Source organism: Rhizobium cauense (genome assembly GCF_019511525.1).
Classification (GTDB): Bacteria; Pseudomonadota; Alphaproteobacteria; order Rhizobiales; family Rhizobiaceae; genus Rhizobium; species Rhizobium cauense.
In genome coordinates this window covers 561,055-615,360 of the sequence record NZ_JAEUAT010000001.1, presented here as the reverse complement: position 1 = coordinate 615,360, position 54,306 = coordinate 561,055, and the positions used below count along the sequence as shown (strand labels likewise).

The window sequence follows — 54,306 nt, the reverse complement described above, 5'->3', positions numbered from 1 at the left end:
CTCTGACCAACGACCAGCTGGCCGCACTCGACGCCACGAAGATCGCCGCTCTCAGCACCAAGGCCGTTGCCGGCCTCACGGCTGACCAGATCAGCGCCCTGACGGCCGATCAGGTCGAAGGCTTCACCTCGCAGCAGACCGCAGCGTTCAGTGCGGCACAGATTGCTGCCATGGAGACGGAGGATCTGGCAAAGTTTTCGAATGAAGATATTGCCGCGATCAACGTGAAAGCAATCAATGGATTGGCAACAGACGACATTGCCGGTCTAACTCAGGCGCAGGTGGAGTCATTCACCACATCGCAGATACAGGCGATGAACTCTCCTCTGGTGGAAGCCGTTCTTGCCGCCTACCACGAGGTATGACCCGAATGGAGCGACTTCGGTCGCTCCGTCTTCATAGAGTCAAACGCCAGCGGCCCGATCATAAGGCCGCTGGCGTTTGACGTTTCAAATTGGTGCCCCGCACGCAGTTAAATTGGCTGCGCTTCCGCGCCTAGCGACACCGCCAAGTACCGAGGGAAGACCGTCCACCATCGCTTGCGTTTACCAGTGTATTGCCGCTCGAGAGAATTTCACCTTGCACGCGCCGAGGTTGCTAGCGCTATTGCTCCCGGCAACGAGAAAAAGTATTCCTTTTGTCGACAAGAGGATTCCTGGATGACTGATATCGATACTAACTCTGTTCCCGAACGGAAACGTGGCTCCGGCGTCAAGATGGTCTATGACCTTTTGCGCGACGAGATTCTCGATCTGGTTTTGCCGCCCGGCAGTCCGATCGACGAGGTGCAACTCGCGGAGCGCTTCAAGATGTCGCGCACGCCGATCCGCGAGGCATTGGTTCGGCTGGCGGGCGAGGGGCTGATCGAAACGCTCCCGAACCGCTCGACCATGGTATCGAATATCGACTTCTTGAATCTCAATACTTTCTTCGACGCCTTGGTCCTGATGTACCGCGTGACAACGCGACTTGCTGCGCGAAACTATCGCCCGGAAGACTTGACAATCATTCGCGGCTTCCATGAGGACTATGCAGCGGCCGTGCAGACGAGAGATGCATTGAGGATGATCTCGACCAATGCGGCCTTCCACGCAGCCATCGCCGACGCGGGACGCAATCCCTACTTCACAAGCCTGTTCCGTCGATTGCTCGATGAAGGCAGACGCATCCTCCGACTTTACTACCGGTCCTACGACGAGCAGTTCCCACAGCGCTTCGTCGATGAGCACGCGGAAATCATCGCAGCGATCGAGGCCCGCGACATCGAGGCGGCCGATCGTCTGGGCAAGGCTCACGCCGAGCAGATCGTTGCTCAGGTACAGAAACTTTTCAGCCGCGATGTCGGGATCGACATCGCCCTGTGAGAACGCCAACAAATCCTGTGTTTTTCTTGTCGACAAATAAAATACAAATTGATATGTAGCCTATGAAAGAGCGAGGCCTGCACATTTGTGCCGGCCGACCGATCGAACGGCCGAAAGGAGATTGATATGAAGGCCAAGATTTTCTCTGGCGTGATTCCCGCCCTGATGACCCCCTGCAAGCCGGATCGTACCCCCGACTTCGACGCCCTCGTTCGCAAAGGGCAGGAGCTGATTGCTCAGGGAATGTCGGCTGTCGTTTACTGCGGCTCGATGGGTGACTGGCCGCTTCTGTCCGATGCGCAGCGCATGGAAGGCGTCGAGCGTCTGGTGAAGGCTGGCATCCCGGTCATCGTCGGCACCGGTGCCGTCAACAGCGCTTCTGCGGTCGCGCATGCCGCTCACGCCCAGAAAGTCGGCGCCCAGGGCCTCATGGTCATCCCGCGCGTCCTGTCGCGCGGCTCGGTGATCGCCGCCCAGAAGGCGCACTTCAAGGCAATCCTTTCGGCCGCTCCGGATCTTCCTGCGGTCATCTACAACAGCCCTTACTATGGCTTCGCCACCCGCGCGGACCTCTTCTTCGCGTTGCGTGCCGAGCATAAGAACCTCGTTGGCTTCAAGGAATTCGGCGGCGCAGCCGACATGCGCTATGCGGCCGAAAACATCACCAGCCGCGATGACGGTGTTTCGCTGATGATCGGCGTCGATACAGCGGTCTTCCACGGTTTCGTAAACTGCGGCGCGACCGGTGCCATCACCGGCATCGGCAACGTGCTGCCGAAGGAAGTGCTGCACCTTTGCAACCTCGCGCAGGCTGCAGCAGAGGGCGATGCCGATGCCCGCCAGCGGGCACTGGAGCTCGAGCAGGCACTTGCCGTTCTCTCCTCGTTCGACGAAGGCCCAGACCTCGTTCTGTTCTTTAAGCACATGATGGTGCTGAAGGGCGACAAGGAGTACACACTCCACTTCAACGAAAGCGACGTCCTGACGGACAGCCAGCGCGGCTACGTCGAATCTCAGTTCAAGCTCTTCAACAACTGGTACGCCGAGTGGAGCAAGCTCCCCGGCGCGGTAGCGAAGTACAAAGCCTGATTTCCAAGGCCCCTTAAATCGAAGGCCCTCCACTGGAGGGCCTTTTTGCATTTCCGGCGTCTCAGGTGATGGCTCAGGCCACCGCCTCCAGACCGCGCGCCAACAACCGCTCGAGCTGCTTGATTTCTGCATCTGTCAGCGTGATGCCGTCGGCCTGCGATTTCGCGCGGGCCACATAGCGGCGCTGCGAGGGAAGACGGGCACCCTGGCCGACGATCGCCTCGAACAGCATCTCTGCACGCGCAAAAGGGTTGCCCGGCCGGCCGGCGGCGAAGGCTTCCGGCGAGAAGGCGATGATCAATTCGCCGTGGAAGGGAGCAAGCGTCGTCGTACCGAGATAATCAAGCACCTCGGGGCTCGTCAGGTCGCCGATCATGATGCCGGCGAGCAGCTCAATCATCGTACCGATCGCGGAACCCTTATGTCCGCCGAACGGCAGCATGGCGCCGGCAAGCGCAACTTCCGGATCTGTCGTCGGGTTGCCGTCGGCATCGATCGCCCAGCCCTCGGGCAGCGACTTTCCGGCCCGACGGTGCAGTTCGATTTCTCCACGCGCCGCAACCGAGGTGGCGAAATCGAAGACGTAAGGCGGCTGGCCGACGCGCGGCCAGGCAAAGGCGAACGGGTTGGTGCCAAGCAGCGGCTTGTTGCCGCCGGTCGGCGCAACGGTTGCGTAGCTCGGGCACATGACCAGGCCGGCAAGCCCCTGTTCGGTCAGCGCTTCCGCTTCCGGCCAGAGTGCAGAGAAATGCGTGCAATCATTGATGACGAGTGCCGCCAGGCCGCAGGTGCGGGCGCGTTCAGCAAGGGCCGGCAGACCGAGCTCGAAGGCCGGATTGGCAAAGCCGCCCTTGGCGTTGACCTTGACGATGGCCGACCCCTCCTGCAGCAGAAGTTCCGGCACGGCGTCCGGGTTCACCTTGCCCGCCTTGACGGTCCGCAACGCACCCTCGATCCGGTAGATGCCGTGCGATTTGCAGGCGTCCCGCTCTCCGGCGACGATCACGCGAGCGAGTGCGCCGGCCTGGATCTCGTTGAGGCCAGCCTTGCGGAAAATCGCATCGACCCGCTCCTGCAGGGCCGGTACGGTCAGGGTGGTGTTGTCGCTCATCTCGTGTCTCTCGTGAATGGCCCGGTCGCCGAAGGCGATCGAGTGTTGATGTTATAAATACATAGAGTATACAAAGATCCGACATGCGCAATTCGCCTTTGGATGGATTTTCGCGTAAAGCACCACGGGCTCTCAAGAAAGGAATCGCAGATGGTCTTCACTCCCAATGGAAAACACCTCATCGCGGGCGAATGGCTCGACGGAGCGGGTACTTTTGCATCCGCGCCGGCTAATGGTCCAGTGCATCAATTCGCCGTCGGCACCGTTGATCTGGTGAACCGCGCTTGCGAGGCAGCCGAAGATGCCTTCTGGAGCTACGGCTACTCCACCCGTGCCGAACGGGCAGCATTCCTGCGTGCCATCGCCGATGAGATCGAGGCTCGTGCCGAAGCGATCACGGAGATAGGTAGCCAGGAAACGGGTCTGCCTCCGGCTCGCCTGCAAGGTGAGCGCGGTCGTACGACCGGCCAGTTGCGTCTCTTCGCCGAGCACATTGAAAAGGGCGAATATCTCGACCGCCGACTGGATGGGGCATTGCCCGACCGTCAACCTGCGCCACGGCCGGAAATCCGGCTCATTCAGCGTCCGGTTGGCGCCGTTGCCGTTTTCGGCGCCTCCAACTTCCCGTTGGCCTTCTCGACTGCCGGCGGCGACACCGCAGCGGCACTGGCTGCGGGTTGCCCTGTCGTGGTCAAGGGCCACTCGGCGCATCCGGGCACCGGCGAAATTGTTGCGCAGGCTATCGAAGCGGCCATTCGCAAGACAGGCGTACATCCGGGCGTCTTCTCCCTGATCCAGGGCGGCAACCGTGATGTCGGTCATGCGCTCGTGCAGCATCCGCGGATCAAGGCTGTCGGCTTCACCGGTTCGCTTGCCGGTGGTCGCGCACTCTTCAACCTATGCGCGGCACGGCCAGAGCCGATCCCGTTCTTCGGCGAACTCGGTTCTGTCAATCCGATGTTCCTGTTGCCGGAAGCGTTGAAGGCTCGCGGCGAAACGCTGGGCCAGGGTTGGGCAGGTTCGCTCACGATGGGTGCCGGCCAGTTCTGCACCAATCCCGGCATTGCCGTAGTGACCGAAGGCGCTGACGCGGATCGCTTCGTGGCCGCGACAGTCGAAGCGTTGGGCAAGGTGGCACCGCAGACCATGCTGACCGATGGCATTGCGAAGGCCTATCAGGATGGCCAGGCGCGCTTCGCCACCCGCAATACGGTCAAGTCGCTGTTCACCAGCGAGTCTTCGGGCCGTTCGGCCGCTCCCAACCTGTTCGAAACAACAGGCGAACAATTCCTCGCCGATCACGCCCTTGGCGAAGAGGTCTTCGGACCGCTCGGCCTTGTCGTGCGGGTGAAGACGATCGACGAGATGGAGCAGCTTGCTCGTGGCTTCGAGGGTCAGTTGACGGTGACCATCCACATGGATGCTGGCGACATTGCCGACGCACGCCGTCTGCGCCCGGTATTGGAGCGCAAGGCTGGACGCGTGCTGGTGAATGGATTCCCGACCGGGGTTGAAGTGGTCGATTCCATGGTTCACGGCGGACCCTATCCCGCTTCAACCAACTTCGGAGCAACCAGCGTCGGCACGATGTCAATCCGGCGCTTCTTGCGTCCGGTTTCGTACCAGAACATGTCGGAAGATCTCCTGCCGGAAGATTTCCTCGGCTGATTTCAGCGGCAGGTAGAAAAGCAAAGGGCGGTCACTACTTGGCCGCCCTTTTTGTCGACATGAATGACGGTCGTCTTATACTTTTTGCATACTTGATGTATTTTAGCATTGATTTGCGCGCTCCAACGAGGAATAGTGCGCCTCGCCGTCTACGGACAAATCCACTCTGGGAGAGAAAAAAGATGAAATCCTCGGTCCTCGCCTTCGGCCTTCTGGCCGCCGCCACCCTTTTGACCAGCCCGGCCAAGGCCGACAAGCTGGACGACATTATCGGTTCGGGCACGCTGCGCTGCGCTGTTGTGCTGGACTTCCCCCCGATGGGTTCGCGCGATGAGAACAACAATCCCATCGGCTTCGACGTGGATTACTGCAACGATCTCGCCAAGGCGCTCGGCGTAACCGCTGAGATCATTGAGACCCCGTTCCCTGAGCGTATTCCGGCGCTGATGTCGGGTCGCGTCGATGTCGGTGTCGCCTCCACCTCCGACACGCTCGAGCGCGCCAAGACTGTCGGCATGACGGTTCCCTACTTCGCCTTCGAGATGGCCGTCACCGCCAACGAGAAGTCGGGCGTAAAGTCCTTCGAAGACATGAAGGGCAAGGTCGTTGGTGCAACAGCCGGCACCTATGAAGCGATTGCACTCGAGCAGCAGGTCAAGGCTTGGGGTGTCGGTGAGTTCCGTCCTTACCAGACGCAGGCCGACGTGTTCCTGGCACTCAGCCAGGGCCAGCTTGACGCCACCGTTTCGACCTCGACCGTCGCTCAGGCCAACGTCAAGACCGGCAAGTTCCCGGGCATCGCAGTGGTCGGCAAGGCGCCGTTCGATATCGACTACGTCGCGCTCTTCACCAACCGCGAGGAATACGGCCTCATCAACTATCTGAACCTGTTCATCAACCAGCAGGTTCGCACCGGCCGCTACGACGAACTTTACAAGAAGTGGGTCGGTGGCGAAGTGCCGTCGCTGGCCGTCAATGGCGTCTACCGTTGATCTGACCGGTTCTCCCGCGGCGCGAGGTTACTCCTCGCGCCGTAGCTTTTCGAAAAGGTGAGACGGTCATGTTCAACTACACCTTCCACTGGAACCAGGCGCTCAAGGCATTGCCGCAAATGCTAGACGGCGCGCTGGTCACGCTGCAGATTGCGCTCTTGTCCATGGTCATCGGACTGGCATGCGCGATCGCGTTGACCTTGTTCCGCCTGTCCGGCAACCGCATCCTTGGCGGTTTTGCCACTGCCTGGGTCGAGATCGCGCGAAATACGCCTGCGCTCTTCCAGATCTACATGGCACACTTCGGTCTCGGCAACTTCGGTATTCACCTCACGCCATTTACCGCGCTGCTGGTCGGCATTGCCTTCAACAACGCCGGTTACCTGGCAGAGAATTTCCGTGGCGCACTGAAGGCGATCCCCGACACGCAGACACGAGCCGGGCGTTCGCTTGGCATGACTTCGATGCAGGCCTTCCGCCTGATCGTTCTGCCGCAGATGCTGCGCGTGGCGTTTCTGCCGGCGACCAACCAGATGGTCTGGGCAGTCTTGATGACCTCGCTCGGCGTAACCGTCGGCATGAACACCGACCTTGCCGGTGTGACGCAGGAGCTGAATGCACGCTCCTTCCGTACCTTTGAATTCTTCGCCCTGGCTGCTGTGATCTACTACGTCATCGCCAAGGTTCTGACCCTTGCCGCCCGGGCGCTTGCCTGGCGCATGTTCCGCTACTGAGAGGTGAGAGATGTTCAATACTGCCCTCACCTGGAGTGATCTGGCCTTCCTGGCGCAAGGCGCGGGGATGACGCTTGCGGTCACCGCCGTTTCAGTCGCCGCTGGAACTGTCCTTGGCATCCTCTTCGGGATGATCCGGGTTGAACTTGGCCCCTACTGGTCCGCACCGCTGACCTTCGTGCTCGATGTATTCCGCTCGGTGCCCTTGCTGATCCAGCTTGTGCTCGGCAATGCCTTGCAGTCGATCATGCGCCTTGGCTGGCCTCCGTTCACGACGTCCTGCGTGGTGCTGTCGCTCTATACGGCGGCCTATTGCACGGAGATCGTTCGCGGCGGCATTTCCTCGGTGCCGCCAACAACGCGCCGTGCGGCTCGCTCGCTCGGCATGACCTGGTGGCAGGACATGCGCTATATTGTAGCGCCGCTGGCGACACGCGTTTCGCTGCCGTCCTGGATCGGACTTACACTCGGCGTCATGAAGGATTCCGCACTGGTGCTCTGGCTCGGCCTGATCGAGTTGCTACGCGCGTCGCAGATTCTCGTGACCCGGCTGCAGGAACCGCTGTTCATCCTGATGATCTGCGGCGCCGTCTACTTCATTATCAGCTTCCCCATCGCCCGGATTGGCGGGTATCTCGAAAAACGGTGGTCCCCCAATGATTGAGATTGAAAACGTCCGCAAATCCTTCGGCCCGTTGGAGGTCCTGAAGGGCATCAACCTTACTGTCCCGAAGGGCGAGGTGCTGACCATCATTGGCGGCTCCGGTTCGGGAAAGTCGACGCTGCTCACCTGCATCAACGGTCTTGAAGGCATCGACGGCGGCCGGATTGTTGTCGATGGAACCGACGTGCATGCCAAAACCACCGACCTCAACAAGCTCCGTCGCAAGCTCGGAATCGTCTTCCAGCAGTGGAATGCGTTCCCGCACCTGACGGTGCTGGAAAACGTCATGCTCGCGCCCAGAAAGGTGCTCGGCCTTCCCAAGGCAGAAGCCGAAGCGATGGCTGTAAAGCAGCTCACCCATGTCGGCCTTGGAGAGAAGCTGAAGGTCTATCCGAACCGCATGTCCGGCGGCCAGCAGCAGCGTATGGCGATTGCCCGCGCGCTCGCCATGTCGCCGGAATATATGCTGTTCGACGAGGTCACCTCGGCGCTCGACCCGCAGCTCGTTGGCGAAGTGCTGGACACTCTGCGCATGCTCGCCTCCGAAGGCATGACGATGATCTGCGTCACACACGAAATGAAGTTTGCGCGTGAGGTGTCGGACCGTGTCGCCTTCTTCCACAAGGGCGTGATGGCTGAGATTGCTCCGCCGGAAGAGCTCTTCGGTGCGCCGAAGGATCCGGAGCTGCAGGCTTTTCTCGCTGCCACCCACTGAGGCCACGATGAACGACCAAAATCAACCTGATGTCATCGTGATCGGAGCGGGGGTCGTCGGACTATCCGCAGCGATCGCAGCACAGGCAAGAGGGCTTTCTGTGGTCGTATTTGACCGGGAAGGTCCCGCTGCCGGAGCATCGGCAGGCAATGCCGGTGCCTTCGCCTTCACCGACATCCTGCCGCTTGCCTCACCCGGCATCCTGAAGAAGGCGCCGAAGTGGCTGCTCGACCCGCTCGGCCCGCTATCGGTGCCCCCGGCCTATGCCCTGCAGATCGCACCATGGATGTTCCGGTTCTGGCGGGCGTGTGCTCCGGGCCGAGTTGCGCATTCGACGTCGGCGCAAACCGCGCTGATGGACCTTTCGAAGGACGAGCTCGAGCCGTTCCTGCAACAGACCGGCACTGCAGCCATGCTGCGCAAGGACGGCAATCTCCAGGTCTATGAAGGTGAGGCCGAATTGAAGGCCGCGCTTCCCGGCTGGAAGGCGCGCGAAGCGCACGGTGTTGAATTTCACCACCTCGATAAGGCCGGGATCGCCGAGATCCAGCCCGGCCTCGCCCCCCGTTTCACGCACGGCACCTTCACGCCGGGCTGGTATTCGATCGCCGATCCCAAGCTCTACACGCTTGCGCTGGCAGATCATTTCCGCAGAATGGGCGGCACAATCGAACGCGTCGAGGTTACGGCCCTGCGTACCACCGAGGGTGGCATTGATGTCGTGAGCGGTGGTGCTTCGCGACGTGCGGCACAGGTGGTTCTTTCGGCAGGCGCCTTTTCCCACCAGGTCGCTCGCACGATCGGCGAGAACATTCCGCTCGAAACGGAAAGAGGCTACAACACCACGCTTCCTCCAGAGGCTTTCGACCTGCGCACGCAGATCACCTTCGGCGGTCATGGTTTCGTCGTTACCCGGCTATCGACGGGTATTCGCGTTGGCGGCGCTGTCGAACTCGGCGGGCTGAAACTGCCACCGAATTTCCGGCGCTCGGAATCGATGCTTGAGAAGGCTCGCAGTTTCCTGCCCGGATTGAAGCCGCAGGGCGGCGTGCAATGGATGGGGTTCCGCCCGTCCTTGCCGGACAGCCTGCCCGCGATCGGCCGGGCTCGCGACACGCAGCGGGTCATCTATGCTTTCGGTCACGGCCATCTCGGCCTGACGCAGTCGGCGGGCACCGCTCGCATCGTCGCTGATCTGCTGACTGGCAAGAAGCCCGCGATCGACATCGCTGCCTTCTCGCCCCAAAGATTCTGACGGAGGCCAAAGACGAGTCAACTGCGACGTTGGCTCGTTGCGACCCCCGTTGGTGAACGCCATCTCTCTCCTGAGGCTTCGCCCGATATGAAACAGTCCGCACTTGATCGCAGCATTCTCTCTGGCCCCGCCGAAGGTCCGGTTATCGCCACGAAGGAAGCCCTAAGCTTCTGGGGTGGGGTTGATCCGGCCACCGGTAGTGTGATCGACGTGCACCACCCGCTTCACGGTACTTGTCTGACAGGCGGCATCCTCATGATGCCGTCGAGCCGCGGGTCCTGCACGGGCTCCGGCGTTCTCCTCGACCTCGTGCTGACAGGCCGCGCACCGGCAGCCCTGGTCTTTTCGGAAGCCGAAGATGTCCTGACGCTCGGTGCGCTGATCGCATCTGAAATGTTCGGAAAGCCGCTGCCCGTACTGCGGCTTGGATCGGACGCCTTCGCAGCACTCGCCCAGGCGAAGACCGCTGTTATCAGCGATACGGCGGTTGTGGCCGACGGATTGGAGATTGCCATTGCGCCTCCGGCAACCACTGCGCTTGATCTCACGGATGCCGATCGCGCCATGCTTGATGGGCGACAGGGCGTTGCCGTGCAGCAGGCCATGCGGATCATCTGTGCGATGGCGGCGCAGCAGGGCGCGCTCGGCCTCGTGGATGTCACTCAGGGTCATATCGACGGCTGCATCTATGCGAGCCCGGCGAACCTTACCTTCGCGGAAAAAATGGCTGATATGGGCGCGCAAGTTTGCGTACCAACAACCATGAACGCCATTTCCGTCGACCACGCCAACTGGCAGGCCCAAGGCGTGCCCTCGAGTTTCGGCGACCCGGCGGCCCGGCTTGCCGATGCCTACGTCCGCATGGGCTGTCGGCCGACCTTCACCTGCTCTCCATACCTGCTCGAAAGCGCGCCTCAGGCAGGCGAATCCATCGCCTGGGCGGAATCGAATGCAGTGATTTTCGCTAATACCGTTCTCGGAGCCAGAACGGCAAAGCACCCCGATTTTCTTGATCTATGCATCGCATTGACCGGCCGAGCACCACTCTCCGGCGTCTATCTCGACGAGCAGCGGAAAGCCCGGCGGATCATCGATGTGGAGTTGCCGGAACACGTCGATGATGCCTTCTGGCCACTGATTGGCTATCTCGCCGGTCGCGCGGCACCGGACCGCATACCGCTTCTGCGCGGCCTTGGTTCGGCACGGCCGACGCAGGACGATCTCAAGGCGCTCTGTGCTGCGTTTGGCACGACGTCCGCAGCACCCATGTTGCATGTCGAAGGCGTCACACCCGAAGCGGTTGGCGCTGCGCGAGGCGATGCCGATCATGCATCGATCTCCCGCGCCGACATGGCGGCGGCCTGGGCTGTTTTGAACGGCGGTCCGGAGGAGGTGGAACTCGTCGCAATCGGTAGCCCGCACGCCTCCTTGTCTGAGTGTCGCGCTTTGGCTGAGGTTCTGGCCGGGCGCCGCCGGCATGCCGATGTCGCTGTCATCGTCACGGCCGGCCGTCAGGTCATTGGCGATGCACGCGATGAAGGCCTGCTTGGAAGGCTTGAGGATGCGGGTGTGCAGGTCCTGCCAGATCTTTGCTGGTGTTCGATTTCCGAGCCGCTATTCCCGACTCGGACGCGCGCCCTCATAACCAATTCCGGCAAGTATGCCCATTATGGCCCAGGCCTCTCCGGTCGTGCCGTTCGCTTCGGCAGCCTTGCTGATTGCGTCGAAGCGGCTCTGACCGGACGCGTCGCCCCGCGGCTCCCCAACTGGCTTTCCTGAGGAGGTATCATGCGCAGTACCAAGACCATTCATGTCGTTTCCGCCCATGCCGAGGGCGAGGTGGGAGATGTCATCGTCGGCGGCGTGACGCCGCCGCCCGGCGAAACGATCTGGGAGCAGAGCCGCTGGATCGCCCGCGATGGCACTCTGCGCAATTTCGTGCTGAACGAACCGCGCGGCGGCGTCTTCCGCCACGTCAATCTGCTGGTGCCCCCGAAGCATCCGGATGCCGATGCCGCCTTCATCATCATGGAGCCTGAGGACACGCCGCCGATGTCCGGCTCGAACTCGATCTGCGTCTCCACGGTGTTGCTGGACAGCGGCATCCTGCCGATGCAGGAGCCGATTACTGAAATCACCCTGGAGGCCCCCGGTGGCCTCGTTCGGGTGCGCGCCGAATGCCGCAACGGCAAGGCCGAGCGCATTTTCGTGCAGAACCTCCCGAGCTTTGCGGAACGGCTGGATGCCAAGCTCGAAGTTGAGGGCCTGGGCACCTTGATCGTCGACACGGCCTATGGCGGCGACAGCTTCGTCATCGTCGATGCGGCCGCAATGGGCTTCGGCCTGTCGCCCGATGAGGCGCATGACATTGCAAAGCTCGGCGTGCGCATCACCAACGCGGCCAACGCTGCGCTCGGATTCCACCACCCAGAAAATCCGGATTGGAAGCACTTTTCCTTCTGCCTCTTCGCAGGTCCGGTCGAGCGCACCGCCGAAGGTCTGCGCGCGGGTGCGGCCGTCGCCATTCAGCCTGGCAAGGTCGATCGTTCGCCGACCGGAACGGCACTTTCGGCGCGCATGGCGGTATTGCATGCGCGTGGGCAGATGAACCTCGAAGATCGTTTGACGGCGGTCTCGCTGATCGGTTCGACCTTCTCCGGCCGCATTCTCGGCACCACGACAGTCGGCGATCGCCCGGCGGTCCTGCCTGAGATTTCGGGCCGTGCCTGGATTACCGGCACGCATCAGCACATGCTCGATCCGTCCGACCCCTGGCCGGAAGGCTATCGGCTCACCGACACCTGGGGGGCGCGTTAAACATATGAAGAGGCCCGCCGAACGGCGGGCCTTTTGCTTGGAAGTCGCCCCGCTCAACGATCCATGTGATAGCAGGCGGCGGTGTGGCCAGGCCGAACCTGCTCCGTTGCCGGCATTTCCGTGCGACAGATATCTGTCGCCTTCCAGCAGCGTGGAGAAAAGACGCAGCCTTGCGGCGGATTGAGCGGCGAGGGTGGATCGCCCTGAAGCCGGATGCGCTGGCGGCTCCGGGCAAGCTTCGGATCGGGCACCGGCGCGGCCGAGAAGAGGGCCTGCGTATACGGATGCGCGGGTCGGTCGAACACTGTGGCGCAATCACCGGCCTCGACCACCTTGCCGAGATAGAGCACCAGCACGTCGTCAGAAATCAGGCGGACAACCGAGAGGTCGTGGCTGATGAAGATCAGCGTCAGCCCGAACTCGTTGCGAAGCTTGCGTAGGAGCGTGATCACCTGCCCCTGGATCGACACGTCGAGCGCCGAGACCGGTTCGTCGCAAATGATGAGCTTCGGCCGCGTCACGACCGCCCGGGCGATGCCGATGCGCTGCGCCTGGCCGCCGGAAAACTCGTGCGGGTAGCGGTTGATCATTTCGGGCACCAGACCGACGGCTGCCATGATCTCCCGGACACGCGCCAGTCGTTCGGCCTTCGAAAGCTTCGGTTCGAAGACGGTCAACGGTTCGGCGATGATATCGCCGACCGTCATGCGCGGGTCGAGCGAAGCGATCGGATCCTGGAAGATGATCTGCATGTCGCGCCGGGCTGCACGCATCTCCTCGTCCGACAGATCAAGCAGATTCCGCCCCTGCCACAGGATGCGGCCTTTCTGCGACTTCAGCAGGCGCAGGATTGAGCGGCCGAGCGTTGACTTGCCGCAACCGGATTCGCCGACGATGCCGAGCGTGCGGCCTTCCTTGAGGTCGAAGCTCACATTGTTGACGGCCGTCAATAGGACCGGCGGCTTAAAGAAGCCCTTGGCGGGCAGTTCGAATTGGGTCGTCAGGTTCTCGACCCGGAGCAGAGAACGATCAGCCATGGATCAGAAGCTCCTCGCGGCGCGGGAAGGGGTGGAAGCAGGCGGCGCAGTGGAGTGGCGCCAGCGTTTCGAGTGTTGGTGGACGATCGATACAATCGTCCTGAACCTGCGAACAGCGGGGCGAGAAGTTGCAGCCCTTCGGCAGGTGCTGGAGGTTCGGTGGCCGCCCAGGGATGACCACGAGCTCGTCAACGTTCTGGTCCGGACGCGGGATGGAGGCATGCAGTGCCGCCGTATAGGGATGTGCCGGATTGTCGAACAGTTCGTCGACCGGAGCCTCTTCTACAATGCGGCCGGCATACATGACGGCGACACGGTCGGCGAGGCCCGCGACCACGCCGAGGTCGTGAGTTATCATGACAAGCGCCGTGTTCATTTCGGACATCAGATCGTTGAAGAGGTCAAGGATCTGCGCCTGGATGGTGACGTCGAGCGCTGTCGTCGGCTCATCAGCGATCAGCAGCTTCGGCTTGGTCAATAGCGCCATGGCGATGACGATGCGCTGGCGCATGCCGCCCGACAGTTCGTGCGGATAGAGGTTGAAGCGCCGTGACGGGTCGGGAATGCCCACACGCTTCAACATGTCGAGCGCTTCAGCTGACGCCGCGCGTGCAGTAAAGCCGCGATGGACTTCCAGCTGTTCCGTCAGTTGCCGGGAAATCCGTAGCGATGGATTGAGGGCGGTCATCGGGTCCTGAAAGACCATGGCCATGTCCTTGCCGCGCACCTGGTCGAGTTCTCGCGGCTTTAGCGCCAGAACATTCTTGCCCTCGAGCAGAGCCTGGCCGGAAGTGCGGCCATTCTTGGCGAGCAGCCCCATGACGCCGAGGAAGGTCTGGCTCTTGCCCGAGCCGGACTCGCCGACGATCGCCAGGCGCTCGCCGCGCTTGATCGTCAGGTTCATGCTCGAGACCGCCCGTACCTGGCCGTCCGGTGTCTCGAAGGTGATGGAGTAGTCTTTGAGTTCGAGAAGGTTTTCGGTCATGTTAGCGATCCTTCGGGTCGAACGCGTCGCGTAGGCCGTCGCCGATGAACAGCAGGCTGAGCAGAAGGGCGACAAGAAAGCTGGCTGGGAAGATCAAGAGCCACGGCATGCTTTCCATGGCGTCGGTGCCTTCGGCGATCAGCGTGCCAAGTGAGGTCAGCGGCTCCTGTACGCCGAAGCCAAGATAAGAGAGAAAGCTCTCCGTGGCGATGATCTCGGGAACCGTCAGCGCCGCGAAGATCACGACCGGGCCGACGAGGTTCGGGATGATGTGCTTTATGATGATCTTGAACGGCTTCTGGCCCGAGGCGCGGGCAGCCTCGATGAATTCGCGCTGCTTGATCGACAGCGTCTGACCGCGCACGATGCGAGCCATGGTCAGCCATTCCAGCGCACCGATCGCTGCAAAGAGCAGGTAGACGTTGCGGCCGAAGATCACCATCAGCAGGATGACGAAAAGGATGTAGGGAAGCGCGTACATGATGTCGACGAAGCGCATCATGATCGCGTCCAGCCTGCCGCCGATATAGCCGGAGACGGCGCCGTAAAGCACGCCGATGACGACTGAGACGATGGTTGCCGTGGCGGCGACGGCCAGCGAGATGCGCGTGCCGTAGAGCACACGGGCAAGGAGGTCGCGGCCATTCGGATCCGTGCCGAAATAGTGGCCGGTTTCGAACGACGGAGGGATGCGGAAGGCTGCCCAGTCCGGATCTTCGTAGTTGTAGGGAATGAACCACGGGCCGGCGAAGGCGGCGAGGATCAAGAGCACGAGGACGACGATCGAGATCACTGCCGCCTTGTTGCGGGCGAGGCGTCTCAGCGCATCCTTGGTGAGCGAACGGCCCTCCGGCGCGAGGCCTTCGGCCTCCAGTAGCTCGGCTGCCAGCAGTTCGCGTTTGGCAGGGTTGAGGATCATCGGTTTCTCACTTTCGGATCGAGCCACGCATAGGCGATATCGACGAGAAGGTTCAGAATGACGATCAGCACCATGTAGAAGATGACCGTTCCGAGAACCATGCCGTAGTCGCGGTTAAGCGCTGCGTTGATGAAGTAGCGGCCGATGCCGGGCAGTCCGAAGACGCTCTCGACAACCAGCGAGCCGGTGAGAAGATAACTGGCCGCCGGGCCGAGATAGGAAACGACGGGCATCATGGCGGGCTTCAGCGCATGGCGCATGATTGTCAGGCGCGGGCCGATGCCCTTGGCCTTGGCGGTGCGGATATAGTTCTGGCCCATCACCTCGATCATCGAGCCGCGGGTGATGCGAGAAATGCGCCCGGCATGCGGCAGCGCCAGCACGACCACAGGCATGATCAGATACTTCAGCGAGCCGTCACCCCAACCGCCGACGGGAAGCCAGGCGAGATGGATGCCGAAAATCAGCTGCAGGACCGGAGCGATCAGGAAGTTGGGCAACACGACGCCTACCAGGATCATCGCGCCGAGAATGTAGTCCGGCATCTTGTTCTGATAGAGCGCCCCAAGACAGCCGACAACGACCCCGACAACGATGGCGAGCAAGAAGGCGGCAGTGCCGATGGTGAAGGTGTAGGGCAGGCCGATCATGATTTGCTGCGCGACGGTGAAGTCTTCGCTGGCAAAGGAGGGGCCGAGGTCGCCACGCAGCAGATCGCCCACATAGATGAGGTACTGCTGAACGAGTGGCTTATCCAGGTTGTAGTGGGCAGCCAGGTTCTTGAGGATCACCGGCGGCAATGGCCTTTCGCCATCGAAGGGGCCGCCGGGGGCAAGGCGCAAAACGAAAAAGCAAGCTGTGACGGCGATCCACAGTACGGGGATCGTCGACAGCAATCGACGGAGTGCATATTTGATCATGGTCGTGGACCGGCCCCTTCAGCCAGAGCGGAAGGGGCCGTTTTCCCTTACTCTTTCATCGACAGCCAGCGCGTGCGGTGGATGTCCTGGACGTTGTCGACGAAGCCCTCGATCTTGGGCGAAACAACGTTCTTGGAGACATAGTAGTAGATCGGCAGGGCGGCGGAATCGTCGAGCGCGATCTGCTCGGCCTGCTTGAAGAGCTCGGCGCGCTTCGTCAGATCCGTCTGGGCGTTGCCATCCTTGATCAGCTTGTCATATTCCGGGTTCGACCAGCGGCCGTAGTTCATCTGAACGCCAGTCACCAGCAAATTCAGGAAGTTGTCCGGGTCGTTGTAGTCGGCGAGCCAGCCGGCACGGCCGATCTGCACTTCGCCGCGCTGCAGCTGGTCGTAGTGCACCTTGGTTTCGGCATTGACCAGCTCGACATTGACGCCCAGCGGCTTCCACATGGAGGCGATCGCGACTGCAATGCGCTTGTGGTTGTCGTTGGTGTTGTACTTGAGCTCGGCGGTCAGCGGATGGTCGGGACCGAAACCTGCTTCCTTGAGCAACTTCTTGGCTTCTTCAACCTTGTCCTTGTAGGACATGTCCTTCCACGAGACGTAGGCCGGGTCGCCATAGTTCGCCGTACCCGGCGGGACCCAGGAATAGGCAGGCAGTTCGCCGGTGCCGAGGATCTGCGGGCCGATGACTTCGCGGTTGATCGCCATAGACAGAGCCTGACGGACGCGCTTGTCGCTGAAGGGCGGCTTTTGCGAATTGACGACGTAATAGTAGAGGCCGGAGAACGGCGCGACATGTGCCTGACCCGGCAGGTTCTTCTTCATCCACTCGTACTGGTCGGTCGGGAAGTCGGTGAGGATGTCGAATTCGCCAGCGCGGTAGCGCTTCAAGGCGGCTTCCTGGTCCTCGAGAACGAAGAACTTGGCGCCGTCGATCTTCAGGTCTTTCACACCGTAGTACTGGTCGTTCTTAACGGTGGTGACGTGCGAGCCCGGTACCCATTCGGTCGGCTTGTAGGGACCGTTTGTGACGATATTGCCGATCTTCACCCAGTCGGCACCCTTGGCTTCCACGACATGCTTCGGCAGCGGATAGGCTGTGTAATGCATCAGTGCGTTGATGAAGTACGGGGTCGGGTTTTCGAGCGTGATTTCGAGGGTCTTGTCATCGATTGCCTTTACGCCCAGCTGGCTGAGATCTGCTATCTCGCCTTTGCTGATCTTTTCCGCGTTCTTGATCGTGAACTGCAGGTAGGCGTAGTCGGAGGCATTCTTCGGATCGACCAGGCGCTGGAGGGCGAAGACGAAGTCTCCCGCCGTTACCGGCTGGCCATCGGACCACTTGATGCCGTCGCGAAGTTTGAAGGTATAGACCTTGCCGTCATCCGAAACCTTCCAGCTCTCGGCCTGGCCGGGGATGGGGTTGTCCTTCGCGTCTTCAGTGACGAGACCTTCGAAAATGTCGCCTGCGATACGGTTTTCCCAATCGCCGGAGAGTTTTTGCGGATCGAGCGAGGTTGGGTCACCGCCGTTGTGGATGTTGAGCGTCGCCGCATGGGCCGACACCGCAAGCAGTGAGCCAAGCACTGCCGAAACCATGAATCGTTTCGTGAGGAAGTTCATTTGGGGGCCACCTTTCTAGGCTTTGCGCCTTTTTTAGTCGTTTGTTCCCGTGACCAGTTACGTTCAGGTCAGAGCGCAACCTATCGTAAAGGTCTGGCGTTGCAAGTCCTGAAATTAAGAAGCGGAAGGGCTACCTTGTCGCCGCGATTTTCGCTGCTCATTCCGCTTCAGCGTCACGAAAAGCGGCGATTTCGCACTCGGTGACCGCAATTCAAGGCGATGGGATGCCTCTCTGAAAATCAATCAACGGTTGATTTCACAATTGCTAGCCGGCTCAAATTTTCGTGCGGTCAATAAAAATTGCATTGAGATTTCAATGCGCTTGCGTCCGTTTGTCGTCTGTTTGCGACATGGCGCGCTGCGTTCCGTCCGAGACGCGTCGTTTTGCCCGGCAGCTTACCTGGAGCGCGATCGACACCCTGCCGTGCGACAGCGAAACGATGTGTGTCGTGCCCGCGAAACCGGTATTGTCGGGAAGATATCCACACCGGACTGGGGAAGGAGTGACGCTGGTCAGCATCACTCCTCCCTTGCTCAAAGAATCCGAAGCGTCGGGATCGCTATCACGAAGCGCCCACCCCATGTACGGATGTAGTCGTTTGCCTTGACAATCTCGTCCGTCAAATTCCACGGCAGGATCACCAGATAGTCGGGCTTGGCGACCTCTATATGGCTCGGCGCATGAACGGGAATATGGCTGCCTGGCAGCAGCTTGCCTTGCTTGATATCGCTGCGATCAACCACGAACGCGATGTCGTCAGCATTGACGCCGCAGACGTTCAGGAACGTATTGCCCTTGGCCGCCGCGCCATAGGCTGCGACCGTCTTGCCTTCGGTCTTGGCGCGACGAAGAAAGGCCCTGAACTCCTCGCAGACGCCCTCGATCCGCGTTCCGAAACGTTCATAAGTCGCCATCTCCTTGAGGCCGAAGGCTTCCTCCTTCGCGCGAAGAGCGAGCAGCCTGTCGGTCTCCGCGCGGTTGCCTTCCGCTTTTTGCGCGAAGACGCGCAACGAACCGCCATGCGTCGGGATTTCCTCGACGTCGAAGACTTTCAGTCCGCAGGCGCCGAAAATGCGTTCGACCGCGAGAAGCGACATGTACGAGTAGTGCTCGTGATAGATGGTGTCGAACTGGATCCCGTCGATCATCGTCAGAAGATGCGGAAATTCGAAGGTCGAGACGCCATCGGGTTTCAACAGGATGGCGAAGCCGCTGACGAAGTCGGCGATATCGGGGACGTGTGCCAGAACATTGTTGGCGGCCGTCACATCAGCGCGCACGCCGCCCTCGACCAGCGCTTGGGCGGTCTGCTTGCCGAAGAAGGCTACCTTCGTCGGTACGCCGCGGCCCTCGGCAATCTTTGCGGCATTGGCAGCCGGCTCCACGCCGAGCACTGAAATGCCCTTGGCGGCGAAATACTGCAGGAGATAGCCGTCATTCGAGGCGACTTCGACCACCGTCGAATCCGCTGAGAGCCCGAAGCGCTCGGTCATCATCTCGGCATAACGCTTGGCATGCTCAAGCCAGCTCGTCGAGAACGAGGAGAGGTAAGCGTAGTCGGCGTTGAAAATTTCGTCGGCTGGGACGTTCTCGGTCGTCTGAACCAGAAAGCACTCCGCGCAAACCATGACCTTCAGTGGGAAGGAGCGCTCCTTCGAAATCGCGGCCGCGTCGGGCAGAAAAGCGTTGGACCAAGGTGTCGATCCAAGATCCGCGACAACGGTCGTCAGCGGCGCTGGGCAAAAACGGCATTGGTGAGGCATGTGGTTAGGCGCCTTTCGTGAAAGCATCAATCTGGCCAGTGACGAGCGAGAGCGCATCTTCGCCCCGGCGCCACTGATCGTACCAGCGCGCGGCCCAGTCTATGGCTTCCGCTTGGCTCAGCCTTGCCCGCCAGGAGAGAGAACGGCTAGCCTCAGCGGGATCAAGGCCCAGCGCGTGCATCTCGCGCGGCTTGTCTGCCGCTGACGTATCCTGCCAGGTTTGCCCGAGCCCCATGGCTGTTTGGACGGATGACGCCACGACACCAACGGGGATTTGCGCTTCATCAGGCGAAGGCCCGAAATTCAGCGATTCGACCGATACGGCCCCGGTATACAGCGCTTCGCAGAACAGGAAATAGCCGTTCAGGCAGTCGAGGACGTGTTGCCAGGGCCGCGTCGCCAGCGGGCTGCGAATATCAAGAATCTTGCCGGCGATGGCGGCGCGGACGATGTCGGGAACTAGGCGATCCTCCGAGAAGTCGCCGCCGCCGAGCACGTTTCCGCCACGCGCGGTGCCGACATGCACGCCTTTTGAGCGGAAGAAGGAGTCCCTGTAGGTCGCGGCTGCAATCTCGGCCGCAGCCTTCGAGCCGGAGTAGGGGTCGTGCCCACCAAGCCGATCGGTTTCGACGAAATGCCGTCCGCTCTCGTCGTTGCTGTAGACCTTGTCGGTCGTAACAACCAGGATGGCCTTGAGCGCCTCGAGCGAACGCGCCGCCTCCAGCAGGCGTACCGTACCCATGACATTGACGTCGAACGTGTCGACCGGCTCAAGATAACTGCGCCGAACCAGCGGCTGCGCCGCCATGTGCAGGATGATATCGGGATTGCAGTCGCTAATGGCACCCGCCAGCGCTGTTGCGTCGCGAATGTCCCCGATCGTCTCGGCAGCCAATCCGGTGCTGCCGGCAAGCCCATGCAGTGATGGCGTCGTTGCTGGTGAAAGCGCATAGCCGACCACCTCGGCGCCGAGCCGGGAAAGCCATAGCCGCGCCCACGTTCCCTTGAAGCCGGTGTGACCCGTGAGGAAGACACGCTTTCCCGACCAGAAGCGCTGATCCGGAAGCCTGCTCATGACCAGACTTTCCACGGCGCATGGCCGCTCTGCCACAGCTCTTCGAGCTGGTTCTTGTCGCGCAGCGTATCCATGGGCCGCCAGAACCCGTCATGCGGGAAGGCCATCAATTGGCCGTCGGTGGCGAGGCCTTCGAGCGGCGCCGCCTCGAACGGCGTTAGGTCTCCCTCGATACGATCGAGCACGGACCGGTTGAGCACGAAGAAGCCGCCATTGATGCGCCCGTTATCGCCCGCAGGCTTTTCGGTGAAGCTCGTGACTTTTCCATCGTCGGTCAGCAGGGCGCCATACCTTCCCGGCGGCACGACGCTCGTCACCGTCGCCTCGCGTCCGTGCCTTAGATGAAATTCCGTCAGAGCCTTGATGTCGACGTCAGCCACGCCATCGCCGTAGGTGAGGCAGAATGTGTCATCGAGATAGTTCGCGACACGCTTCAGACGCCCGCCGGTCATCGATCCCTCGCCTGTTTCGACAAGTGTCACGCGCCAGGGCTCGGCCTTGGTGGCGTGGTAGGTCGTCTCGCCGCGCTCCATGTCGAAGGTCACGTCTGCCGAATGCAGGATGTAGTTCGCGAAGTATTCCTTGATCATGTAGCCGCGGTAGCCAAGGCAGATCACGAAATCATTGAAGCCGTAGTGGCTATAGATCTTCATGATATGCCAGAGGATCGGACGACCTCCGATCTCGATCATCGGCTTTGGCCGCAGATGGCTCTCTTCGGAAATGCGGGTGCCATAGCCACCCGCGAGAATGACGATTTTCATTTAGGATTTCCTGGCCTGAGAACTTCGCCTTCGCGAGTTCTATCTGTGTCGCTTCAGAAAGCCGTCGGGGGCCACGGTGATCATAAGCTTCTGATCGATCGCCCGGTCGATCTCGAATTCAGGATGTGTTTCGAGATACTTCCACACAGCCGTTTTCGGATTGTCGCCCGGTCCCCAGGATCGGTCTGGATACGCGTCTTCAGGCATATCTTCGATTAGCGTGTCGAAGACGACGCAATAGCTGCCGACCGAGGTCAGGGGCGCATAGGCCTCGAGCTCAGCCAGCACGTGGTCATGGGTGTGGTTGCTGTCCAGGCACACAAGAACGCGCTTGAAGGGCTTGGCGATCCGATGGACCTCGTCGATGACGCTCTGGTCTATGCTCGACCCTTGAATCATCTGAATGCGCGACGCCATCGGATGCGCTTCGATTGCCGTCCGGTTGTGCGCGCGGATATCAATATCGATGCCGAGAACACGTCGGTTCGAAGCGCGTGGGTCAAAGCTGACGCCGGCTTCCATCGCATCGGTCATATCAAGAAGCGCAAGCATGGATGCGCTGAGGATCAGCGATCCGCCATGTGCGATCCCGGTTTCGATAATCAGGTCCGGACGCGTCTCCCAGATGATCTCCTGCATGGCGACCATGTCCTGGGGGTACTGGATGATCGGGCGACCCATCCAGAAGTAGTTATAGGAATATTTCGGCTCGACGGACTTGCGCAGGAAATCGGAAGCGCTTCGTTTGAACTCTTCGTTGCCTTGGATCGCGACAATGCGGTCGGCGACTTCGCTCTTGAAATCAGCCACGGTCGACCTCGACATAGTTGTAGGCGTTGTTGGACATTTTCTTGATCTCTTCAGAGTAATTGCGATTCATCACGTAGATATCGGAGCCTGGCGGCAGTCCGGGCAGCACCTCGTTCGGGGATTGAACTTTCAAGCCGGTCAAAGGCAGGAACTTGCCTTGCTTTGAAGGGTTGATGTCAATCACGGCGGTGACGGGACGGCCTTTTCGCTGCCTCAAAAGCGAAAATATCACGCCCTTCGAAGCACCACCCCAGACCACCGCTGTTTGGGTTTCGCCGGGGCTGATGCTTTCCAGCTTCTCGACGAAGTCCGCGGGCATTTTTACGCGGTCGTTCTGGTCGATCATCGGTTGGCGCAAGGTTGCCAGGTCCGCGACGACGTAGAGATACTGGCCGCCGAAGATTCGTCCGCTTGCGACGACGGTCCCGAACATTCGGTGGAAGTCCGAAAGTCTGAAATAGTTGACGTGTTCGTAGAAGACGTCAAACCATGCCCGCTGCTCGCAGATCCAATCGAAGCAGGGAACCTCGATGTAAATGTATCCGCGCCCGCCGTTGGCTTCCTTCAGTTGGCCGAGGAACGCGATCGGGTCCGGAATGTGTTCCAGGACATGCCGGAGGACGAGGCCGTCGCTCTCAATACCGCTGCCGGGCTGGAAATACTCCTGGCGAATTCGGCTGTTGACGCCTTCATACGCAGGATCGAAGCCGGTTATCTCGACCCCGCGCTCTTCCAGCATCTCAAGGAAAAGCCCCTTGCCGCAGCCGACCTCAACGAGGTTCTTCTCGCCCATGTTCGCGGTAATGATCGACGCGACTTCCTCCAGATGGCGACGAAACATTGGGCTCAGGCCCTGCTCGTTCTGGTAAGATGTGTCATAGACCATCAGGTCGGGTTGGAACGCCGCGTTGCGGACGAGACCCGTGCGCACATCTTCCACCAGGCAGATGTCACCTTTCGGCGAGCCGAGGGCATCCTCCAAGGTGTCGTACATTCTGTTCTGAAAGATCGGCAGACCCCGCTGCTCGTAAAGCACGCGGACATCCGTTGGTGCTGCATTCAAGGCTATGGCACTCCCAAGACGACGGGCGGATCGACAAGATTGTCGGGCCGCGCCCCAAAATTCAAAAGATCCCGCCGACCATACTGATCGGCGATTCGTTCTGCGAGTTCCCGCACTGTCACAGGCACGCCGGAGCACACGTTGATAGCGCCCGTGGCTTTTCCGAAGATGACGTCGCATATGCGTGCGGCAGCATCATGGACATCCATGAAGTCGCGGACCTGCTTTCCTTCGGTGAGGTCTGCCCGCCGACCCGCCTTGAGCGATTTTTTTAGATACGGCACGAAGCGACGCTCATCTTCGCCGTCACCATAGAGATAGAACAGGCGACACCACGCGAACTCGACGCCTTGCGCCGGCAGCCACTGCGAGAGCGCCATGAACGCCGCCGCCTTCGCCGCCGCATAGGGCGTGAGCGGCTTCAATGGTGTGTCAACCGAAAGCTTGCCGAAGCTGACGTCGTATTCAAAGCACGTACCAATGCCGACAAATCGGCGTACTCTTGCATTGGCTGCGGCCCTCGCCATCGTCAGCGTGCCGGAAAGGCAATCCAGATTTTCCGGTGCCGTGAGATATTTTCCAGGCTCCGCGTACCATGCGAGGTGGATGATCGTATCGATCTCGGCAAAGGCATCGCGCCACCAGTTTTCGCTCTCGGAAAAAGGAGAGGCGCTTTCTACGATCTCGATCGCTTTGATGTCCCGCACCCTTTCGACCGCTTTCGGCCGAAGGACCACACGCAGATCGGTCCCTTGCGCTGCAAGCGCGCGCAAGACGTGTCGGCCAACGAATCCCGAGGCCCCGGTGATAAGTACTTTGCCCAAATCAGTGCTCTCCAACAGTGGTTGCTAATGAGCCCTTTTTGGGTGTGAGGTCAAGTTTGCGCGGGTTGAAACAAGGCGATAAAGCATTCTGTCGGGTATCCTCAAACGTTCTGGTCGAGTTCCATGTCCCGTTTCAATCGCATCCCCACTGCCCTAAGCAATCTCCTCGTCGTCGAACGTCAGCGGCTTGGCGATGAGCGCGGCTTTTTCTCGCGCTTCTTCTGTAGCGAGGAGCTTTCGGATTTCGGCATTGGCCGTATCGCGCAGATCAATCACACGATGACCCAGGCGAAAGGGGCCATACGCGGAATGCATTTCCAGAGCGCCCCGCATGACGAGGCAAAGTTCGTGTCTTGCCTCTCTGGGGCCGTGTTCGATGTGGCTGTCGATTTAAGGCCGGGTTCACCGACTTATCTCCAATGGCATGGTGAGGTTCTCTCCGCCGAGAACGCGCGGTCGATGATGATCCCGCCGGGTTTCGCCCATGGTTTTCAGACGCTGATGGAAAACTGCGAGCTGATTTATCTGCACGACAAGCCCTACGCGCCGGGGAGCGAGGACGGGGTCAACGCGCTCGATCCCGCGATCGCGATTGCCTGGCCGCTGCCCGTCGAGCAGATGTCCGAGCGGGATCGCAACCTCCCTATGCTCTAGGGGTGCAGCGTCGCGACAGCCGGGTTTGACGCCGGACCGACTCCCGCTAGATTGAGCATGACGGAAAAGGAGGACGTGATGAGCGAAGTCAATCTGCCTTGGGAGGGCGGCTGCCGATGCGGCCGCGTGCGATTGAAGATCAGCGCCAAGCCGCTTTTGACCATGGCATGCCATTGCACGGGCTGCCAGAAGATGTCGTCGAGTGCTTATTCGCTGAGTGCCGCGATCCCGGCGGAAGGCTTCGAAATCACCGAGGGGGAGCCGGTTATTGGCGGGCTTCACGGCGCTGACGCGCACCACTATTTTTGCGGACACTGCATGACCTGGATGTTCACGCGATCGGAAGGGATGGACTGGTTCGTCAATCTTCGTCCGACGATGCTGGACGATCCGCGCTGGTTCAAGCCGTTTATCGAAACCTGGACGCGCGAAAAGCTGCCCTTCGCCGAAACCGGCGCTATCAGGAGCTATGAGGCGCTGCCGGAGATGGACGCCTATGAGGGATTGGTGAAGGAATACATGGCCTGCAGCTGAGGTATGTCGCAGCCCGGCCATGCGTTGCGCGCCGGCCGGGCTGGAAATGTTCTACTCGTCGCCCATCTTGAGCGCGGCGATGAAGGCTTCCTGCGGAATCTCCACCTTGCCGAACTGGCGCATGCGCTTCTTGCCTTCCTTCTGCTTTTCCAGAAGTTTGCGCTTGCGGGTGGCGTCGCCGCCGTAGCACTTCGCCGTCACGTCCTTGCGGAGCGCCGAGATCGTCTCGCGGGCAATGACATTGCCGCCGATCGCGGCCTGGATCGGGATCTTGAACATGTGTTTCGGGATCAGATCCTTCAGCCGCTCGCACATGTCGCGGCCGCGCTTTTCGGCAGAGGCGCGGTGGACCAGCATCGACAGCGCATCGACCGGCTCGCCGTTGACGAGGATAGACAGCTTGACGAGGTTGCCTTCGCGGTAGCCTTCGAGGTGATAGTCGAAGGAGGCATAGCCCTTCGAAATCGACTTCAGCCGGTCATAGAAATCGAAGACGACTTCGTTGAGCGGCAACTCATAGGTCACCATGGCGCGGGTGCCGACATAGGTGAGTTCGGTCTGGATGCCGCGGCGATCCTGGCAGAGCTTGAGAATGCCGCCGAGATAGTCGTCAGGCGTCATGATTGTCGCCTTGATCCAGGGCTCGCGGATCTCGTCGATCTTGACGACGTCAGGCATGTCTGCCGGGTTATGCAGTTCGCGCTCGCTGCCGTCGGTCATCGTCAGCTGGTAGACGACCGAAGGCGCGGTGGCGATCAGGTCGAGGTCGAACTCACGCTCCAGGCGTTCCTGGATGATTTCGAGATGCAGCAGGCCGAGGAAGCCGCAGCGGAAACCGAAGCCGAGAGCGGCCGATGATTCCATCTCGAAGGAGAAGGAGGCGTCGTTGAGGCGAAGCTTGCCCATCGCCGCGCGCAGATCTTCGAAATCAGCGGCATCGACGGGGAAGAGGCCGCAGAAGACCACAGGCTGTGCCGGCTTGAAGCCGGGCAGGGCTTCGGCGGTCGGGCGCTTGTCCTCGGTGATCGTATCGCCGACGCGGGTATCGGCCACTTCCTTGATGGATGCCGTGATGAAGCCGATCTCGCCGGGGCCAAGGCTGTCGACATTGACCATCTTCGGCGTCAGTACGCCGACGCGTTCCACCTGGTACTTGGCGCCCGTGCCCATCATGCGGATCGTCTGACCCTTGGTGAGAACGCCGTCGATGATGCGGACGAGGACCATGACGCCGAGATAGGTGTCGTACCAGCTGTCGACGAGCAGCGCCTTCAGCGGCGCCTTCTCGCCACCCGGGCTCTTCGGCGCGGGCAGCTTCTCAACGATCGCTTCGAGAACGTCGGGGATACCGAGGCCAGTCTTGGCCGAAATCAGCACGGCCTCGGACGCATCGATGCCGATGACTTCCTCGATCTGTTCCTTGATGCGGTCCGGCTCGGCGGCCGGCAGGTCGATCTTGTTGAGAACGGTAACCAGCTCGTGATTGTTGTCGATCGCTTGATAAACGTTGGCAAGCGTCTGGGCTTCGACACCCTGAGAGGCATCAACGACGAGCAACGAACCCTCGCAGGCCGACAGAGAGCGGGAGACTTCGTAGGCGAAGTCGACGTGGCCGGGCGTGTCGATGAGGTTCAGGATGTAGGTTTCGCCATTCTTGGCCTTGTAGTGCAGGCGCACCGTCTGGGCCTTGATGGTGATGCCGCGCTCTCGCTCGATATCCATGTTGTCAAGCACCTGCTCGGACATCTCGCGCTCGGCGAGGCCCCCGGTCGATTGGATCAGGCGGTCGGCAAGCGTCGATTTTCCGTGGTCGATGTGTGCCACGATCGAGAAGTTGCGGATATGGGAAAGCGGTGTGGTCGAATTGGTGCTCATGCGCGCCATATAGCAGCGCCGCCCCTTGCCGCAAAGCGGAAAAGCAGGACTTCGTTTACGATAAAGGGCTGTTTAGCGGCACGACAGAAGGCGCTTGATTCCATCATCAGACTATGCATTTCTATTATAGTAGAATATTGGGATCAAATGATGGAACAGGAACTGGAAACTGCGATCGGCCTTCGCATCCGCAAGCTCCGGATGCAGAAGAATCTGACGTTGGATGACCTCGCCGACGCCTCGGGTGTCAGCCGTGCCATGATCTCGCGTATCGAACGCGGAGAGGCTAGCCCGACAGCCTCGCTGCTCGCCAGGGTATGCGCAGCTCTCGGACTTTCGCTCTCGGCTTTCTTTGCGGAGGAACGGGAGGTTTCGCCGCTGTCGCGCCGGCAAGATCAGCAGGTCTGGCGGGATCCGGAGACGGGTTATGTCAGACGTTCTGTGTCGCCCCCGGGAATCGGCTCGGATGTCGATATCGTCGATGTCGAGTTCCCGCCAGGTGCCCGCGTGAACTTTCCGCCGCATGCCGCCAGCAGCGGCATGACCCAGCACATATGGCTGTTCGATGGCGAGATGGAAATGACAGCGGGCGAAACGGTCTACCGTCTCCTCCCTGGGGATTGCCTCTTCATGCCGGTGGGCGAGGGCCACATTTTTTACAATCCCGGTCACATCCCGGCTCGCTACTGCGTCGTTCTCGATCGGCGCGGGCGCTAATTCATTTCAGGAGAATAGTGATGACAATAACAATACGCCTGCTGGATGCGGCGGAAGCGCGTGCGGCAATACCAGACCTTTGCGATGTACTCGCTGATTGCGTCAATGGCGGCGCTTCGGTCGGCTTCATGCAGCCCTACACCAATGCCGATGCCGAGCCTTATTGGCAGGGCGTTGCGGATGCCGTTGCCTCAGGCGCGACGCTGCTCTTGGTGGCCGAATCGGAAGGCAGGGCCGTAGGCACCGTGCAGGTAGGTGCGGCGCAGATGCCGAACCAGCCGCATCGCGGCGATCTAAAGAAGTTGCTGGTGCATCGCTCCGAGCGCGGCAAGGGACTTGCGCGCCTGCTGATGGATGCGGCCGAGCGCGAGGCGGCTGCATGCGGCAAGACGATCCTGGTACTCGACACGGCAACAGGCAGCGACGCCGAAGCAATCTATCCGCGGCTTGGTTGGGAGCGGGTCGGGGTGATCCCCGACTATGCGCTGTGGCCGGAAGGCGGACTCTGCGCGACGACGCTTTTCTACAAGCGTGTCGCTTAAGATGGCTCAAGCCGGTTTACGCTGCGGGTCGTCGAGCGCCGGATTGTAGAACAGCGATAGCGTCAGGCTCCTGGCGATTCGCTCCGCCGTTGCCATGAACCAGGCCTTCGCCTCGGGGTTCGGAGCAATATCGGTGAGCGTTTCGGAAAACAGTGCCAGCCATTGCGGGAAGAGATCAGGCGTCATATTCGCGACGCCAGTGTGCGCCTGCACCGGCTTGCCGCCATAGGCGCCGCTGCGGAAGGCGACCGATGACCAGAAGCTCTTCATCTTCTGCATGTGCTCGGGCCAGCGACCGGCAAGCTTGGCATCAAAGACCGGTCCAAGCGTCGGATGCTGGAGTATGCGGCCATAGAACGTCTCGACCAAGTGATCGATGAACGCCTCGTCGATCCCCATCGCCTTCATTTCGGCTTCTGCGCGCTCGCGAATGGCGGCCACATGCGCGGCACGGCCCTGTATTTCGGTATCCATCATCAACTCCGGCACGTCGCAACCGACGACCCCGCTCATATAGACGCTTGACGTCCTAAGATGAAGGCACTGCGACGCAAGGCAGCATTGCGCGTCAATATGCGCTTCTGTTTTCGCGGCCGTGCAGTACGCCGATCAGTGCTTTCCCATCGGTGAAATAGGGATCGCCGCCACCGTTGCGGCCGGTCTTCGTGGCGCCAATGCCCGCAATCTCGTAGGTCGACGATACTTGCCCAGCCGTCTGAAGATCTCCGATAACAAGATTCCGCTCGGCATCGACATCAGGTGCGATGTGATGGGTGATCTGGCCGGTGTCGTGGCTGAAACCAACTCCGCGATCAAAGCTCGCCGAGCCGAGCCACACTGGGCGCCCGTCCTCACCGGTTCTCCCGGTTTTCCAGAAACGAACATGGTGGCGCTCGTCGGCGCTCTTCCCCACGGCCTTTTCGAACGCCAGATCCTGTTGGCGGCCCTCAAACAGCAACGGGCTGACCGGAGCGTCGAGGTCCGGCCGATCGAGCACGACGCTCAAGCCGATTTCGGCCGAAGTCCGCAACGTGATCTTGTCAGCCGGATCCCATCCAGCCGATGCGAATGCCCGGAGCACGTCCTCCCTCGAGCCGACAAGTCCGACATTGATGGGGTCGCCTGGAATGTCTTGTTTGGTGGTCGTCACCATTGGACCAAAATCCGCGATGCGGCTGGCGTCGCGATGGATCCATATTTCAGGAATGAAGAAATAGGCGACGACCAGATAGGCAACCAACAGGATCGCCACGCCGCTGACCACAATCCGCGTTCTCGTCAAGCGTCTCATCGAAGTCCCCCCAGTCTCGACGTATCATACGATCGTCCGGCGATGGCGCCAACATGCACGCTCTCTGCCCCGAAACCCTTGCCATCCGCACTCGTAACGCTTAGCTCTCGGACACCACGAATCCGGATATCGAATGCCGCACAAGGTCTCCCTGTCCCGCCTCAAGCTGACCGACTTTCGCAACTACGCGTCTGTCTCGCTGTCGCTCGACCGTCGGCATGTCGTGCTGACCGGGGACAACGGCGCCGGCAAGACCAACCTGATGGAAGCGGTCTCCCTCCTGTCACCCGGTCGCGGTCTGCGTCGCGCCACTTACGGCGACATCACCCGTGTTGGCGCGACTGCCGGCTTCTCGATCTTCTCGGAGCTCGATGGGATGGACGGGGAGGTGGAGATCGGCACCGGCGTAGATACCACCGACGACAGCGCCTCGCGCCGCCTGCGGATCAACGGTACGCCGGCAAAATCTGCCGATGAACTGACCGACCATCTGCGCCTCCTGTGGCTGACACCCTCGATGGACGGTCTCTTCACCGGTGGCTCGTCCGAGCGCCGTCGCTTCCTTGATCGGCTCGTACTCTCGCTCGATCCGGCCCACGGCCGCCGTGCCAGCGATTTCGAACGCGCGATGCGCAGCCGAAACAAGCTGCTCGACGAACGTCGCTTCGATCCCGCCTGGCTTTCCGGCCTCGAACAGCAGATGGCGAGCCTCGGTATTGCGATGGCGATGGCGCGCCAGGAGATGCTGGGCCTGCTCGCCCGTTTGATTGATGAGACGCACGAAACCTCGCCCTTTCCTGCCGCGGCGCTGGAGCTTGCGGGGTTCATGGATGGTCAGTTCTCGCGCCCTGCCGTCGATCTCGAGGATGAGTATGCCGCCATGCTTGCGGAGAGCCGTTACCGCGACGCCGCGGCCGGTCGCACGCTCGACGGTCCCCACCGCGCCGATCTGCTTGTCCGCCACCGGCAAAAACAGATGGAGGCAGCGCGTTGTTCCACGGGTGAACAGAAAGCCCTGCTCGTCGGACTGATCCTCGCTCACGCCCGGCTGGTCGCCAATCTCACCGGCCATGCGCCCGTCCTTTTGCTCGACGAGATCGCCGCGCATCTCGATGAAGGCAGGCGTGCCGCGCTCTTCGACCTCATTGACGCGCTCGGCGGTCAGGCCTTCATGACGGGCACTGACCGTGCCATGTTCTCGGCGCTTGGTGAGCGGGCGCAATTCTTCACCGTTGCCGACGGAAAGATTTTCGAATGACCGATGCCGCTTCCCCCTCAACCAAAGGCCGTGCTAGCATCTCACCCATGGAACCCCTCAGCCCGGAAGAAATCGCGCGATATCAGCGTCATATCCTGCTTCCCGAGATCGGCGGCGCAGGCCAGCAGAAGCTGAAAGCTGCCCGCGTGCTTGTTATCGGTGCCGGCGGGCTGGGAGCGCCGGTTCTGCAATATCTGGCGGCCGCCGGAGTCGGTACGCTCGGCATTGCGGATGACGATCGGGTCTCGCTCTCCAACCTGCAGCGCCAGGTAATCCATGATTCCGGCACGATCGGCGAGCTGAAGACGGAAAGTGCTGCCTTCGCGATCGCGCGTCTGAACCCGCATGTCAACGTGATCCGCCTCGAGGAGCGCTTCTCACCTGACACGGCCCGTCGCCATCTGTCCGGCTTTGACGTGCTGATCGACGGCTCGGACAACTTCGATACGCGCTATACCGCAGCTGACGCCGCCGAGAGGGCTCAAATCCCCTTGGTGACAGGCGCGGTTGGCCGCTTCGACGGATCTGTCACGGTGCTGAAACCCTATGAAACGGCCGAGGACGGGACGCCAAACCCCACATATCGCGATCTCTTCCCCGAGAAGCCGCCGGCAGGACTGATCCCGGCCTGTGCCGAGACCGGAATTATCGGCGCGTTGACCGGCGTGATCGGCACGCTGATGGCGATGGAAGCGATCAAGCTTGTCACCGGTACGGGCGAACCGTTGATTGGCCGGCTATTGCTCTATGATGCGCTAGCCGCCCGCTTTGACACGATCCGCTACAAGCGCCGCCGCGCAAGGCAGAGCCAGGCATCATGAACATCGTTCGCATCGACGAAGAGTTTCAGCGCTGGGACGAGTTGCTGGCGCTGATCCTGTCGTCGTTCGCCTATATGAACGACCGGATCGATCCGCCATCCTCGGCCCTGAAACTGACACCGGTGACGCTGGCGAATAAGGCGCGGTCCGAAATCGCCTATGCGGCGATCGAAGGCGAAACCTTGTCTGGCTGTGTCTTCCTGCGACCGGAAGAGGGCTGTCTTTACATCGGTAAGCTGGCAATTGCGCCTGACGCGCAAGGCAGGGGCATCGGTCGCCGGCTTTTGGCGGTCGCGGAGCAGACGGCACGAGACCGCGGGCTGCCGTCGCTGCGGCTCGAAACGCGGATTGAACTCGTCGAGAATCATGACGTCTTCGCGCGCTGGGGCTTCGAGAAAACCGCTGAAAATGCCCATCCCGGCTTCACCAGAACGACATCGATCGAAATGCGAAAGCAGGTCTCGGCTTAGCGGCCGGGTAGAACCCGATTTGGCGGTCGATGGCCATCGATGAAAGTGCGGATGTTGATGATCACCTTATCGCCCATGTCGATGCGGCCCTCGATCGTCGCCGAGCTCATGTGCGGCAGCAGCACGACCTTGCCTTCGTTGGCCAGCTTGATCAGTTTCGGATTGACCGCCGGCTCGTTCTCGAAGACGTCGAGGCCCGCGCCTGCCAGCTTGCCCTCTCGCAGACTCTTGATCAGCGCTGCTTCGTCGATCACGTCGCCGCGCGCGGTATTGACCAGGTAGGCGGTCGGCTGCAGCAGGGCCAGGCGGCGGGCGGAAAGCAGATGGAACGTCGCCGGCGTCGAGGGGCAGTTGACCGAAACGATATCGACGCGGGCAAGCATCTGGTCGAGACTTTCCCAATAGGTCGCCTCCAACTCATCTTCGGTGGCCGGGTTCACGCGCTTGCGGTTGTGATAGTGGATCGACAGGCCGAAGGCCTTGGCGCGGCGGGCAACGGCCGTGCCGATCCGCCCCATCCCGACGATACCAATACGCTTGCCGTGAATGCGCCGCCCGAGCATCCAGGTCGGCGACCAGCCGGCCCACTCGCCGGGATGGTCGGTCAACACTCGCGCACCTTCGCCCAAACGGCGCGGCACCGCTAGAATGAGCGCCATCGTCATGTCGGCCGTGTCCTCGGTCAGCACGTTGGGCGTGTTGGTAACCGTGATGCCCTTGCGAGCCGCCGCTTCGACATCGATGTGATCGGTGCCGTTCGAGAAGCTGGCGATCAGCTTCAGTTGCGACCCCGCCTCCTCGATGACAGTGGCGTCGATCCTGTCGGTGACCGTCGGGACCAGCACGTCGGCGCTTCTGACTGCGGCAATCAGCTCGGTCTTGGAGCGTGGCGCGTCATCGATATTGAGTTCCGCGTCAAAGAGCTCGCGCATGCGCGTTTCAACCGCATCGGGCAGCTTCCGCGTGATGTAGACCTTCGGTTTTTTCTTCGTCGTCATGTGCGCCGGCGCTAACTTGTAAAGAGGTCCTTAACCAAGACGCGGGATAATTTTCGCGTTCCGGGCAATTTCTACCAGACCCGCACGCGAAGACAAACAAAACTCGCTGAGCGTGCGCAGGAATGTCGAATTCCCGGAATCAGGCAGCAGTCCTGCCCTCCTCTGAGCAAACGGAAATCCCATGCATAGCAAAGTCCTGAAATCCTGCCTCGCCCTTGCGATCGGTTTCGTGCTTTCGGCGGGAACGGCTGAAATGGCCTCCGCACAGGCGGCAAAGGGACCGAGCGGCCTGCCGCTGCCGCGCTTCGTCACGCTCAAGTCCAAGCGCGTCAACCTGCGCATTGGCCCCGGCACGGATTATGCGGCTTCCTGGATGTACCTGAAAGCCGGCCTACCGGTCGAAATCATTCAGGAATACGACAACTGGCGCCAGATCCGCGATGCCGACGGCACCGAGGGCTGGGTCAACCAATCGTTGCTGTCGGGCTCACGGGCGGCGATTGCCGCTCCGTGGATGAAAGGCAAGGGCAAGTCTGTCTACGTCAACATGCGTCGCGACGCCTTGCCGTCCGCGTCCGTTGTCGCCAAGCTCGAACCCGGCGTCATGATGACCATCGGCGAATGCAACGGTGACTGGTGCTTCGCCAAGATCGACGGCGCCGAGGGTTGGGTGGCGCAGTCGGAGATCTGGGGCGCTTATCCGGGCGAAGCCTTTAAATAAGGCTCGCCTGCTTGCCGGCTTCGGCGAGCGACTTCATCGGCCGCGGGCCGATCTGCTGGATCACGATGCCGGCGGCAAGGCAGCCGAGCTTGCCGCAATCTTCGAGCGTCCGGCCCTGGGTGTAACCGTAGAGGAAGCCGGCGGCGAAAAGGTCGCCCGCTCCGGTCGTGTCCACCAGTTCCTTGATCTTGATCGCATCGACATAGAAGCGTTCGTCGCCCTTGAGGATGACGGCGCCGTCCTCGCTCATCGTCACGGCCGCGATCTTGCAGTCCTTGGCGATGCTGTTCAGTGCTTCTTCAAAGTCCTCGGTCTCATAGAGCGCCAGCGCTTCCTGGCGATTGGCGAAGACGATGTCGACAGTGCCCGAGCGCATCAGATCGAGGAATTCGCCGCGATAGCGGTCGACGCAGAAGCTGTCGGAGAGTGTCATCGACATTTCGCGGCCGTTCTCGTGGGCGATGCGGGCGCATTCACGGATGGCTTCCTTGGCGCGCGGCGGATCCCAGAGGTAGCCTTCGAAATAGGTGACCTTGGACTGGGCGACCACCTCGGCCTCGACGTCCTCGGGGCCGAGCTCGACGCAGGCGCCGAGATAGGTGTTCATCGAACGCTCGCCGTCATCGGTAACGAAGATCATCGAGCGTGCGGTCGGCGGAAACGTGCCCTTGGGCTTCGTCTGATAGTGAACGCCCTGCGCGCGGATGTCGTGGGCGAAGATCTCGCCGAGCTGGTCTTCCGCGACCTTGCCGAAATAGGCGGCCTTGCCGCCGAAGCTTGCGACACCTGCCGCCGTGTTACCGGCGCTGCCGCCGGAGGCTTCCACCGCCGGTCCCATGCGGGCATAGAGAAGTTCGGCGCGCTCTGCATCGATGAGGTTCATCGCCGCCTTGGTGATCGCGTTGTCAATGAGGAACTGGTCGTCGCAACGCGCGATGATATCGACGATAGCGTTGCCGACAGTCAGAACATCGAATTTGGTCATGAAAGGGAGGGTCCCGGGTTAGGTGATAGCCGGTGTCCGGTCTTAGCGGATTTTCGCCACATGGGAAGCAGAAATGGCGTTCGTAGCCATATCTCTCTGCAAAAATGCGCTGCTGCGCGTCAAATGACAGACCCTTCCGGCTACGGCGTTCGCCAAGCCGGGTTTCAAGCAACCGCCGCATAGATGAGATCGGGAGCGACCAGCCACTCGTTCTTTCGCAATGCGGACACATCGAGCCTGCCACGCTGGTCGCGGCGAACAACGCCGACGAAGCGATAGCGGCTGCCTCTGATATCGATCACGCGCGCAGGGATCGGCTTGCCATCGATATGGCCAATGACCGGGCCTTCGGAACGCGAGCCGTTAAGAAAAAAATATTCGTGGGGGAGGCTTCTGCTCACCATCTTAATGCCTTTCATCAGCCGAGAGAGCGGTCAGCACGATCCGATCGCACCTCTGCCTCTCATGTTCGGGGCTGGCCTTCTCCAGAGGAACGTCGCTTTTTGATGGCAACTTCGGAAATGGACGCCGTGTTTTCTTGATCTCCACGACAAATGGCTTGGTCTGCGGACGCATGTGAGGTTCCTGGTTGGTTGGTGAGATTCAGGTGAAAATGCAGTCGACCTGACCGAGTGGTCCGAAATCGGCGGCCATATGCTGGCCGGGAAGGACCTGAAGAATGGTCGTGCAGGACCCGGTCGCGACGAAGTCGTTCGGCTCGAGCTGCTTTCCACGAGCAGATAGTTCCTTGGCGAGCCAAGCCACGGCTTCGAGCGGGTGTCCAAGTATGGAAGCCGCCGAACCGGCGAACACGGTTTTACCGAACAGGAACACGTTCACGTCGACGCCGGCCAGGCGATCAAGATCGATCTCGTCCGCGTAAGGCCCGCAAAGCGTCGCGACGTGCAGGCCGAAATCGGCGATGGCGGCATTGTCGCCGCCGAAGCCCTGATTGGTGCGTCGGCCAACTATGCCGATGGCAGGGTGGCAGCCCAAGATGGCGCTCGCCACGGCTGCCCGGTCGATCGTTTCACCGGTTTCAGGAAAAGGTCGCAGCATCCTGAACACGAATTCGCACTGGGCGCCGATTGCGCCCGGCGGCAATCGGAATTGCTTGATTCCCATGGTCAGCGCGGAGGCGGGAATTTCCGAGAAGACGGGCTTCGTCAAGCAGAGGGTGCGTCGTGAAGCTTCACTGCTTCCGACAAGTGCGTAGCCCTTGCGTTCGAAGCCGAGTGCGTCTTCAGCAATGGTCTGGATCCCGTATGCCTCGTCCTCCGAAGTTATGAGATCGAGCGGAAGATCGCACAGACGTTCTCGTCTCCGGGATCTGGCCAGGATCTCGGCCGTCTTATCCTTGAGTTCGAAGTACATCGCTGTTCTCCTGCCTTCGCTCGATGGCGCATGTCGCGCCTCGGCTCTAAGGATGGGAAAACGGCCATAGGTATTCCATTCGGATGCGGCGCTGCCGAAATCAAAATCTCATATGCAAGAATTGTACGTGTGCCTTGTGGCGGCCTAGTGCTCGATCTGCTGCTCGGCCACAGCACTTGCTATGATCTGATCGGAACCTTTTGCGTAGAGTGGCAGCGTCAACGTTATCGCCTCGCTGCGCCCGTTGATGCTTGCGGTATATCGCTTGTAAACGCGATCCTGCCCTTGCTCTTCACCCGCCGAGATAGCGTCCGCCCTCTCGACCAGTTCCTTCTCGAACACCGCCGTATCGACCTCGCCCAATGCCACGGTGCAACCTTCGAGGATTTTGCCGCCGATTTCCGCCCGCGAGACGACCAGGGCCTGGAAGCTTTCGCTTTCACCACCGCTGACGATCCAGCCTTGAAGCGCGTCCGGGTTTTCCATCGGCGTGAACGTCAACGCCAGATCCTGTGCCATCGACGGCCATTGATCGACCTTGGCACGCTCGGAGGTGCGCTCGAAGTCCGGACCGGAGGAAACGCATCGGTCGAAGAAGAAAGCGAGCTTGGATTTCGCGTCATCGGCAAATGACGGTTCCGGCACGGCAAGCATAAGGAAGCAGACAGCCAGGCTACGCTTCATGTTGTCTCCGACGCAGTAAAGTCAGTGCGGCCTTGCGACCGCACTGACAAATTCAAACCTGCCGAATGTTGTCGGCTGACGTTCTGCCGGTTCGACGGTCCTGCGCGACCTCGAACGTGATGTTCATGCCTTCCTTCACCGCGTCGATACCCGCCCTTTGAGCGGCCGTGATATGCAGAAAGACATCAGTGCCTCCGTCATCCGGCGTGATGAATCCGAAGCCCTTGTCCTGGTTGAACCACTTGACTTTACCTGTTGGCAAGACTTACCCCCATGTTGGTCTTCCCAGCCCATATGGGACATCGCACGTTTTGGCTGGCCGACACAAGAGCGGTTAACGACGGGATTTCGCAACGAGGCGGCAACGAGGGACGGTGCGCCGCGCGCCGTCAATAGCCCTCATTCCTGTGCCGCTTGCCGGCCGCAGACTTCGTCCCAGATTATGGCTAGCGATCATCGTGGGATGTTTTACCAATACAGGGGGCGATATGGCAGACAAGGAACGAGATGCTTTCCCGCGCCGGGATTTTTTGGTTTCCTCTATGACGGCTGTCGGTGCGGTCGCTCTCGCGGCTGGCTCCGCTCCCGTTGCGGCGCAAGAGGCCAGGTCGGCGGCTTCAAATGCGTCTTCATCTTCAGGAACGATCTATTCTGGGGACCTTATCCAAGGGAAGAAGGTCATCAGTTCTCTCGATATTGCGGACCTCGAGCCTGGTACGCATGCTTTCTATTTCCAGGGTGTGCAAATGCCGTCCGGCCAGTGCTGGTATGTCTCCGTGCTTGTTGCGAAGGGCGCTCGGCCAGGCAAGCGCATCGGACTCATCAGTGGCGTCCATGGCGACGAAATGAGCCCGATGCACACGATCCAGACCGTTATGCGGCAGCTCGATCCGGCTGAGATGTCCGGTGCCGTGTTGGCCGTACTCGATGTCTCGCGCCCCGCCGTCGAGGGCATGGCACGCCGGTGGCCGAGTTCAGGGCGCGGAATAGACCTGATTGATATCAACCGCACTTTCCCAGGAAACGAGAATGGCCCCGAGGCGGCCGCGCGGCACGCCGCGCTCGTGTTCAACCGGCTGTTGAGGCCAAATATCGACTATGCCATTGACTTTCACACGGCTGCGACGGGCATGGACATGACCGCCTTTCATCTGGCGCGAATGGATTTGCCTGAAATCAAGGAGATGGCCGAGCTTTATCCGATCAGCCAGATTTTCGATAACCCCGCCTATCCGGGTCTGCTGGCAAGCGCGTTGATCGATGTGAACATACCCGCTTTCACGCCCGAAATCGGTGCGCCGCGTATCCTTGACCACGACATGATCCCACTCTTCGTGGAAGGCACGCTGAACGTGCTGAAGCATCACGGTGTGATAGCCGGCCCCTTGGGACGCACCGGAAAGGACACCGATATCTTCGTCGGGAACCGAGCGCATCCAGTCATGGCGACCGAGGGCGGCTTTGTCGAGTTGCTCGTCAAGCTGAAGGACAAGGTAGCGGTCGGTCAGAAAGTTGCCATCCAGCGGAATACGTTTGGCGAAGTCGTTGCCGAATATACGAGCGCAGTTGCCGGCGAGGTCGCAGCAAGACGGACGGACGCTACGGCTGAGCCCGGTACGATGCTTGTCTTTGTCCTCTATAATGATCCCGTCAAGGACGGCCCGTTGGTATATCCCGAGTGAGATGGCTGCACCTGGGGTTTGAAAACGTCGCTTCGCAAAAATACCAACCTGACGTCATCCCCGTGTCATTTTCCGCCCGTATAAACAACTTCAACGGGATTGGCATGAGCAGCCTCTGGGCAGCAGCCAATGCAGAAGGGATGAAACCCTTCGACGATACCGGACGCGACGCTGACCACGGATGAACTGGCAGCATTGCGAACCGGCTATCCGGCAAGACCGGATGCGGAAAAGCGGGCACGGCCCGCTTTTTTTGTTTTAGTATCCTCTGCGTTTGTCATCCCGCCCGATTTGCTGCTACGCATAGCCATCTCTCGCAAGGCAGCCGCATTGAATGTCAGCCATCATCTTCGACGTCCTTCCCATCTTCATCATGATCCTGATCGGCTGGCTGACGGTGAAGCTACGGTTGATGAAGGCGGAGATCGGCGATGCCTTGAGTGAATTCGTCTTCAAGATCGCGGTGCCTTTGCTGCTATTCCGTACGATCGCTGAGGCCGACTTTCATGGCGCTTCGCCGTTCCGCCTGTGGATTGCCTATTTCTCCGGTGTGGCCGTGACCTGGGTCGCGGCCCACATTGCGGCGACACGGATTTTCAAACGCGATGATCGCATCGGCGTCGTCGCCGGCGTTTCGTCAGCCTTCGCCAACACGATCTTCATCGGCTTGCCGCTCGTACAGCGGACGGTTGGCGACAAGGGGCTTGTGCCGCTCTCGATCCTGATCGCCGTCCATCTGCCGGTCATGATGATTATCGGGACGATCATGATGGAGCGCGCCGAACACAAGATTGCCGGCAAGCAGGAGCGTAGTATCGCCAAGGTGGTCCGTCAGATCGCTCATAACCTCTTGCGAAACCCGCTGGTCATTGGCTTGGCCGGAGGTGCAGCCATGCATCTTCTCGGTCTTTCGATGCCTGCGCCGGTGGAATCCCTTGTCGATCAGATTGCCGGCGTTGCCGGACCTGTCGCGCTGATCTCGCTCGGCATGGCACTGGAAAAGTACGGCATCTCGGGCAATGCGGGCATTGCGAGCGTCACCTCGGCCTTCAAGCTGCTGCTGCTGCCGGCATGCGTCTGGACGGCAAGTCATCTGCTGGGGCTTGCCAGCGACTGGACCGCGGCCCTGGTGCTGATCTCGGCCGTTCCGACGGGCGTCAACGCCTGGCTGATCGCCAATCGCTTCGGTGTCGGCCACAGCGTGGCCGCATCGACGATTACGCTGACGACTGCGCTTGGTGCAATCTCCGTATCGTTCTGGGCCTTTCTGCTCGGCGCCTAGCGCAAAGAAAAGCCCGGCTCAGACCGGGCTTCAATTGTTCTCGGAAACCGAGTGGATGCTTACTGGGTGGCGCTATCCGGTGCGTTCGGATCGGGAAGCGGAACCGGAGAGTCCGCCAGCGTGTGAAGGTAGAGGATGACGTTGGCGCGATCCGTATCCTTCGGAAGACCCGCAAAGCCCATTGCGGTTCCGGCAACGTACTTCTTAGGCGCAGCCAGGAAGTGATTCAGATGGTCGAAGGTCCATTTTTCGCTGCCGCCCTTGGAGAAATCCTTCATAGCCGACGAATAGGCGAAGCCCTCGTGCGCGGCGATTGGACGATCGACGAGACCATAGAGGCCCGGGCCGACTTTGTTCGGCCCCCCCTTGGTCGCGTCATGACAGGCCTGACACTTCTTGAAGACAGTCTCACCGGCCTTGGCGTCTGCCTTTGCCAGCAACTGCGCGATCGGAACGGCTGCAGCCGGTGCTGCCTCACCGCCGCCGGTCGATGCTTCTTCGGCTACGATCGCAAAACCTTCCTTCTCAGGCTTCTCCGAGTGAAAAATCCCCTCCGACGCGATGGACACGGACATCAGAACGAAAACCGTCCCAAGCAGCGCCCCCACCGCCGTATTCACGTATGAATTCATCTGCAATGCTCCCCTTGCAGCCGGCAGACATAGAGCCGGACCATCTTGAAATCGCGCGGAACCTATGTCTTTTGGCTGTTCGTTGCAACTGTGTAAATGGTCTGCTGCGTGAGACTTTTTGACACCTTTCCGCCTGGATTAGAAGGCCTGAACAATGACCACTCCAAATTTAGATGACGTGCTCGTGCTCATCCCGGCCCGCATGGCATCGACCCGCCTTCCGGGTAAACCGCTGGCCGATATTTGCGGTTTGCCGATGATCGTGCAGGTGGCGCTGCGGGCGAGGGAGGCAGAGATCGGCCGCGTCGTCGTCGCGGTTGACGACCAGCAGGTCTTCGATGTCGTTGCCGAAGCGGGCTTCGAGGTCGTCATGACAAGCCAGCATCATCAGTCCGGTTCGGATCGCATCTACGAAGCCCTGATGAAGGTGGATCCCGAGGGGAAAGCCAAGTTCGTCGTCAACGTTCAGGGTGATCTTCCGACGATCGAACCGGAGACGGTTCGAGCCGCCTTGCATCCGCTGGAAGACGCGAATGTCGATATCGGAACGCTGACGATCGAGATCGAGGACGAGGCCGACAAGACAGCGCCGCATATCGTCAAGGTCGTCGGTTCGCCGCTCTCCGACAGTCGCTTGAAAGCCCTCTATTTTACGCGCGCGACAGCACCCTACGGCAACGGTCCGCTCTATCATCATATCGGTCTCTACGCCTACCGCCGTTCAGCCTTGGAGCGTTTCGTCACGCTTGGGCCGTCCGTTCTTGAGAAGCGCGAGTCGCTTGAGCAACTTCGTGCGCTTGAAGCCGGCATGCGCATTGATGTCGAGATCGTTGACACGGTTCCGCTCGGTGTCGATACTCCCGCCGACCTTGAAAAGGCGCGGCGCATTCTCTCCGCTAGAACGAAGTGACGGGTTTTCCATGAACATCAAGACCAACAGGATCGCCTTCCAGGGCGAGTTCGGTGCGAACTCCGACATGGCGTGCCGCGACATGTTCCCGACTATGGAGCCGCTGCCGTGCCAGACGTTCGAGGACGCCTTCGTTGCCGTCGAGAACGGAGATGCCGATATCGGCATGATCCCGATCGAGAACACGATCGCCGGTCGCGTGGCCGACATCCATCACCTGCTGCCGGACTCCCGACTGCATATCATCGGCGAATATTTCATGCCGATCCGCTTTCAGCTGATGGTGCTTCCCGGCGTCACCAAGGATGAGATCCGCACGGTGCACAGCCATATCCATGCGCTTGGCCAGTGCCGCAAGATCGTGCGCTCGCACGGCTGGAAGCCTGTCATCGCCGGCGACACGGCAGGTGCGGCGAAGCTCGTCCAGGAGACTGGTGACCGTTCGATGGCGGCACTTGCCCCGCGCCTGGCTGCCGACCTCTACGGTCTCGACATTGTTGCCGAGAATGTCGAGGATACCGAGAACAATGTCACTCGCTTCGTCGTCCTCTCGCGTGAGGAGGAATGGGCGCATCGCAATTCGGACGAGGAGAAGCTTGTTACCACGTTCGTCTTCAACGTCCGCAATATCCCGGCCGCGCTCTACAAGGCGCTCGGCGGCTTTGCGACGAACACCATCAACATGACAAAGCTTGAGAGCTATCAGCTGGGCGGCAAATTCGTTGCGACGCAATTCTATGCCGATATCGAGGGGCACCCGAACGATCCAAACGTACGGCGCGCCTTGGAGGAGCTGCGGTTCTTCTCTGAGAAGGTTCGAATCCTGGGTGTCTACAAGGGCCACCCAATGCGTGGCCAACTGCAGAAATGAAAGGGCGCCTCAGGGCGCCCTTTTTCCGATTGGGCCTTCACTTATCCGGCTCACACACGCGCAAGCGGTGGCCGTCCGGGTCGAGAACGACGAACGTCGGACCGAAATCCATGTCGGTCAGGTCCTGCGCAATCGGCAGCTGGCGCTTGCGCCAATCCTGGTAAAGGGCAGAGACACCATTTTCGCCAGGAACCATGAAGGCGATCTCGGCACGGCTGCCGGTCGCAGACGGTTGCGGCGCGACCTTGCTCAGCCGCCAGAGTCCGAGCGTGAAACCGCCGTCAAGCGCAAAAGCGACGAAGTTCGGTGCTTCGGCCACCGGCTCGCGACCGAGCAGGGATTTGTAGAAACCGGCGCTTTGGGCCGGATCCCTGACGTACAGAATGATGAGGTTCGGGCTATTCATCGGGTTGTCCTCGTTGTGACAGGGAAGCAGTCGAAGAAACGCCGCTGCACTAGTGGCAGCGGCGGTTGGTCACGCGTCTTGGGAGTTGCGCTGTCGCGTCAGCTCTCGTGGCACGGGCAACCCCAGTCCACGAAGCCGAGATCGCGTTTCATCGCCTCGGGCATGGTCTCCGGATCGAGGCGCGGATACCTGTTGCGGACCATCTGACGCGAAGCTTTCAGCATCATGCGCAGCAGCGTGGACTGCGGATATCCTGCATCGGAAGGGGTCTCGTCGACAGGATGGCTACCACGCGTCGATCGGGTAAGGTTCAAACTCGTCATCATCGGTCCTCCTGTTGGATTGGTACCGATAATAGCGCCGATCACTGTCAGTTTATGGCAGTAGTGTTGAGCTCAGTGGGCGATATCCTGCTGGTCCCGCCATTCCTTGAGAAGCACCGCACGCCGGCGCGGATAGCGTGCGCCCTGCGGAATCATCTCGACAATCCGGTCGGTGCGGAAGTGACGGTAATCCTTACGCAATTCGCACCAGGCGACAACTACTCGCACCTGTTCGAAATAGCTTAACGCAAACGGCCAGATGTCGCGGACAGAGACCGCACCGCTTTCATCGGAATAGGTAAGCTTGAGGATCCGTTCGCTGCGGATCGCTTTGCGAATGGCACCAAGATCGGCTTTGTCGGCGACTGGCGGGCGAAGATGGACGAGCAGCGTAGACGTCTCGATCTCGTCTCGCATCTCCTGCGGCAGCACATCGGCGATCTTGGCCAACGCATCGGCGCCCGCTGAAGCAAGTCGTGGATCGGCGGCGCGTGCCACCCAGCGAGAACCGAGGACGAGCGCCTCGATCTCGTCTTGTGAAAACATCATCGGCGGCAGCATGAAGCCTGGCTTCAGCACGTATCCGAGACCCGGTTCCCCCTCGATCAGCGCGCCCTGTGCCTGTAGACTCGCAATATCGCGGTAGAGCGTGCGGATGCTGATGCCGGTTTCCGTTGCCAGCACTGCGCCGCTGACCGGGCGGCGATAGCGTCGCAGTGTTTGCAGCAAGGTCAAAAGGCGTTCGGAGCGTGCCATGTCAGGGGCCTCGTCTGTCGGGCCTTATTGCTTTTTCCATTCCACCCAGTCGCGCATCAGCCGATGGGCGACTGCACCCCTCGGGGGCGGTGCCTTGCCGGTCGCGCTGGGGCGTTCAAGCATTTCAAGCGTTTCCTCACGCGTGAACCAACGGCAGTCTTCCAGCTCCTGGCCGTCAAACTTGATGTCCTTCGACCTCGCCTCGGCGTAGCAGCCGATCATCAGCGTATGCGGCATCGGCCAGGGTTGTGAGGCGTGATACCGGATCCTTCCCGTGTGGATCCCGGATTCCTCCAACGTCTCGCGTCGTACTGCATTCTCGATCGTCTCGCCTGGCTCGACGAAGCCCGCGAGGCAGGAATACATGCCAGGGGTAAAATGCGGGCTGCGACCGAGAAGGCAAAGATCGCGCTCCTCGTCGACAACGAGCATGATGACAACCGGATCGGTGCGCGGGAAGATTTCGTGTCCGCAGGCCGAACAGACGCGCTTGTAGCCGCCGATATGGATCTCCATGGTCGAGCCGCAGCGGCCGCAAAACTTGTTGTCGCGGTTCCAGCGGATCAGGCTCGCGCCCTGCGCAAATTCACCAAGCAGCACCTCGTCGATCAGCATCTCGCGAAACAGTGAGCGGCCATCCGAAGGCTTATACTGGCTGGCAAGCTCTTCTTCCGGAACGCCGACCGGAACGGCAAGCCGGGGTTCGCCCGTCTTGCGGTAGCCGAGCAGCACCGTTTCGTCCCAGTTCGGCTGCAGATCCTTCAATTCGTAGCGCGCAAACAGAGGATCGAGCACCTGTCCGTCATGCTTGAGGACCAGCTTGTCACCGGCAAACGCGAAAATATGCGTCCCCTCCTTTGCCAGTGCCTTATCGACAGATGTCTCGTCGCGATGCTCGGAATCGCGGATCAGGTCGTTGGCAGCAAAGGCAGTCAGGCTGCTGGGTTCCGGATGCGGAACATCCGAATCGAAAAGCGAACGGCTCATGATGAAAGGGCTTCCCGCAACTTCTCTATGAATTCATTTCTCTTGTCCGCTGCGTAAGGCTCGGCCTTGCCAAATCCCCAGACCGGATTTGGCCAATTGGCATCGCCTTCGAAGCGGGCAATGACATGAACATGAAGCTGGCGGACGATGTTGCCAAGGGCCCCGATATTGATTTTTGTAGCGCCGGTGGTCTTCTTCAGGGCAGAGGCAACCATTTCCGTTTCGAATGTCAGCAACACCTGATCGAGTGGCGTGAGTTCGAAAACTTCGGTGATATCAGTCCTTCGCGGGACGAGAATCAGCCATGGCCAGCGGGCGTCCTTCGACAGCCTGAGATCGCATAGCCCCGTCTGCATGACGCTGTCGCTATCGCTTTCCAACCGACGGTCGAGTTTGAATTCGTCCAACAGGCATTCCTCCATGTTTTCTTGAGGCTAGCAGTTTTTTTTGAGCTTGGCTTGCTTTTGATGGCGATATTGCCGATATGTGCATCCGGGAGGTTGGTGGTGGACGAGCCACTCGCCAACCGGGTCAGGTCCGGAAGGAAGCAGCCCTAACGAGCCCGGCACGGGTCATCGTGCCAGCCTCCCACCTTTCTCTCCATTCTTGCTCGGGCAGTCCGGGTGATAAGCAGGGCGATGAGCGACACCGAGCGACAGTCAAAAGATGCCGCCTCGACGGGCACCGGATACCGGGTGCTGGCACGCAAATACCGCCCCAAGGATTTCACGGATCTGATGGTCGGCCAGGAGCCGATGGTCCAGACCCTGACCAACGCCTTCGAGACCGGCCGTATTGCCCAGGCCTACATGCTGACCGGCGTTCGCGGGGTCGGCAAGACGACGACTGCCCGCATTCTGGCGCGTGCGCTGAACTACAAGACGCCTGACATCGACAAGCCAACGATCGACCTGCGCATTCCCGGCGAGCATTGCCAGGCGATCATGGAAGGCCGGCATGTCGACGTCATCGAGATGGACGCGGCCTCGCACACCGGTATCGACGATATCCGGGAGATCATCGAGCAGGTGCGCTATCGACCGGTGTCGGCGCGTTACAAGGTCTACATCATCGACGAAGTGCACATGCTCTCGACGCAGGCCTTCAACGGCCTGCTGAAGACGCTCGAAGAGCCGCCCGAGCATGTGAAGTTCATCTTCGCCACCACCGAAATCCGCAAGGTTCCGATCACCGTCCTGTCACGCTGCCAGCGCTTTGACCTGCGCCGCATCAGCGCGTCGGATCTCGTTGGCCTCTTCACCACGATCGCGTCGAAGGAAGGCATCGAGGCTGAGCCCGATGCGCTGGCGATGATCGCACGTGCCGCCGAGGGCTCGGCGCGAGACGGCCTGTCGCTGCTCGACCAGGCGATCGCCCATGGCGGCGGCGCCGTTTTGACCGAAGCGGTGCGCGGTATGCTCGGTCTTGCCGACCGCGCCCGCATCGTCGATCTCTTTCATCACATCGTCAAAGGCGATGTCGCCGCAGCGCTCAACGAATTTGAAAGCCAGTACGAGGCCGGCGCCAATCCCGTTGCGGTGTTGACCGACCTTGCCGATTTCACGCATCTGGTCACCCGCCTGAAGTACGTCCCGGATGCGGCGAACGATCCTTCGCTCAGCGAAATCGAACGTACCAAGGCCGCGGAATTCGCCCAGGGCGTGGCGGTAACGACGCTGTCGCGCATCTGGCAAATGCTGCTGAAGGGCATCCCTGAGGCCGAAGGTTCCTCGCGTCCGGCCGGAGCCGCTGAGATGGTGTTGATCCGGCTGGCGCACGCCGCGCATCTGCCTGCACCCGAGGACGCTGCCCGCCGCCTCGCAGAATTTTCAGAGACGAATGGCGGAGGCCGCCCGGCGGTGCCATCAGGCAACGGTGGCGGCGGCGCAACGGTAAACTATCAAGGTAATCTGGCGGCAAGAGCGACGGACGTGATACCGCGCCCGCAGCCAGCCGGCCCGACCGCCATGCTGCGCGCCGTTCCCAATCCCGATCCGCAGAACGTGCCGGTCGGTCGGCTTGAGACGAAGCCGGCCGAGGCGCCGAAACCGTTGGTGCCTGTCAACTCCATCTCCGACATCGCTAATTTGGCCGGTGAGAAGCGCGATGTGAAGGTCAAGGCGCTGGTGCGCAACTTCGTCCGCCCTGTTCGTATCGAACCCGGTCGCCTTGACGTCAATCTGACGGAAGGTGCGCCTGGCACGCTGCTGAACGAACTGGCGGTCAAGCTCAAGGACTGGACTGGCATCCACTGGATCGTCAGCCTCAGTCGCGAGGCGGGGCAGCCGACGATCGTTGAGGCGGAAGCGAATGCCAAGGCGCAGCAGGTCAGCGACGCCCGCCAAGATCCCGATGTAGCCGCAATCCTCGCGCAGTTTCCGGGCGCCAAGATCATCGACGTTCGCGTGCGGGCGCCGGAACCGGAGGAGGAAGAGGAGGCCAAGGCGCCTGCTGCTGCCGAATCCGAGGAGGGCGATATCCTGCCGGGCGACGACATAATTTTCTGAAGTATCGAGAAGGAGCGAGACGATGCGCGACATCATGGGCATGATGGGCAAAGTCAAGGAAATGCAGGCCAAGATGGAGAAGATGCAGGCGGAGATCGCCGAACTCCACGCGGAAGGCAAATCGGGTGGCGGTCTCGTTACCGTGATCCTCAACGGCAAGGGCGAGATGCAGAGCCTGAAGATCGACCCGTCCTTGTTCAAGGAAGACGATGTGGAGATCCTCGAAGACCTGATCGTCGCCGCGCACAAGGATGCCAAGGACAAGGCCGAGGCCGCCGCGGCCGAAAAGACCAAGGCTTTGACCGCTGGCCTGCCGATTCCGCCCGGCTTCAAGATGCCGTTCTGATAAACAGAAGCTCACGAGAGCGGTGTCGGCTGCACGGGCACCGCTTCGTCACGCAATAGGGAGGATTGCCGGTGACGTTGACCAGTCTGTTCGTCTTTGCCTGCGCGTTGTTTGTCGCGGCCGGCTCCCCCGGTCCGAGCGTTGCTGCACTCGTTGCCCGCGTGATTTCCAAAGGTGCGCGTGACGTTTTGCCGTTCCTGGCGGCCATGTGGCTCGGCGAAGCGATCTGGCTGACCTGTGCTGTCGCCGGTCTTGCGGCGATTGCCGAGACCTTCCACTACGCCTTCGTCGCCATCAAGTGGCTCGGCGTCTGCTATCTGCTCTACCTCGCCTGGAAGATGTGGTTCGCCTCGCCCGACACCGAAGGGGACGCACTGCCCGACACGCAATCGCCGCTGAAGCTTTTCTTCGCTGGCATGACGGTGACGCTCGGCAACCCGAAGATCATGATGTTCTACATGGCACTGCTGCCGTCGATCATCGACGTTGGCGCCGTGACCATGGTCGGTTGGGCCGAACTCGTCGCGACGATGCTTCTGGTGTTGATCGTCATTGATATCAGCTGGGCGCTTCTTGCTGCCAAGGCGAGGCGCTTCCTGAGGAGCCGTCGCGCCGTTCGCTTGGCCAATCGCGCCAGCGCCGGAACAATGGCCGGCGCCGCTGTTGCCATTGCTATGCGCTAGGCTATCTCTGCGAGACGTGCCGCTTGGGAGCCGGTGGCGGTGGTGCCGGCGGTACCCATGTCAGGATCATGTTGGCGACGCCTGCCGCGATATTTAGGCCGGACGTGCCCTCAGCCGAAACCGGCTGTAGAGCAATCGAGCCTTCGAAGCCGCCGATCAGGACGTTGGCTCCGACCCCGAGGCCGACGGTCGCATTGGCCGCAACGCCGGCGTAGCTGCCTTGCAGGGCGCCGTCGAGCCGATTGGTCGGCGCGTAGACGAGCCAGATCATTCCGCCCCCCGCAAGAGTGCCGATATCGACGCCAAGCTTGGTGATCGTGCCGGTGTAACGTTCACTCGGCCGATCGGGGGAAGACGGAGTGAAAATGCAGTTCAGTGTCCGTTTGGAACCGATAATGACGCCGAATCCAGGCGATATGTCACAGCCGAGTGAGCCGACCTTGACGCGCGCAGCGGCTGGCGTCGCCGATAGGAAGGTAGTGGCCGTTGCGGCGATGACTGCCGCCGCGATAAGTCGTGCGATGGACATGCGAGCCTCCTTCGTTTTACACCCCGTGGGTGAAAAACTAGGAGCCTCGGCGTTGTCAGCAAGTGGTGCCGGTTGAAATCGCCTCAGCTATGCTTCCGCGCTAGTCGCATCAGCTCGCGACCGACGGGTTTCGCAGGTTCGCCGCGCAATACGAGAGAGGTTGTGACGGCGCCATAGCGCGCAATGCTGTCGACGATGATTTCAAGCTCTGACGGGGTGGGGACAAGGACCTTAAGCACGAAGCAATCCTCTCCGGTCAGCCTCAAAACTTCGATGATTTGCGGCATCTCGGCAAATTGCTTGAGGCAAGTACGGATATGTTCGTGGGTCGTGCGCAATCGGATAACGGCGATCATGCCCAATCCAAGCGCAGCGGTGTTTATGCGTGCGCCGTAGCCTTCGATAATTCCTCTTTCCTCAAGCCGCTTCAGTCGCTCGGAAGCAGCCGGCTGCGAGAGGCCAACCTGGCGCCCCAGTTCGGAAACGGAGATGCGCCCGTCTGCCTGCATGATCTCGAGGATCAACATGTCGGTGGGATCGAGTTGGCGGCCCGCGAAATCAGCCATTGACATTCTGCCTTTAATCTATCGGTCGGAGGATAATTAATCCGATGATTTCTTATGTCGTTTCCGCGCAGGTCACGCAACTTGTGCCGCTCGGCAATAGGAAGGAAGCGATGAGAGATATTGTTGTGATACCCGGTATTGGCGGGTCCGGCCATGCACACTGGCAGTCCCGATGGGAAGCGACTGAACCTCGCATGCGGCGATTTGCGCCGTCGAGTTGGGACCAGCCGAACCTTGAGGACTGGATTGAGTCGCTGGACCGGGCCGTCGGGCAGTCACGGTCCGAACCGCTTCTCGTCGCCCACAGCCTGTCCTGCCTCCTCGTTGCTCATTGGGCGTCGGAGACAACGCATCGCGCAGGTGGCGCGATGCTGGTTGCGCCACCGGATCCGCGTTCCGCTGCATTTCCTCCGGAAGCTGCCGGCTTTGCCGATCCGCCTGCCACGACGCTTCCATTTCCATCGCTTGTCATAGCAAGCAGCAATGACCCGTTCGGCGCCCTCGCTTACGCGCGCGCCAGAGCCGAGGACTGGGGCAGCGAGTTTATGGATATAGGCGCCTTCGGCCACATCAACGGCAGCAGCGGCCTCGGCGACTGGCCGGCAGGACGGGCAGCTCTCGCCGCCCTTGAAGCGCGGCTCAGTTAGGCGTTTCCTGTAGCTCCAGAATATCGCGCAGCTTGTAGTGAATTGGAGCAGCGAGGTAGCGGTTTCGGTCCCGTGCGTTCAGCGTTTTGCCGAATGTGGCGATCATCTCCGGCATGGTGACCTTCTCGCCAGCATAGGGCCGATAGTCGATCGCCAGTCCGGCGGCGATCGTGCCACTGTGCAGAACGCGGCAATAAATGCCGGGCCGCGCTGCCTGCGTGTAGCGTTTGACGAACCGGGGATCGCCCATGCGAGCAGCAAATGTGGCGCATGGAATGCGTGCGCTGGTGACCTCCAGAACAAGATCGCCGGCTATGAATCGATCGCCGACGGACACGACGCGGTTGTCGAGGCCGTCAACAACAATATTCTCGCCGAATGTTCCCGGCTCAACTGTTTCTCCCATCTCGCTTGACCACCAGTCGAGCGTCAGAGAACCCTCGAGATAGACGGCCTGGTCGACGCCTCCATGATGCTTCCGGTTGCAGATGGCGTCGCCGACAAGCCCTTCCGCGTCGACGAGCACGTTACCGCCAACGGGATGCTTGTTGATGCCGGTCTTGTAGCTCTTACCGGGTAGCCGCTCGGCACTGCCAATGCAGACGGCGAGGATTTTCATTCGATCGGGGCTCCCAACGCGTTTCCGTTTTTGCAGCATATGGGCTAATAACCGCTCATGGCAAAGCGAGTCACCGGTCCCGAAATCGAAAAACTGATCCAGCTTCTGGCAAAGGTGCCCGGTCTCGGTCCGCGTTCAGCTCGCCGGGCTGCCTTGCATCTCATCAAGAAAAAGGACCAGCTGCTCGGCCCGCTGTCGAACGCGATGGGCGAAGCATACGACAAGGTCAAGATCTGCTCCCGCTGCGGCAACGTCGATACGGTGGATCCCTGTACTGTCTGCACCGACCACCAACGTGACCAGTCCGTCATCATTGTCGTCGAGGATGTCTCCGACCTCTGGGCGCTGGAGCGCGCCGGAGCCTTGAACGCAGCCTATCACGTGCTCGGCGGCACCCTGTCGCCGCTTGATGGGGTCGGGCCCGATGATCTCAACATTCGCGGCCTGATCGAGCGAGTTACGGCGGGGGGAATTCGCGAGCTCATCATCGCTGTGAATGCGACTGTCGAGGGCCAAACGACAGCACACTATATAACCGACCAGCTGAGCGGCCTGGATGTGAAGATCACGCGCCTGGCTCACGGCGTCCCCGTCGGCGGCGAACTAGACTATCTCGACGAAGGGACGCTCCAGGCGGCGCTCAGAGCGCGCACCGCAATTTAGGGGGAAGCATGAGCAAGCGTATTTTCGGCCGCCTTTTGATCGCGACGGCGCTGCTGTCGCTATCGTGTCTGCCGGCTCTCTCGGCGTCCAAGGCCGATGTCGAAGCACAGTTCGAGACCTGGGTGCAGCGCGACCTCTGGCCGGAGGCGCAGCGCAGCGGCATCTCCGAGAAGGCGTTTCGCGCCGCCTTTGCAGGCGTCAAGCTCAACTGGAGCTTGAACGACCTCGCGCCTCCCGGCTTCCCGCCGCCGAAACAGCAGAAACAGACACAGGCCGAGTTTTCGTCCCCCGCACCTTATTTCAACGAGGATCGGCTGAAGCGGCTCGCCGCTACTGGTCGCGGCTTTGCCTCGCAATATGCCTCGACATTGAAGAAGATCGAACGGACCTACGGCGTGCCCGGCTCGATCGTTCTGGCGGTCTGGGGCCGTGAGACGGGCTTTGGCGCTGCCAAGATCCCGAGTTCGGCGATCGAGGTGCTGGCAACGAAGGCCTTTATGTCGACACGCAAGGAGATGTTCCGCACCGAACTTCTCGCCGCGCTGCACATCATCGATCGCGGCGACGCGACGCCAGCCGAATTCAAGGGATCGTCGGCCGGAGCGCTCGGCCAACCGCAGTTCATGCCGACCAGCTATTTGAAGTACGCAGTCGATTTCGACGGAGACGGCCATCCCAATATCTGGAGCTCTGTACCCGACACGCTTGCTTCGATTGCCAACTTCCTGGTGAAGGAGGGATGGCAGCGTGATCGTGGCTGGGGGTACGAGGTCACGATCCCTGAACAGGTCTCCTGTGCGCAGGAGGGACCCGATCTCGCCAAGCCGATTGCCCATTGGGCTTCGCTTGGAATTGATCGCGTCAGTGGCAAGGCGTTTCCGTCAGACGAGAGGAAAGCCAGTGGCATGATGCTCGTTCCGGCCGGCCGTGATGGCCCGGAATTTCTCGTCACGCCGAATTTCTACGTGATCAAGGAATACAACAACTCCGACCTTTATGCGCTTTACATCGGCAATCTGGCCGATCGGATCGCATTCGGCTCCGGCGCCTTCCAAGGGGCATGGGGCGATGTCGGCAAGATGTTGCGTTCCGACGTTGCAACCATGCAGAAGGCTCTCGAAAAGAAGGGCTACGATGTCGGCGGCTCGGATGGTCTGCCCGGCTACAAGACACGTCGCTCCATTGGGCAGTGGCAGGAGAAAAACGGCATGCGGCCCACCTGCTATCCAGAGGCCTCGATGATTGGCAAGCTGAAATAGGCTTAGAGATCGCGTTTGAAGCCCTCGTGGCTCGCAACGAAGCCCAGCTTCTCATAGAAGCGGATCGCGTCAGCCCGCGATTTGTCCGAGGTCAGTTGCACCAGCCCGCAATTGCGTTCGGCGCATCGCTCGACCGCCCATTCGATCATCCGGGAACCGAGGCCTGAACCGCGCTCGCTCCGGGACACGCGGACGCTTTCAATTTGTCCTCGCCACATGCCCGCGCGCGACAGGCCGGGAATGAAGGTCAGCTGGAGGCAGCCGACCACACGATCAGCCTCGTCGACGGCAACGGCCAGAAGCTGGTTGGGATCGGCTGCGATGGCCGCGAAGGCCGCAGCATAGCGCGGATCGGGTGGAGTTGAGACGATTTCCCGTCTGGCGCCGAGAGCATCGTCAACAAGCAGTTCGATAACGGCAGGCAGATCAGAATTCCGGGCGGCGCGGAAGGCGTGCATGTGTTGCCTCAATGGTGGAGGTCGATCGGCGTCTGGTAAAAGACGTCGTTGTCGGGCGGGATGGCCTGGCGTTCGATTAGCCGGTGCACTTGTGGCAGTTGTTCGCTTCGATGGAGCGCCCGCAGCCGTTCAATGTTTTCCGCATCGGCTTGCGTGCGGCGCTGATTGTGCCTGATGTATTCGACCCAGGTCGGCGTGTGGTAGGTCTCCGTCCATCGTCCAGGTTTTTCAAGATCGCGCATCAGCGCCCAATTGCGGGCGCCATCGCGAATGCGGATGCGTCGCCGTTCGCCCATCAGAGCCAGAAATTCGGGAACATCCGCATCCGCGATTTCGTAGTCGATCTGGACGACGATCGGACCGCTGCGCGGGGCAATATCGAGGCCGAGTGCTGGCTCGACGAAACGGTTCAGTGGGTCGAGGTTGAGCGAGGCGAAAGCCGGCATCGCAAAGCGAACACCGACGACAATGCCGAAGAGCATCACAAGGGCAGAGATCAGCAAGGCGTCGGAAACGCCATATCGGTCGGCCGTTACACCCCAGAGCCAGCTGCCACCGGCGATGCCGCCGAAAGTCACCGTCTGATAGAGCGAGAGGGCGCGGCCGACGACCCAGCGCGGCGTCGACAGTTGGACGATTGTGTTGAATAGCGAAAGCGCCAGCACCCAGCACGCGCCTGATATCACCAATCCGACACAGGTCAGTGCGGCAATTGGACTGAAGGCGGCGATCGCCGCGCTCATGGCAAAGCCGGCGAAGGAAATACGCACGATTGTCTCGCTCGAAAACCGTTCGCGCAGTCGATCATTCAGCATCGCGCCACCGATCGCGCCAATACCGAAGGAGCCGAGCATCAGGCCGTACGTCAGTGGCCCGCCGACAACAAGGTCGATCGCCACAACAGGCAGCAGTGCGAGAATGGAACTGGCGCTAATCCCGAAGACAAGGCCGCGCAGCAGTACTTTCTGCAGGTTGGGCGACATGGATACATAGCGAAGGCCGGCAAACACTGCGCTGCCCAGCGTCTCTCGCGGAAGCGTCGAGACCGGCAGGCCGGG

61 protein-coding genes and 1 other RNA gene (1 of these 62 only partly in view) are annotated in these 54,306 nt (G+C 60.7%); 30 read left to right on the top strand and 32 right to left on the bottom strand.

Features of this window, described 5'->3' with window-relative positions; genetic code table 11:
* The 3 genes from JNB88_RS03080 to JNB88_RS03070 all read left to right on the top strand — a co-directional run.
* Positions 1-365 (top strand): hypothetical protein (locus JNB88_RS03080; RefSeq protein ID WP_220354241.1); only part of this gene is annotated, 365 nt, incomplete at its 5' end.
* A gap of 294 nt (positions 366-659) precedes the next feature.
* Complete coding sequence (locus tag JNB88_RS03075; protein WP_220354240.1) at positions 660-1,364, top strand: GntR family transcriptional regulator; 705 nt, start codon at positions 660-662, stop codon at positions 1,362-1,364.
* 126 nt (positions 1,365-1,490) lie between these two features.
* On the top strand, positions 1,491-2,453 hold the full coding sequence (locus JNB88_RS03070; protein ID WP_220354239.1) for a dihydrodipicolinate synthase family protein: 963 nt from the start codon (positions 1,491-1,493) through the stop codon (positions 2,451-2,453).
* A gap of 73 nt (positions 2,454-2,526) precedes the next feature.
* Here the strand turns inward: JNB88_RS03070 and JNB88_RS03065 are convergent, their stop codons facing one another.
* Complete coding sequence (locus JNB88_RS03065) at positions 2,527-3,564, bottom strand: Ldh family oxidoreductase (protein ID WP_220354238.1); 1,038 nt, start codon at positions 3,562-3,564, stop codon at positions 2,527-2,529.
* 150 nt (positions 3,565-3,714) lie between these two features.
* On the opposite strand from JNB88_RS03065, the gene JNB88_RS03060 reads away from it, so the two are divergent.
* The 8 genes from JNB88_RS03060 (at position 3,715) to JNB88_RS03025 (ending at position 12,409) form a co-directional block, all read left to right on the top strand.
* Positions 3,715-5,232 carry an aldehyde dehydrogenase (NADP(+)) gene (locus JNB88_RS03060; protein ID WP_220354237.1) on the top strand — a complete coding sequence of 506 codons (1,518 nt, stop codon included), beginning with the start codon at positions 3,715-3,717 and terminating at the stop codon, positions 5,230-5,232.
* 182 nt (positions 5,233-5,414) lie between these two features.
* Positions 5,415-6,224, top strand: coding sequence for an ABC transporter substrate-binding protein (locus tag JNB88_RS03055; protein ID WP_220354236.1), 810 nt, complete (start codon positions 5,415-5,417; stop codon positions 6,222-6,224).
* A 68-nt stretch (positions 6,225-6,292) separates the two neighbouring features.
* Positions 6,293-6,958: an amino acid ABC transporter permease gene (locus JNB88_RS03050; protein ID WP_220354235.1), complete on the top strand. Its 666-nt coding sequence runs from the start codon at positions 6,293-6,295 to the stop codon at positions 6,956-6,958.
* A 10-nt stretch (positions 6,959-6,968) separates the two neighbouring features.
* A complete protein-coding gene (locus tag JNB88_RS03045; RefSeq protein WP_037131255.1) occupies positions 6,969-7,622 on the top strand; it encodes an amino acid ABC transporter permease in 654 nt (217 codons plus the stop codon).
* Entirely contained in the window at positions 7,615-8,337 is a 723-nt protein-coding gene (locus JNB88_RS03040; protein ID WP_220354234.1) for an amino acid ABC transporter ATP-binding protein, read from the top strand. Before JNB88_RS03045 ends, JNB88_RS03040 begins: the two co-directional genes overlap by 8 nt.
* Positions 8,338-8,344: 7 nt before the next feature.
* The gene (locus JNB88_RS03035; protein ID WP_220354233.1) at positions 8,345-9,592 is read left to right on the top strand and encodes an NAD(P)/FAD-dependent oxidoreductase; all 1,248 of its coding nucleotides are present in this window, start codon (positions 8,345-8,347) and stop codon (positions 9,590-9,592) included.
* An 87-nt stretch (positions 9,593-9,679) separates the two neighbouring features.
* Positions 9,680-11,371, top strand: a complete 1,692-nt coding sequence (lhpI, locus tag JNB88_RS03030) for a cis-3-hydroxy-L-proline dehydratase (RefSeq protein ID WP_220354232.1) — start codon at positions 9,680-9,682, stop codon at positions 11,369-11,371.
* A gap of 9 nt (positions 11,372-11,380) precedes the next feature.
* Positions 11,381-12,409, top strand: a complete 1,029-nt coding sequence (locus JNB88_RS03025) for a trans-3-hydroxy-L-proline dehydratase (protein WP_220354231.1) — start codon at positions 11,381-11,383, stop codon at positions 12,407-12,409.
* Between the two features lie 53 nt (positions 12,410-12,462).
* Here JNB88_RS03025 and JNB88_RS03020 read toward each other — a convergent pair whose 3' ends face one another.
* The 11 genes from JNB88_RS03020 to JNB88_RS02970 form a co-directional block, all read right to left on the bottom strand.
* Positions 12,463-13,446 carry an ABC transporter ATP-binding protein gene (locus tag JNB88_RS03020; RefSeq protein ID WP_220354230.1) on the bottom strand — a complete coding sequence of 328 codons (984 nt, stop codon included), beginning with the start codon at positions 13,444-13,446 and terminating at the stop codon, positions 12,463-12,465.
* Positions 13,439-14,431, bottom strand: coding sequence for an ABC transporter ATP-binding protein (locus JNB88_RS03015; RefSeq protein ID WP_220354229.1), 993 nt, complete (start codon positions 14,429-14,431; stop codon positions 13,439-13,441). The genes JNB88_RS03020 and JNB88_RS03015 overlap by 8 nt, the downstream gene beginning before the upstream one ends.
* Position 14,432: 1 nt before the next feature.
* A complete protein-coding gene (locus JNB88_RS03010; RefSeq protein ID WP_220354228.1) occupies positions 14,433-15,350 on the bottom strand; it encodes an ABC transporter permease in 918 nt (305 codons plus the stop codon).
* Positions 15,347-16,270 carry an ABC transporter permease subunit gene (locus JNB88_RS03005; protein WP_037131236.1) on the bottom strand — a complete coding sequence of 308 codons (924 nt, stop codon included), beginning with the start codon at positions 16,268-16,270 and terminating at the stop codon, positions 15,347-15,349. The genes JNB88_RS03010 and JNB88_RS03005 overlap by 4 nt, the downstream gene beginning before the upstream one ends.
* A gap of 47 nt (positions 16,271-16,317) precedes the next feature.
* The gene (locus JNB88_RS03000) at positions 16,318-17,898 is read right to left on the bottom strand and encodes a peptide ABC transporter substrate-binding protein (RefSeq protein WP_220354227.1); all 1,581 of its coding nucleotides are present in this window, start codon (positions 17,896-17,898) and stop codon (positions 16,318-16,320) included.
* A gap of 534 nt (positions 17,899-18,432) precedes the next feature.
* The gene (locus JNB88_RS02995) at positions 18,433-19,662 is read right to left on the bottom strand and encodes a class I SAM-dependent methyltransferase (protein ID WP_220354226.1); all 1,230 of its coding nucleotides are present in this window, start codon (positions 19,660-19,662) and stop codon (positions 18,433-18,435) included.
* A gap of 4 nt (positions 19,663-19,666) precedes the next feature.
* On the bottom strand, positions 19,667-20,737 hold the full coding sequence (gene rfbG / locus JNB88_RS02990; RefSeq protein WP_220354225.1) for a CDP-glucose 4,6-dehydratase: 1,071 nt from the start codon (positions 20,735-20,737) through the stop codon (positions 19,667-19,669).
* On the bottom strand, positions 20,734-21,501 hold the full coding sequence (rfbF, locus tag JNB88_RS02985) for a glucose-1-phosphate cytidylyltransferase (RefSeq protein ID WP_220354224.1): 768 nt from the start codon (positions 21,499-21,501) through the stop codon (positions 20,734-20,736). Before rfbF ends, rfbG begins: the two co-directional genes overlap by 4 nt.
* Before the next feature lie 39 nt (positions 21,502-21,540).
* The gene (locus tag JNB88_RS02980; protein WP_210281033.1) at positions 21,541-22,326 is read right to left on the bottom strand and encodes a cephalosporin hydroxylase family protein; all 786 of its coding nucleotides are present in this window, start codon (positions 22,324-22,326) and stop codon (positions 21,541-21,543) included.
* A complete protein-coding gene (locus JNB88_RS02975) occupies positions 22,304-23,374 on the bottom strand; it encodes a class I SAM-dependent methyltransferase (protein WP_223217066.1) in 1,071 nt (356 codons plus the stop codon). Before JNB88_RS02975 ends, JNB88_RS02980 begins: the two co-directional genes overlap by 23 nt.
* 2 nt (positions 23,375-23,376) lie before the next feature.
* Entirely contained in the window at positions 23,377-24,198 is an 822-nt protein-coding gene (locus JNB88_RS02970) for an NAD-dependent epimerase/dehydratase family protein (RefSeq protein ID WP_220354223.1), read from the bottom strand.
* 123 nt (positions 24,199-24,321) lie between these two features.
* Between JNB88_RS02970 and rfbC the strand changes: the two genes are divergently transcribed.
* Together rfbC and JNB88_RS02960 are read left to right on the top strand one after the other, a co-directional pair.
* Complete coding sequence (gene rfbC / locus JNB88_RS02965; protein ID WP_220354222.1) at positions 24,322-24,852, top strand: dTDP-4-dehydrorhamnose 3,5-epimerase; 531 nt, start codon at positions 24,322-24,324, stop codon at positions 24,850-24,852.
* 78 nt (positions 24,853-24,930) lie between these two features.
* Positions 24,931-25,386: a GFA family protein gene (locus tag JNB88_RS02960; RefSeq protein ID WP_037131212.1), complete on the top strand. Its 456-nt coding sequence runs from the start codon at positions 24,931-24,933 to the stop codon at positions 25,384-25,386.
* Between the two features lie 51 nt (positions 25,387-25,437).
* On the opposite strand, the gene lepA is transcribed toward JNB88_RS02960, so the two are convergent.
* On the bottom strand, positions 25,438-27,270 hold the full coding sequence (gene lepA, locus JNB88_RS02955; RefSeq protein ID WP_037131208.1) for a translation elongation factor 4: 1,833 nt from the start codon (positions 27,268-27,270) through the stop codon (positions 25,438-25,440).
* Between the two features lie 141 nt (positions 27,271-27,411).
* Between lepA and JNB88_RS02950 the strand changes: the two genes are divergently transcribed.
* Both JNB88_RS02950 and JNB88_RS02945 read left to right on the top strand, forming a co-directional pair.
* Positions 27,412-27,978, top strand: coding sequence for a helix-turn-helix domain-containing protein (locus JNB88_RS02950; RefSeq protein WP_220354221.1), 567 nt, complete (start codon positions 27,412-27,414; stop codon positions 27,976-27,978).
* A 20-nt stretch (positions 27,979-27,998) separates the two neighbouring features.
* Positions 27,999-28,520, top strand: coding sequence for a GNAT family N-acetyltransferase (locus tag JNB88_RS02945; protein WP_220354220.1), 522 nt, complete (start codon positions 27,999-28,001; stop codon positions 28,518-28,520).
* Positions 28,521-28,526: 6 nt separating this feature from the next.
* Here the strand turns inward: JNB88_RS02945 and JNB88_RS02940 are convergent, their stop codons facing one another.
* Together JNB88_RS02940 and JNB88_RS02935 are read right to left on the bottom strand one after the other, a co-directional pair.
* Complete coding sequence (locus tag JNB88_RS02940) at positions 28,527-28,994, bottom strand: group III truncated hemoglobin (protein ID WP_037131201.1); 468 nt, start codon at positions 28,992-28,994, stop codon at positions 28,527-28,529.
* A gap of 94 nt (positions 28,995-29,088) precedes the next feature.
* Complete coding sequence (locus tag JNB88_RS02935; RefSeq protein WP_220354219.1) at positions 29,089-29,811, bottom strand: LssY C-terminal domain-containing protein; 723 nt, start codon at positions 29,809-29,811, stop codon at positions 29,089-29,091.
* Positions 29,812-29,944: 133 nt separating this feature from the next.
* Between JNB88_RS02935 and recF the strand changes: the two genes are divergently transcribed.
* Genes recF through JNB88_RS02920 form a run of 3 tightly spaced genes read left to right on the top strand, consistent with a single transcriptional unit; the run spans position 29,945 to position 32,360 of the window.
* The gene (recF, locus tag JNB88_RS02930) at positions 29,945-31,069 is read left to right on the top strand and encodes a DNA replication/repair protein RecF (protein ID WP_220354218.1); all 1,125 of its coding nucleotides are present in this window, start codon (positions 29,945-29,947) and stop codon (positions 31,067-31,069) included.
* Positions 31,066-31,890, top strand: coding sequence for a molybdopterin-synthase adenylyltransferase MoeB (locus JNB88_RS02925; protein WP_220354217.1), 825 nt, complete (start codon positions 31,066-31,068; stop codon positions 31,888-31,890). The genes recF and JNB88_RS02925 overlap by 4 nt, the downstream gene beginning before the upstream one ends.
* Positions 31,887-32,360: a GNAT family N-acetyltransferase gene (locus tag JNB88_RS02920; protein ID WP_220354216.1), complete on the top strand. Its 474-nt coding sequence runs from the start codon at positions 31,887-31,889 to the stop codon at positions 32,358-32,360. Before JNB88_RS02925 ends, JNB88_RS02920 begins: the two co-directional genes overlap by 4 nt.
* On the opposite strand, the gene JNB88_RS02915 is transcribed toward JNB88_RS02920, so the two are convergent.
* Positions 32,357-33,358 carry a 2-hydroxyacid dehydrogenase gene (locus JNB88_RS02915; RefSeq protein WP_220354215.1) on the bottom strand — a complete coding sequence of 334 codons (1,002 nt, stop codon included), beginning with the start codon at positions 33,356-33,358 and terminating at the stop codon, positions 32,357-32,359. The two genes, JNB88_RS02920 and JNB88_RS02915, sit on opposite strands and share 4 nt — an antisense overlap.
* A 181-nt stretch (positions 33,359-33,539) precedes the next feature.
* Here JNB88_RS02915 and JNB88_RS02910 point away from each other — a divergent pair, with 181 nt between their 5' ends.
* The gene (locus JNB88_RS02910) at positions 33,540-34,079 is read left to right on the top strand and encodes an SH3 domain-containing protein (RefSeq protein ID WP_037131186.1); all 540 of its coding nucleotides are present in this window, start codon (positions 33,540-33,542) and stop codon (positions 34,077-34,079) included.
* Here the strand turns inward: JNB88_RS02910 and JNB88_RS02905 are convergent.
* The 5 genes from JNB88_RS02905 to JNB88_RS02885 form a co-directional block, all read right to left on the bottom strand.
* On the bottom strand, positions 34,072-35,064 hold the full coding sequence (locus tag JNB88_RS02905) for an adenosine kinase (RefSeq protein ID WP_037131184.1): 993 nt from the start codon (positions 35,062-35,064) through the stop codon (positions 34,072-34,074). The genes JNB88_RS02910 and JNB88_RS02905 overlap by 8 nt on opposite strands.
* A gap of 164 nt (positions 35,065-35,228) precedes the next feature.
* The gene (locus JNB88_RS02900; protein WP_037131182.1) at positions 35,229-35,468 is read right to left on the bottom strand and encodes a hypothetical protein; all 240 of its coding nucleotides are present in this window, start codon (positions 35,466-35,468) and stop codon (positions 35,229-35,231) included.
* A 199-nt stretch (positions 35,469-35,667) separates the two neighbouring features.
* Complete coding sequence (locus JNB88_RS02895; protein ID WP_220354214.1) at positions 35,668-36,438, bottom strand: 2-keto-4-pentenoate hydratase; 771 nt, start codon at positions 36,436-36,438, stop codon at positions 35,668-35,670.
* A gap of 144 nt (positions 36,439-36,582) precedes the next feature.
* Positions 36,583-37,122: a hypothetical protein gene (locus JNB88_RS02890; RefSeq protein WP_220354213.1), complete on the bottom strand. Its 540-nt coding sequence runs from the start codon at positions 37,120-37,122 to the stop codon at positions 36,583-36,585.
* A 52-nt stretch (positions 37,123-37,174) separates the two neighbouring features.
* Entirely contained in the window at positions 37,175-37,384 is a 210-nt protein-coding gene (locus tag JNB88_RS02885) for a cold-shock protein (protein WP_220354212.1), read from the bottom strand.
* A gap of 226 nt (positions 37,385-37,610) precedes the next feature.
* Between JNB88_RS02885 and JNB88_RS02880 the strand changes: the two genes are divergently transcribed.
* Both JNB88_RS02880 and JNB88_RS02875 read left to right on the top strand, forming a co-directional pair.
* Positions 37,611-38,804, top strand: a complete 1,194-nt coding sequence (locus JNB88_RS02880; protein WP_220354211.1) for a M14 family metallopeptidase — start codon at positions 37,611-37,613, stop codon at positions 38,802-38,804.
* Between the two features lie 334 nt (positions 38,805-39,138).
* Positions 39,139-40,086: an AEC family transporter gene (locus tag JNB88_RS02875; protein WP_037131170.1), complete on the top strand. Its 948-nt coding sequence runs from the start codon at positions 39,139-39,141 to the stop codon at positions 40,084-40,086.
* Positions 40,087-40,145: 59 nt separating this feature from the next.
* Here the strand turns inward: JNB88_RS02875 and JNB88_RS02870 are convergent, their stop codons facing one another.
* The gene (locus JNB88_RS02870) at positions 40,146-40,718 is read right to left on the bottom strand and encodes a c-type cytochrome (protein ID WP_037131167.1); all 573 of its coding nucleotides are present in this window, start codon (positions 40,716-40,718) and stop codon (positions 40,146-40,148) included.
* A 154-nt stretch (positions 40,719-40,872) separates the two neighbouring features.
* On the opposite strand from JNB88_RS02870, the gene JNB88_RS02865 reads away from it, so the two are divergent.
* Positions 40,873-41,628: a 3-deoxy-manno-octulosonate cytidylyltransferase gene (locus JNB88_RS02865; RefSeq protein ID WP_220354210.1), complete on the top strand. Its 756-nt coding sequence runs from the start codon at positions 40,873-40,875 to the stop codon at positions 41,626-41,628.
* 10 nt (positions 41,629-41,638) lie between these two features.
* Complete coding sequence (locus JNB88_RS02860; RefSeq protein WP_037131161.1) at positions 41,639-42,499, top strand: prephenate dehydratase; 861 nt, start codon at positions 41,639-41,641, stop codon at positions 42,497-42,499.
* 37 nt (positions 42,500-42,536) lie between these two features.
* On the opposite strand, the gene JNB88_RS02855 is transcribed toward JNB88_RS02860, so the two are convergent.
* The 5 genes from JNB88_RS02855 to JNB88_RS02835 form a co-directional block, all read right to left on the bottom strand.
* Positions 42,537-42,905, bottom strand: a complete 369-nt coding sequence (locus tag JNB88_RS02855) for a VOC family protein (protein WP_220354209.1) — start codon at positions 42,903-42,905, stop codon at positions 42,537-42,539.
* A gap of 98 nt (positions 42,906-43,003) precedes the next feature.
* Positions 43,004-43,231 carry a hypothetical protein gene (locus JNB88_RS02850; protein WP_220354208.1) on the bottom strand — a complete coding sequence of 76 codons (228 nt, stop codon included), beginning with the start codon at positions 43,229-43,231 and terminating at the stop codon, positions 43,004-43,006.
* A 69-nt stretch (positions 43,232-43,300) separates the two neighbouring features.
* Entirely contained in the window at positions 43,301-43,984 is a 684-nt protein-coding gene (locus tag JNB88_RS02845; protein WP_220354207.1) for a helix-turn-helix transcriptional regulator, read from the bottom strand.
* 24 nt (positions 43,985-44,008) lie between these two features.
* Positions 44,009-44,971 (bottom strand): NAD(+) diphosphatase, encoded by a 963-nt coding sequence (gene nudC / locus JNB88_RS02840; RefSeq protein ID WP_037131153.1) that lies wholly within the window; start codon positions 44,969-44,971, stop codon positions 44,009-44,011.
* On the bottom strand, positions 44,968-45,378 hold the full coding sequence (locus JNB88_RS02835) for an HIT domain-containing protein (protein ID WP_220354206.1): 411 nt from the start codon (positions 45,376-45,378) through the stop codon (positions 44,968-44,970). The genes nudC and JNB88_RS02835 overlap by 4 nt, the downstream gene beginning before the upstream one ends.
* Before the next feature lie 88 nt (positions 45,379-45,466).
* Between JNB88_RS02835 and ffs the strand changes: the two genes are divergently transcribed.
* The 4 genes from ffs (at position 45,467) to JNB88_RS02815 (ending at position 48,507) form a co-directional block, all read left to right on the top strand.
* Positions 45,467-45,563: signal recognition particle sRNA small type (gene ffs / locus JNB88_RS02830), an RNA gene on the top strand.
* Between the two features lie 46 nt (positions 45,564-45,609).
* Positions 45,610-47,478, top strand: a complete 1,869-nt coding sequence (locus JNB88_RS02825) for a DNA polymerase III subunit gamma/tau (RefSeq protein WP_220354205.1) — start codon at positions 45,610-45,612, stop codon at positions 47,476-47,478.
* 22 nt (positions 47,479-47,500) lie between these two features.
* Positions 47,501-47,824, top strand: a complete 324-nt coding sequence (locus JNB88_RS02820; protein ID WP_007799011.1) for a YbaB/EbfC family nucleoid-associated protein — start codon at positions 47,501-47,503, stop codon at positions 47,822-47,824.
* A 71-nt stretch (positions 47,825-47,895) separates the two neighbouring features.
* Complete coding sequence (locus JNB88_RS02815) at positions 47,896-48,507, top strand: LysE family translocator (protein WP_220354204.1); 612 nt, start codon at positions 47,896-47,898, stop codon at positions 48,505-48,507.
* Position 48,508: 1 nt separating this feature from the next.
* Here the strand turns inward: JNB88_RS02815 and JNB88_RS02810 are convergent, their stop codons facing one another.
* Both JNB88_RS02810 and JNB88_RS02805 read right to left on the bottom strand, forming a co-directional pair.
* Positions 48,509-49,036 carry a DUF992 domain-containing protein gene (locus tag JNB88_RS02810; RefSeq protein ID WP_220354203.1) on the bottom strand — a complete coding sequence of 176 codons (528 nt, stop codon included), beginning with the start codon at positions 49,034-49,036 and terminating at the stop codon, positions 48,509-48,511.
* Positions 49,037-49,119: 83 nt separating this feature from the next.
* Positions 49,120-49,602 carry an Lrp/AsnC family transcriptional regulator gene (locus JNB88_RS02805; RefSeq protein WP_220354202.1) on the bottom strand — a complete coding sequence of 161 codons (483 nt, stop codon included), beginning with the start codon at positions 49,600-49,602 and terminating at the stop codon, positions 49,120-49,122.
* Positions 49,603-49,712: 110 nt separating this feature from the next.
* Between JNB88_RS02805 and JNB88_RS02800 the strand changes: the two genes are divergently transcribed.
* Positions 49,713-50,249: an RBBP9/YdeN family alpha/beta hydrolase gene (locus tag JNB88_RS02800; RefSeq protein ID WP_220354201.1), complete on the top strand. Its 537-nt coding sequence runs from the start codon at positions 49,713-49,715 to the stop codon at positions 50,247-50,249.
* Here JNB88_RS02800 and JNB88_RS02795 read toward each other — a convergent pair.
* A complete protein-coding gene (locus JNB88_RS02795) occupies positions 50,242-50,868 on the bottom strand; it encodes an MOSC domain-containing protein (protein ID WP_220354200.1) in 627 nt (208 codons plus the stop codon). The two genes, JNB88_RS02800 and JNB88_RS02795, sit on opposite strands and share 8 nt — an antisense overlap.
* Before the next feature lie 57 nt (positions 50,869-50,925).
* Between JNB88_RS02795 and recR the strand changes: the two genes are divergently transcribed.
* Both recR and JNB88_RS02785 read left to right on the top strand, forming a co-directional pair.
* Entirely contained in the window at positions 50,926-51,531 is a 606-nt protein-coding gene (gene recR / locus JNB88_RS02790; RefSeq protein WP_037131137.1) for a recombination mediator RecR, read from the top strand.
* Between the two features lie 8 nt (positions 51,532-51,539).
* Positions 51,540-52,790: a lytic murein transglycosylase gene (locus JNB88_RS02785; RefSeq protein WP_220354199.1), complete on the top strand. Its 1,251-nt coding sequence runs from the start codon at positions 51,540-51,542 to the stop codon at positions 52,788-52,790.
* Positions 52,791-52,792: 2 nt separating this feature from the next.
* Here JNB88_RS02785 and JNB88_RS02780 read toward each other — a convergent pair whose 3' ends face one another.
* Positions 52,793-53,248, bottom strand: coding sequence for a GNAT family N-acetyltransferase (locus JNB88_RS02780; RefSeq protein ID WP_220354198.1), 456 nt, complete (start codon positions 53,246-53,248; stop codon positions 52,793-52,795).
* An 8-nt stretch (positions 53,249-53,256) separates the two neighbouring features.
* Positions 53,257-54,306, bottom strand: partial view of an MFS transporter gene (locus tag JNB88_RS02775; protein WP_220354197.1) — the 3' portion only. Its footprint extends 582 nt past the window's final position; 1,050 of the gene's 1,632 nt are visible here — the last part of the coding sequence; the start codon falls outside the window, past its right edge; it ends in the stop codon at positions 53,257-53,259.

Coding starts and splice junctions, on each gene's coding strand:
- JNB88_RS03075 (WP_220354240.1), top strand. CDS start 660: ATGACTGATATCGATACTAACTCTGTTCCCGAACGGAAACGTGGCTCC.
- JNB88_RS03070 (WP_220354239.1), top strand. CDS start 1,491: ATGAAGGCCAAGATTTTCTCTGGCGTGATTCCCGCCCTGATGACCCCC.
- JNB88_RS03065 (WP_220354238.1), bottom strand. CDS start 3,564: ATGAGCGACAACACCACCCTGACCGTACCGGCCCTGCAGGAGCGGGTC.
- JNB88_RS03060 (WP_220354237.1), top strand. CDS start 3,715: ATGGTCTTCACTCCCAATGGAAAACACCTCATCGCGGGCGAATGGCTC.
- JNB88_RS03055 (WP_220354236.1), top strand. CDS start 5,415: ATGAAATCCTCGGTCCTCGCCTTCGGCCTTCTGGCCGCCGCCACCCTT.
- JNB88_RS03050 (WP_220354235.1), top strand. CDS start 6,293: ATGTTCAACTACACCTTCCACTGGAACCAGGCGCTCAAGGCATTGCCG.
- JNB88_RS03045 (WP_037131255.1), top strand. CDS start 6,969: ATGTTCAATACTGCCCTCACCTGGAGTGATCTGGCCTTCCTGGCGCAA.
- JNB88_RS03040 (WP_220354234.1), top strand. CDS start 7,615: ATGATTGAGATTGAAAACGTCCGCAAATCCTTCGGCCCGTTGGAGGTC.
- JNB88_RS03035 (WP_220354233.1), top strand. CDS start 8,345: ATGAACGACCAAAATCAACCTGATGTCATCGTGATCGGAGCGGGGGTC.
- lhpI (WP_220354232.1), top strand. CDS start 9,680: ATGAAACAGTCCGCACTTGATCGCAGCATTCTCTCTGGCCCCGCCGAA.
- JNB88_RS03025 (WP_220354231.1), top strand. CDS start 11,381: ATGCGCAGTACCAAGACCATTCATGTCGTTTCCGCCCATGCCGAGGGC.
- JNB88_RS03020 (WP_220354230.1), bottom strand. CDS start 13,446: ATGGCTGATCGTTCTCTGCTCCGGGTCGAGAACCTGACGACCCAATTC.
- JNB88_RS03015 (WP_220354229.1), bottom strand. CDS start 14,431: ATGACCGAAAACCTTCTCGAACTCAAAGACTACTCCATCACCTTCGAG.
- JNB88_RS03010 (WP_220354228.1), bottom strand. CDS start 15,350: ATGATCCTCAACCCTGCCAAACGCGAACTGCTGGCAGCCGAGCTACTG.
- JNB88_RS03005 (WP_037131236.1), bottom strand. CDS start 16,270: ATGATCAAATATGCACTCCGTCGATTGCTGTCGACGATCCCCGTACTG.
- JNB88_RS03000 (WP_220354227.1), bottom strand. CDS start 17,898: ATGAACTTCCTCACGAAACGATTCATGGTTTCGGCAGTGCTTGGCTCA.
- JNB88_RS02995 (WP_220354226.1), bottom strand. CDS start 19,662: ATGCCTCACCAATGCCGTTTTTGCCCAGCGCCGCTGACGACCGTTGTC.
- rfbG (WP_220354225.1), bottom strand. CDS start 20,737: ATGAGCAGGCTTCCGGATCAGCGCTTCTGGTCGGGAAAGCGTGTCTTC.
- rfbF (WP_220354224.1), bottom strand. CDS start 21,501: ATGAAAATCGTCATTCTCGCGGGTGGCTATGGCACCCGCATTTCCGAA.
- JNB88_RS02980 (WP_210281033.1), bottom strand. CDS start 22,326: ATGTCGAGGTCGACCGTGGCTGATTTCAAGAGCGAAGTCGCCGACCGC.
- rfbC (WP_220354222.1), top strand. CDS start 24,322: ATGTCCCGTTTCAATCGCATCCCCACTGCCCTAAGCAATCTCCTCGTC.
- JNB88_RS02960 (WP_037131212.1), top strand. CDS start 24,931: ATGAGCGAAGTCAATCTGCCTTGGGAGGGCGGCTGCCGATGCGGCCGC.
- lepA (WP_037131208.1), bottom strand. CDS start 27,270: ATGGCGCGCATGAGCACCAATTCGACCACACCGCTTTCCCATATCCGC.
- JNB88_RS02950 (WP_220354221.1), top strand. CDS start 27,412: ATGGAACAGGAACTGGAAACTGCGATCGGCCTTCGCATCCGCAAGCTC.
- JNB88_RS02945 (WP_220354220.1), top strand. CDS start 27,999: ATGACAATAACAATACGCCTGCTGGATGCGGCGGAAGCGCGTGCGGCA.
- JNB88_RS02940 (WP_037131201.1), bottom strand. CDS start 28,994: ATGGATACCGAAATACAGGGCCGTGCCGCGCATGTGGCCGCCATTCGC.
- JNB88_RS02935 (WP_220354219.1), bottom strand. CDS start 29,811: ATGAGACGCTTGACGAGAACGCGGATTGTGGTCAGCGGCGTGGCGATC.
- recF (WP_220354218.1), top strand. CDS start 29,945: ATGCCGCACAAGGTCTCCCTGTCCCGCCTCAAGCTGACCGACTTTCGC.
- JNB88_RS02925 (WP_220354217.1), top strand. CDS start 31,066: ATGACCGATGCCGCTTCCCCCTCAACCAAAGGCCGTGCTAGCATCTCA.
- JNB88_RS02920 (WP_220354216.1), top strand. CDS start 31,887: ATGAACATCGTTCGCATCGACGAAGAGTTTCAGCGCTGGGACGAGTTG.
- JNB88_RS02915 (WP_220354215.1), bottom strand. CDS start 33,358: ATGACGACGAAGAAAAAACCGAAGGTCTACATCACGCGGAAGCTGCCC.
- JNB88_RS02910 (WP_037131186.1), top strand. CDS start 33,540: ATGCATAGCAAAGTCCTGAAATCCTGCCTCGCCCTTGCGATCGGTTTC.
- JNB88_RS02905 (WP_037131184.1), bottom strand. CDS start 35,064: ATGACCAAATTCGATGTTCTGACTGTCGGCAACGCTATCGTCGATATC.
- JNB88_RS02900 (WP_037131182.1), bottom strand. CDS start 35,468: ATGGTGAGCAGAAGCCTCCCCCACGAATATTTTTTTCTTAACGGCTCG.
- JNB88_RS02895 (WP_220354214.1), bottom strand. CDS start 36,438: ATGTACTTCGAACTCAAGGATAAGACGGCCGAGATCCTGGCCAGATCC.
- JNB88_RS02890 (WP_220354213.1), bottom strand. CDS start 37,122: ATGAAGCGTAGCCTGGCTGTCTGCTTCCTTATGCTTGCCGTGCCGGAA.
- JNB88_RS02880 (WP_220354211.1), top strand. CDS start 37,611: ATGGCAGACAAGGAACGAGATGCTTTCCCGCGCCGGGATTTTTTGGTT.
- JNB88_RS02875 (WP_037131170.1), top strand. CDS start 39,139: ATGTCAGCCATCATCTTCGACGTCCTTCCCATCTTCATCATGATCCTG.
- JNB88_RS02870 (WP_037131167.1), bottom strand. CDS start 40,718: ATGAATTCATACGTGAATACGGCGGTGGGGGCGCTGCTTGGGACGGTT.
- JNB88_RS02865 (WP_220354210.1), top strand. CDS start 40,873: ATGACCACTCCAAATTTAGATGACGTGCTCGTGCTCATCCCGGCCCGC.
- JNB88_RS02860 (WP_037131161.1), top strand. CDS start 41,639: ATGAACATCAAGACCAACAGGATCGCCTTCCAGGGCGAGTTCGGTGCG.
- JNB88_RS02855 (WP_220354209.1), bottom strand. CDS start 42,905: ATGAATAGCCCGAACCTCATCATTCTGTACGTCAGGGATCCGGCCCAA.
- JNB88_RS02850 (WP_220354208.1), bottom strand. CDS start 43,231: ATGATGACGAGTTTGAACCTTACCCGATCGACGCGTGGTAGCCATCCT.
- JNB88_RS02845 (WP_220354207.1), bottom strand. CDS start 43,984: ATGGCACGCTCCGAACGCCTTTTGACCTTGCTGCAAACACTGCGACGC.
- nudC (WP_037131153.1), bottom strand. CDS start 44,971: ATGAGCCGTTCGCTTTTCGATTCGGATGTTCCGCATCCGGAACCCAGC.
- JNB88_RS02825 (WP_220354205.1), top strand. CDS start 45,610: ATGAGCGACACCGAGCGACAGTCAAAAGATGCCGCCTCGACGGGCACC.
- JNB88_RS02820 (WP_007799011.1), top strand. CDS start 47,501: ATGCGCGACATCATGGGCATGATGGGCAAAGTCAAGGAAATGCAGGCC.
- JNB88_RS02810 (WP_220354203.1), bottom strand. CDS start 49,036: ATGTCCATCGCACGACTTATCGCGGCGGCAGTCATCGCCGCAACGGCC.
- JNB88_RS02805 (WP_220354202.1), bottom strand. CDS start 49,602: ATGGCTGATTTCGCGGGCCGCCAACTCGATCCCACCGACATGTTGATC.
- JNB88_RS02800 (WP_220354201.1), top strand. CDS start 49,713: ATGAGAGATATTGTTGTGATACCCGGTATTGGCGGGTCCGGCCATGCA.
- JNB88_RS02795 (WP_220354200.1), bottom strand. CDS start 50,868: ATGAAAATCCTCGCCGTCTGCATTGGCAGTGCCGAGCGGCTACCCGGT.
- recR (WP_037131137.1), top strand. CDS start 50,926: ATGGCAAAGCGAGTCACCGGTCCCGAAATCGAAAAACTGATCCAGCTT.
- JNB88_RS02785 (WP_220354199.1), top strand. CDS start 51,540: ATGAGCAAGCGTATTTTCGGCCGCCTTTTGATCGCGACGGCGCTGCTG.
- JNB88_RS02780 (WP_220354198.1), bottom strand. CDS start 53,248: ATGCACGCCTTCCGCGCCGCCCGGAATTCTGATCTGCCTGCCGTTATC.